The 43,785-nt window shown below is 73.4% G+C and carries 40 protein-coding genes, 1 tRNA gene and 2 pseudogenes; 30 read left to right on the top strand and 13 right to left on the bottom strand.

Annotated features, from left to right (window positions below):
• Positions 1 to 275: 275 nt before the first annotated feature.
• A pseudogene (locus ABD067_RS06545) lies at positions 276 to 617 on the bottom strand (IS110 family transposase); the annotation flags it as partial.
• Positions 618 to 654: 37 nt separating this feature from the next.
• Between ABD067_RS06545 and ABD067_RS06540 the strand changes: the two are divergent.
• Positions 655 to 873: a hypothetical protein gene (locus ABD067_RS06540; protein WP_343894395.1), complete on the top strand. Its 219-nt coding sequence runs from the start codon at positions 655 to 657 to the stop codon at positions 871 to 873.
• Positions 874 to 1,049: 176 nt separating this feature from the next.
• On the opposite strand, the gene ABD067_RS06535 is transcribed toward ABD067_RS06540, so the two are convergent.
• Positions 1,050 to 1,277: a hypothetical protein gene (locus tag ABD067_RS06535; RefSeq protein ID WP_343894394.1), complete on the bottom strand. Its 228-nt coding sequence runs from the start codon at positions 1,275 to 1,277 to the stop codon at positions 1,050 to 1,052.
• Here ABD067_RS06535 and ABD067_RS26375 point away from each other — a divergent pair.
• Positions 1,201 to 1,419: pseudogene (locus tag ABD067_RS26375) on the top strand (DinB/UmuC family translesion DNA polymerase); the annotation flags it as partial. The gene ABD067_RS06535 and the pseudogene ABD067_RS26375 sit on opposite strands and share 77 nt — an antisense overlap.
• On the top strand, positions 1,407 to 1,679 hold the full coding sequence (locus tag ABD067_RS26370; protein ID WP_408871515.1) for a DUF4113 domain-containing protein: 273 nt from the start codon (positions 1,407 to 1,409) through the stop codon (positions 1,677 to 1,679). The pseudogene ABD067_RS26375 and the gene ABD067_RS26370, both read left to right, overlap by 13 nt.
• A gap of 141 nt (positions 1,680 to 1,820) precedes the next feature.
• Here ABD067_RS26370 and ABD067_RS06530 read toward each other — a convergent pair whose 3' ends face one another.
• Positions 1,821 to 2,339, bottom strand: a complete 519-nt coding sequence (locus ABD067_RS06530) for a hypothetical protein (RefSeq protein ID WP_343894392.1) — start codon at positions 2,337 to 2,339, stop codon at positions 1,821 to 1,823.
• A 118-nt stretch (positions 2,340 to 2,457) separates the two neighbouring features.
• Here ABD067_RS06530 and ABD067_RS06525 point away from each other — a divergent pair, with 118 nt between their 5' ends.
• The 7 genes from ABD067_RS06525 to ABD067_RS06495 all read left to right on the top strand — a co-directional run bounded on the left by ABD067_RS06525 (position 2,458) and on the right by ABD067_RS06495 (position 9,126).
• Positions 2,458 to 2,718: a helix-turn-helix domain-containing protein gene (locus tag ABD067_RS06525; protein WP_343894391.1), complete on the top strand. Its 261-nt coding sequence runs from the start codon at positions 2,458 to 2,460 to the stop codon at positions 2,716 to 2,718.
• A gap of 306 nt (positions 2,719 to 3,024) precedes the next feature.
• Positions 3,025 to 3,885 (top strand): hypothetical protein, encoded by an 861-nt coding sequence (locus tag ABD067_RS06520; protein WP_343894390.1) that lies wholly within the window; start codon positions 3,025 to 3,027, stop codon positions 3,883 to 3,885.
• Between the two features lie 142 nt (positions 3,886 to 4,027).
• Positions 4,028 to 4,336, top strand: coding sequence for a helix-turn-helix domain-containing protein (locus tag ABD067_RS06515; RefSeq protein WP_343894389.1), 309 nt, complete (start codon positions 4,028 to 4,030; stop codon positions 4,334 to 4,336).
• A 122-nt stretch (positions 4,337 to 4,458) separates the two neighbouring features.
• Positions 4,459 to 6,408 carry a site-specific integrase gene (locus ABD067_RS06510; protein ID WP_343894387.1) on the top strand — a complete coding sequence of 650 codons (1,950 nt, stop codon included), beginning with the start codon at positions 4,459 to 4,461 and terminating at the stop codon, positions 6,406 to 6,408.
• Between the two features lie 224 nt (positions 6,409 to 6,632).
• Complete coding sequence (locus ABD067_RS06505; RefSeq protein WP_343894386.1) at positions 6,633 to 7,505, top strand: integrase; 873 nt, start codon at positions 6,633 to 6,635, stop codon at positions 7,503 to 7,505.
• Positions 7,506 to 7,819: 314 nt separating this feature from the next.
• Entirely contained in the window at positions 7,820 to 8,086 is a 267-nt protein-coding gene (locus tag ABD067_RS06500) for a helix-turn-helix transcriptional regulator (protein ID WP_343894385.1), read from the top strand.
• Positions 8,083 to 9,126, top strand: a complete 1,044-nt coding sequence (locus ABD067_RS06495) for a tyrosine-type recombinase/integrase (protein ID WP_343894384.1) — start codon at positions 8,083 to 8,085, stop codon at positions 9,124 to 9,126. The genes ABD067_RS06500 and ABD067_RS06495 overlap by 4 nt, the downstream gene beginning before the upstream one ends.
• 83 nt (positions 9,127 to 9,209) lie before the next feature.
• Here the strand turns inward: ABD067_RS06495 and ABD067_RS06490 are convergent.
• Positions 9,210 to 9,285: transfer RNA gene (locus tag ABD067_RS06490), tRNA-Ala, on the bottom strand.
• A 119-nt stretch (positions 9,286 to 9,404) separates the two neighbouring features.
• Between ABD067_RS06490 and ABD067_RS06485 the strand changes: the two genes are divergently transcribed.
• The 3 genes from ABD067_RS06485 (at position 9,405) to ABD067_RS06475 (ending at position 11,454) form a co-directional block, all read left to right on the top strand.
• On the top strand, positions 9,405 to 9,719 hold the full coding sequence (locus tag ABD067_RS06485) for a YggT family protein (RefSeq protein WP_343894383.1): 315 nt from the start codon (positions 9,405 to 9,407) through the stop codon (positions 9,717 to 9,719).
• A 14-nt stretch (positions 9,720 to 9,733) separates the two neighbouring features.
• Positions 9,734 to 10,603: a bifunctional methylenetetrahydrofolate dehydrogenase/methenyltetrahydrofolate cyclohydrolase FolD gene (folD, locus tag ABD067_RS06480; RefSeq protein WP_343894382.1), complete on the top strand. Its 870-nt coding sequence runs from the start codon at positions 9,734 to 9,736 to the stop codon at positions 10,601 to 10,603.
• 629 nt (positions 10,604 to 11,232) lie between these two features.
• Entirely contained in the window at positions 11,233 to 11,454 is a 222-nt protein-coding gene (locus ABD067_RS06475; protein WP_343894381.1) for a hypothetical protein, read from the top strand.
• 60 nt (positions 11,455 to 11,514) lie between these two features.
• Here ABD067_RS06475 and ABD067_RS06470 read toward each other — a convergent pair whose 3' ends face one another.
• Positions 11,515 to 12,825 (bottom strand): NAD(P)/FAD-dependent oxidoreductase, encoded by a 1,311-nt coding sequence (locus ABD067_RS06470; protein WP_343894380.1) that lies wholly within the window; start codon positions 12,823 to 12,825, stop codon positions 11,515 to 11,517.
• A 70-nt stretch (positions 12,826 to 12,895) separates the two neighbouring features.
• Between ABD067_RS06470 and ABD067_RS06465 the strand changes: the two genes are divergently transcribed.
• The 7 genes from ABD067_RS06465 to ABD067_RS06435 are packed head-to-tail and all read left to right on the top strand — an operon-like array spanning position 12,896 to position 21,338.
• Entirely contained in the window at positions 12,896 to 13,690 is a 795-nt protein-coding gene (locus ABD067_RS06465) for a VOC family protein (protein ID WP_343894379.1), read from the top strand.
• A 21-nt stretch (positions 13,691 to 13,711) separates the two neighbouring features.
• Positions 13,712 to 15,316 carry an ABC transporter substrate-binding protein gene (locus tag ABD067_RS06460; protein WP_343894378.1) on the top strand — a complete coding sequence of 535 codons (1,605 nt, stop codon included), beginning with the start codon at positions 13,712 to 13,714 and terminating at the stop codon, positions 15,314 to 15,316.
• A 15-nt stretch (positions 15,317 to 15,331) separates the two neighbouring features.
• On the top strand, positions 15,332 to 16,309 hold the full coding sequence (locus ABD067_RS06455; protein ID WP_343894377.1) for an ABC transporter permease: 978 nt from the start codon (positions 15,332 to 15,334) through the stop codon (positions 16,307 to 16,309).
• Positions 16,306 to 17,136 carry an ABC transporter permease gene (locus ABD067_RS06450; RefSeq protein WP_343894376.1) on the top strand — a complete coding sequence of 277 codons (831 nt, stop codon included), beginning with the start codon at positions 16,306 to 16,308 and terminating at the stop codon, positions 17,134 to 17,136. The genes ABD067_RS06455 and ABD067_RS06450 overlap by 4 nt, the downstream gene beginning before the upstream one ends.
• Positions 17,133 to 18,764, top strand: a complete 1,632-nt coding sequence (locus ABD067_RS06445) for an ABC transporter ATP-binding protein (protein WP_343894375.1) — start codon at positions 17,133 to 17,135, stop codon at positions 18,762 to 18,764. The genes ABD067_RS06450 and ABD067_RS06445 overlap by 4 nt, the downstream gene beginning before the upstream one ends.
• A gap of 4 nt (positions 18,765 to 18,768) precedes the next feature.
• On the top strand, positions 18,769 to 19,602 hold the full coding sequence (locus tag ABD067_RS06440; protein ID WP_343894374.1) for a hypothetical protein: 834 nt from the start codon (positions 18,769 to 18,771) through the stop codon (positions 19,600 to 19,602).
• Positions 19,599 to 21,338, top strand: a complete 1,740-nt coding sequence (locus tag ABD067_RS06435) for a thiamine pyrophosphate-binding protein (RefSeq protein ID WP_343894373.1) — start codon at positions 19,599 to 19,601, stop codon at positions 21,336 to 21,338. The genes ABD067_RS06440 and ABD067_RS06435 overlap by 4 nt, the downstream gene beginning before the upstream one ends.
• Before the next feature lie 9 nt (positions 21,339 to 21,347).
• On the opposite strand, the gene ABD067_RS06430 is transcribed toward ABD067_RS06435, so the two are convergent.
• On the bottom strand, positions 21,348 to 22,688 hold the full coding sequence (locus ABD067_RS06430; protein WP_343894372.1) for a cytochrome P450: 1,341 nt from the start codon (positions 22,686 to 22,688) through the stop codon (positions 21,348 to 21,350).
• 2 nt (positions 22,689 to 22,690) lie between these two features.
• The gene (ydfG, locus tag ABD067_RS06425) at positions 22,691 to 23,440 is read right to left on the bottom strand and encodes a bifunctional NADP-dependent 3-hydroxy acid dehydrogenase/3-hydroxypropionate dehydrogenase YdfG (RefSeq protein ID WP_343894371.1); all 750 of its coding nucleotides are present in this window, start codon (positions 23,438 to 23,440) and stop codon (positions 22,691 to 22,693) included.
• 238 nt (positions 23,441 to 23,678) lie between these two features.
• On the opposite strand from ydfG, the gene ABD067_RS06420 reads away from it, so the two are divergent.
• The 4 genes from ABD067_RS06420 (at position 23,679) to ABD067_RS06405 (ending at position 30,131) form a co-directional block, all read left to right on the top strand.
• Positions 23,679 to 24,809, top strand: coding sequence for an efflux RND transporter periplasmic adaptor subunit (locus tag ABD067_RS06420; protein WP_343894370.1), 1,131 nt, complete (start codon positions 23,679 to 23,681; stop codon positions 24,807 to 24,809).
• A 7-nt stretch (positions 24,810 to 24,816) separates the two neighbouring features.
• On the top strand, positions 24,817 to 27,951 hold the full coding sequence (locus ABD067_RS06415) for an efflux RND transporter permease subunit (protein ID WP_343894369.1): 3,135 nt from the start codon (positions 24,817 to 24,819) through the stop codon (positions 27,949 to 27,951).
• A gap of 40 nt (positions 27,952 to 27,991) precedes the next feature.
• Positions 27,992 to 29,209: a TolC family protein gene (locus tag ABD067_RS06410; protein WP_343894368.1), complete on the top strand. Its 1,218-nt coding sequence runs from the start codon at positions 27,992 to 27,994 to the stop codon at positions 29,207 to 29,209.
• A 148-nt stretch (positions 29,210 to 29,357) separates the two neighbouring features.
• Positions 29,358 to 30,131 (top strand): MlaA family lipoprotein, encoded by a 774-nt coding sequence (locus ABD067_RS06405; RefSeq protein ID WP_343894367.1) that lies wholly within the window; start codon positions 29,358 to 29,360, stop codon positions 30,129 to 30,131.
• A gap of 45 nt (positions 30,132 to 30,176) precedes the next feature.
• Here the strand turns inward: ABD067_RS06405 and ABD067_RS06400 are convergent, their stop codons facing one another.
• A complete protein-coding gene (locus ABD067_RS06400; RefSeq protein WP_343894366.1) occupies positions 30,177 to 31,076 on the bottom strand; it encodes a hypothetical protein in 900 nt (299 codons plus the stop codon).
• 234 nt (positions 31,077 to 31,310) lie between these two features.
• On the opposite strand from ABD067_RS06400, the gene ABD067_RS06395 reads away from it, so the two are divergent.
• The 5 genes from ABD067_RS06395 (at position 31,311) to ABD067_RS06375 (ending at position 34,765) form a co-directional block, all read left to right on the top strand.
• Positions 31,311 to 32,219 (top strand): sulfite exporter TauE/SafE family protein, encoded by a 909-nt coding sequence (locus ABD067_RS06395; protein WP_343894365.1) that lies wholly within the window; start codon positions 31,311 to 31,313, stop codon positions 32,217 to 32,219.
• Complete coding sequence (locus ABD067_RS06390) at positions 32,216 to 32,971, top strand: TIGR02186 family protein (protein ID WP_343894364.1); 756 nt, start codon at positions 32,216 to 32,218, stop codon at positions 32,969 to 32,971. The genes ABD067_RS06395 and ABD067_RS06390 overlap by 4 nt, the downstream gene beginning before the upstream one ends.
• Complete coding sequence (locus tag ABD067_RS06385; RefSeq protein WP_343894362.1) at positions 32,968 to 33,480, top strand: universal stress protein; 513 nt, start codon at positions 32,968 to 32,970, stop codon at positions 33,478 to 33,480. The genes ABD067_RS06390 and ABD067_RS06385 overlap by 4 nt, the downstream gene beginning before the upstream one ends.
• 72 nt (positions 33,481 to 33,552) lie before the next feature.
• A complete protein-coding gene (locus ABD067_RS06380; RefSeq protein ID WP_343894360.1) occupies positions 33,553 to 34,125 on the top strand; it encodes a NifU family protein in 573 nt (190 codons plus the stop codon).
• Positions 34,118 to 34,765, top strand: coding sequence for a malonic semialdehyde reductase (locus tag ABD067_RS06375; RefSeq protein ID WP_343894359.1), 648 nt, complete (start codon positions 34,118 to 34,120; stop codon positions 34,763 to 34,765). The genes ABD067_RS06380 and ABD067_RS06375 overlap by 8 nt, the downstream gene beginning before the upstream one ends.
• Positions 34,766 to 34,774: 9 nt before the next feature.
• Here ABD067_RS06375 and ABD067_RS06370 read toward each other — a convergent pair whose 3' ends face one another.
• Positions 34,775 to 35,788 (bottom strand): catalase family peroxidase, encoded by a 1,014-nt coding sequence (locus tag ABD067_RS06370; RefSeq protein ID WP_343894358.1) that lies wholly within the window; start codon positions 35,786 to 35,788, stop codon positions 34,775 to 34,777.
• Between the two features lie 217 nt (positions 35,789 to 36,005).
• Between ABD067_RS06370 and ABD067_RS06365 the strand changes: the two genes are divergently transcribed.
• On the top strand, positions 36,006 to 36,950 hold the full coding sequence (locus ABD067_RS06365) for a ketopantoate reductase family protein (RefSeq protein WP_343894357.1): 945 nt from the start codon (positions 36,006 to 36,008) through the stop codon (positions 36,948 to 36,950).
• A gap of 19 nt (positions 36,951 to 36,969) precedes the next feature.
• On the opposite strand, the gene ABD067_RS06360 is transcribed toward ABD067_RS06365, so the two are convergent.
• The 4 genes from ABD067_RS06360 to ABD067_RS06345 form a co-directional block, all read right to left on the bottom strand.
• On the bottom strand, positions 36,970 to 38,307 hold the full coding sequence (locus ABD067_RS06360) for an OmpP1/FadL family transporter (RefSeq protein ID WP_343894356.1): 1,338 nt from the start codon (positions 38,305 to 38,307) through the stop codon (positions 36,970 to 36,972).
• Positions 38,308 to 38,512: 205 nt separating this feature from the next.
• Positions 38,513 to 39,736, bottom strand: a complete 1,224-nt coding sequence (locus ABD067_RS06355) for a glycosyltransferase family 4 protein (RefSeq protein ID WP_343894355.1) — start codon at positions 39,734 to 39,736, stop codon at positions 38,513 to 38,515.
• Positions 39,737 to 39,860: 124 nt separating this feature from the next.
• Positions 39,861 to 41,231 (bottom strand): hypothetical protein, encoded by a 1,371-nt coding sequence (locus ABD067_RS06350; protein WP_343894354.1) that lies wholly within the window; start codon positions 41,229 to 41,231, stop codon positions 39,861 to 39,863.
• A gap of 56 nt (positions 41,232 to 41,287) precedes the next feature.
• Positions 41,288 to 43,785: glycosyltransferase (locus tag ABD067_RS06345; protein WP_343894353.1), on the bottom strand; the 2,498-nt coding region annotated here is incomplete at its 5' end.

Below are 43,785 nucleotides of genomic sequence, written 5' to 3'. Positions count from 1 at the left end.
CCGTCGGTCGCCGCGCGCGACCCGCCCGCCATCGCCCCGGAGCAGCCGCATCGCGTGTTTCCGGTGGTGGCCGTCACCGCCGCGGACTCGTCGAGGATCCGGCCGCGCTCCGCCCGCCCCGAGCACGCGTACCGGGCCGCCACCGCCGCCACCAGCTCGTCACGCGTCGCCATGCTCACCCGCCTCATCCTCCCCTCCGCGGCTCCTTGCCGCTCGGGAGCATTTCAGATGAGGCAACGACTCCTCTGCCGGGAGCAGATCATGTGAGGCAATGCGACCTGCCGGAACCAGCCGGTGCGCAGCATCTGCGCCAAGCCGCGGGCGTCGTTGCGGTCGGTCTTGTGCGTCATCGCCACCATGGCCGCGCGGGCGTGGCGCGCGTCCATGCACACGACGCCGGGCACGCCGAGCCCCGCCATCTCCTCCGCGAGCCGGCCGGCGAGCGCGCCCGTTTCCAGGCCGACGCGCGCGAGCAGCAGGCCGAGGCCGCCGAGCCACGTCGCCAGCGCCTCCGGGTCGCTGGCGACCTTGGCCTCGCGGACGATCTTGCCCTCCTCGTCCACGATGCAGACGCTGGTTTCTTCCAGAGACACGTCCAGACCGGCGTAGTAGCGCATGGCACCTGCTGCTCCCGGATGACCGGCCGCGGGCTCCATGCCCGGCGGGCCGGATTGCACCACCGGGCAGTCTGCCACGCTTGCCGGACTTGGCGGCGCCTGGGGACGGCCCGATTACCCGATCTGCTGCATAGCCCGCACCGCGGAGGCCAAAGCAGCCGGGATCAGGATGGGCGACCCGTGGCACTTGGCGCGGAACCGGCCGGAGGTCCGGGCCGCCCGCGTGGAGTGGTTCTCGTCCAACTACGCGCTCTAGTAAGTTACGTGGAATGCCGGCGCGGAAAGGCCCAACCTCGGTCCAGCGCCGCGATGGAGGGCAGCGATGCCCACGCCCGCCTGGCCGCATTTCCCGCTCGCCGCGGCCGAGCCGCAAGCCCGGTCCTGGCTCGCGCTGTTCGGCAACCTGGGCCGCTCGCCCGCCACCGTCGACGCCTACGGCCGCGGCCTGCTGCGCGTAGTCGGCGCGCGGGCGCAGGCCGAGCTGCGGGGCGTGTCCTGCCTGCCGCTGTCCATGGTGGCCCCGACCCGCAAGGGCGTCGCGGTGACGCGCTCCTTCGGGCGGCCGGTGACGGCCTGGGCGGAGATGCGCGAGGCGGCGGCGCACCACGCGGCGCGCGCCGGCGAGAAGCTGCAGGCGGAGAGGCTGGTGGCCGCGCGCATGGCGGTGTTCCTGCACACCAACCCGCACAACGGCGACCCCTGGCACTCGGCCCAGCACCGCGGGCGGATAGAGGCCACCGCCGACACCGGCGCCCTGGTCGGCGAGGCGGTGCGGATGCTCCGGCCCCTGTGGCGGCAAGGCTTCCGCTACTTCAAGGTCGGGGTGGTGCTGGACGACCTGCGCGACGCGGCCACCGAGCCCCAGAGCCTGTTTCCGACGCGCGAGCCGGCGAGGTCGGCGCGGCTGATGGCGGCGCTGGACGCGGTGAACGCGCGCTTCGGGCGGGGCGCCCTCCGCCCCTCGCCACCGGCATCGCCCGGCCCTGGGGCACGCGGCACGCGCGGCTGTCGCCCCGCTACACGACGCGGCTGGACGAACTCATGGAGGCGAGGGCGTGGTGACCGTGCACGCCCCCGGTTGTCGTCCCGCGCGGCTATGTCCGGGAGGCACCGTCGCCCGGATCGCCTCGGCCCACCTGTCCGGGCCTGGCCGACTCGGGCGGCGCACCACCCACGGGCCCTCGCCGGCGTGCCGCGGGCCGCCTACGGCTCCCGGAGCAGCCGGTCCCGCTGCGCCGACAGGTCGAAGCGCTCCCCGGCGTCCGCCAGCAACCGGCGCCGCATCTCGAGCGTCGGCGCGAACGGGCGCCAGAGCTCCTCCTGGATGCGGAAGCTCTCGTCCTCCTCCTCCGGCGTCGGGCGGCGCAGCAGCGAGAGCTCGGTGAGGCGGGCCTCCAGGGCGGGGTCGGGACTCGGCACCCCCACGCTCCTGCCTTCCGCGTCCAGCACGTCGTAGCGGAACACCAAGAACTCGATGGCGGCCGGGTCCTCCTCGCGCGGGGTAAGGAGGGCGGCGTGCATCGGGCCCGGCCGCGCCCCGGGCAGCGGCCAGCCCGCCATGCTGTAGAGGCGCCACTCCAGCGGACCGCAGGGGAGTTGCGACCACCGGCCCGCGTCCGGGTCCCACCGCCAGACGGTCATGCCCTCGAAGAGCTTGGGCACTCGCCGGGCGAGCCTCTCCCCGTCCGGCAGCTCGCGCGGCTTCGCCTTCGGCAGCGGCATCGCCGGTCCTCCCTATCGGTCCGTCCCGGCCCGCCGGGCGCGCCAAGGCCGCGCCGGCCCGGCACTCTCCCTAGTATACTAGGTCGAAAAGCCGCGGCAACCGGGGCGCCCTGCCGGGATGGGGCGGCTGTCGCTGCGGGGCGTGCTGGCGAAGAACCTGAGGCGGCTCCGGCGCGCGCGCGGCCTGTCGCAGGAGGAGCTCGCCGGCCGCGCCGGGCTGAACCGCAACTACGTCGGCATGATCGAGCGCGAGGAGAACGCGGCCACGGTGGACGTGCTCGAGCGCTTGGCGAGTGTGCTCGGCGTCCGGGTCCCGGAACTGCTCGACGACGGCGACGCCGCAGCGCCTTCCGCGCAGACCCGCGGCGGCGCGCCGTGAGGGATCGTCACCGGCCGCGGCCGGGAAGAGGAGAGCGGCCGCCATGCCCTCCCCGCCAACTCGCTTGACGACAGCGTGTCCGACGGGGGCCCAGACGGGTCGCTCGGGGGCGGGGTGGACGAGTTGCCGCTCAACCACGCCGGTGTGCCGATGCTCTCGTGGGCCGAGCCTGATCCGCCGCGGCCGGAGTTGCCGCCATCGCCCGGGGCGGGCCCGACGGTGCCCCCCTCGCGGCGCTGCTCCGGTTGATGGGACGCAACCGGCTCAACGGCTGACCACGAGGCATTCGTGCCATCCAGGGGGCTTTTGCCCGACCTGGAGCGCGCAACCCGCGACCGTCAGCGAGGCATTGCCGACGCCGGGAATCCGCTTGGGTTCACCATGACAGTTTGGGACTTCGATCCCGCCGTTTGGCTGCGCATCCGGGCGGCGGTCGGGCTGCGGCTGCAAGGCGATCCCGGCGAGGTTTGGGCCCGGATCAACCAAGCTCTCGTCTTCGCCAGCATGGAGCAGCAGCGGCGGTCGCTGCCGACGTTTAAGGAGGTTCGCGACAGGAGGCGGCGCATCGTCGCCGCGGTCGACGCCCTCACGAGTCTGCTTGGCTTTCCCGCCTCGCCGCCGGCGCACCTGCAGGTGGATGCGAGCGCCGCCAACGCAATCCTGCAAGGATTCTTGCGGCTGTCGCATCCCGGAGGCCCCTCGATCTCGGAGAACCGGCGGGGGGACCGCGTGCCGATCCACGAATCCGTGCTCGCGCTGCGCGAGCACTACGGCGAGCGCCAGGACTTGGCGCAGGCGCGGTTCGAAGGGCTGCTGGAGCGGCTCGATGCGGACCTCCGTTCCCTGCGCGAGGGCGTCACGGCATCGATCGGCGGCATCTCGGCGCACGAGGTGCGAGGGTCCAGTCCGGACCTGGCGAAATCCGTGTTCGTCGACTTCGCCGCTGCCGCGTACGAGGTCGCCTACAAGCGCCCCGCGAGGCCGGGCAGCAAAGAAGCGAGCGGCGAGCCGGGGCCGGCCGTGCGCTTCATCGATGCCGTGGCGCAGGAGGCCCGCAAGGCCGACACGATCGGGCCGCCCCACGGCGCATTGCTGAAGGCCGCGCTGCGGATGACGCCGAACACCATCCGCCGTCTCCTCCAGGCCCGGCTGCGGCGGGCTCGGTAAGGGGCGCGAAGCGGCTCGCCAAGCCGGAGCGGATACGAATTGGCGAAACGACCCTCCCGGGGTTTCCCCTGATCGCCGCCTCCCCGAAGCGGGATGCTCTGGCGGGCCGCCATGGGGCGGCGCGGCGGAGGCGGCGATAGAGATGGCGCGCACGGGTGTGGGGGTGCCTCCAAGGACGCGCTCCGCCTCGGCGTCGCTCGGGGAAAGCGGCCACCCGCCGCCGGACGACGCCACCGGTGCCGGCGCGCCGCGGATGCCCGCGTTGCTGTCGGCCGCGGAGGTCGCGCGGATCTTCGGCCGTTCGCGGCGGACGCTCCGCGACTGGGCGCGGGCCGGGCACCTGCGGCCGGTGCGCGTCGGCCGTTCTGTGTTCTTCCGCGCCGACAACATCGACGCCCTGATCGGGTCTGGTGGCCCAAGGGGTCAGGAGGAAGGCCAAGCAAATCCTTAGCAAGTAATAGTGCAAATATTACTGCTTCCATCAGGAAGCTCTAAAGCAAAATGCTTGCACGAACTGCCGCGTTCTGCCACCACGCAAGTAAGAACTAAGTCTCAGACTGGGAGTGTTTTTCAATGAATTTCATTTATGGTTCGGGCATCCCGCAGGCGGCCCTCGACGACGCGACGACCGCGGCGGTGGAGACCGCGGCCGACGCCCTGGTTTCCTCGGAAAGCTGCTCCGGCCTGAATCGAGAGGCACGCAGAGCGTGCGCGAGCGCCGTCCGCGCCGTGGTGCGGATCTGCTGCCCAGAGCTCGGCAGGAAGACGAGAGACGACGTGGCGTTCCTGGCCGCCGCCCGGACCGTGCCGATGGACTGCACCTACCTCAACGAGCGCCTGTACCGCGCTTCGCCCGCGGCCATCGGCCTCCCGCCCCGGTGCCCCGGCGAGCGGCCGCGGCGCTTCGAGAACGTGGTTTCCTTGCTGCGCGGCGTGCTCCGCCGCATGGGCCGGCACGCGCCGGCGCTCCCCCGCGCCCGCGGCCTTGCGCCACCCTGGCGTCCGCTGCACGCCGCGCTGCCCAAACCCCGCCGCAACGCCGTGATTGCCTTCATGGGGTACTGCACCCGGGAGGGGATCGCGCCGGAGGAGGTGGATGGCGGCGCGCTGGACGCCTTCGAGGCGTGGTCCGTGGCCTGGACCCTCCACCGCGACCCGCACGGGCGCGCCCGCCGCACCGCGTCGAACTGGAACTGGGCCGCCCGGCACATCGACGGGTGGCCCGCCGCGCGGCTGGACCGGCCCGGGATGCGGGACGAGTACAGCCCGCCGCTCGAGGCCTACCCGGCCTCGTTCCAGGAGGACGTGGAGAAGTTTCTCGCGCGCCTCGCCTGCACGGACGAGCGCGAGATCTTCCCGGACGACGTCGCCGCCCCGAGGACCAGGAGCCCGCGCAGCCGGCGCCGGCCCTTGAGCCCGCGCACCGTCGAGACGCGGGCCGACCAGATCCGTTGGGCGGCCGCGGCCCTGGTCGGGACGGGGCACTCGCCGGAAAGCCTCCGGACGGTGCGCGACCTGGTGCAGCCGGCCGGCCGCGTGCGGGACATCCTCGTCTTCCATCGGCGGCGCGCACTGGAAAGGCGAGGCATCGACGCCGGCGCCGCGGACGCAAAGCGGCTCGATGTCAGGACCACGCACCTCGCCGGCATCGCCGACGTGGTGCGCCAGATCGCCGTGTACCACTTCGAGGACGCGCCCGAGGGGCCGCTGCCCGAGGCGGACGTGGCCAGGATCACCGCCTGGGCGAACAGCGTCGCGCCGGAGGCGCGGGTCACGATGACGGACAAGAACATGCGGCGCCTGCGCGCCCTGGTCGAGCCGCGCAACTACGCCCTGCTGCTGCACTACCCGAAGGCGCTGATGAAGCGGGCGGCGTCCGTCCAGGCGGGAGGGCCCGACCGGGAGCCGAACTCCAGGTCCGCGGCGCTGCTGGCGATGTACGCGGTGGCCCTGGAGATCCTGACGGTCTGCCCGCTGCGCCGCGACAACCTCGCGGGCCTGCGGCTCGACCGGCACCTGCGCCGGGCGCGCCCCGGCGGCCTGGTCGGCGACATCCATCTGGCCGCCGAGGAGGTGAAGAACGCGGAGGCGGTCCATTGGCCGCTCGCGCCCGGGAGCGCCCGCCTCGTCGAGGAGTACCTGCGCAAGCACCGGCCGCACCTCGCGGAGGCCGGCAACCCGTTCCTGTTCCCCGGCCGCGGCCCGCGTGGCCGCGGGGCGCAGGACTTGGCCATCGGCCTGACCGGACTCGTCGAGCGGGACATCGGGGTGGAGTTCAACCCCCACCTGATGCGCCACTTCGCGGTGCTGCTCTACCTGCGCGCGCACCCGGGGCAGTACGAGGTCGTCCGGCGCATCCTCGGCCACAGGAAGGTCGAGACGACCAAGACCTTCTACGCCGGGCTGGAGGGCGCCGCCGCCGCTGGACGCCACCAAGCGGTGGTGTGCGACGAGCGGCGGGCGACGCGCCTGCTGGCGGCGGGTGCCTTCGCCGGGGACCGGCGCGGACCGGCGGGGGCCTGACGACGATGCGCCACTCCCCTGCCCCGCGTTGCGATAGGGTTCGGCGTGTCCCCGACTGGCCGGCCTTCGACCGCGAGTTCTTGGAAGCCGGTGTAGCCCCCAGGGACCAGCTCGATGGCCCGTCCCTCGCCGCGGGACTGAAGCCTGTCACCATCCGCAACGCCGTTCGAGGCTATGGCCGCTGGCTGGCGGTGCTTGACGCCTCGGGGGATCTCGATCCTGCCATGCCGCCCGCCGCCCGCCTTACCCCCGCGAGGGTGCGGGCCTACCTCGGCGCGCTCCGGGCGGCCGGCAACGCCAACAGCACCATCGTGACCCGGTTCTTCGAGCTGCGGTCGGCGCTGCGCATCATGCAGCCCGAAGCCGATCTCCGCTGGCTGGTATCGCCCAAAGGCACCCCGCTGCGCGTCTTGCTGCCGGCCGGGCGGCGGGCGGTGGACGTGCCCAATAGCGCCGTGCTGTACGCGTGGGGGCGCGACATGATGCGTGACGCGCTCCGCCGGGAGCACCCGACGGTGCGTGCCGCCCGCTACCGCGACGGGCTGCTGATCGCCGTCCTGGCGGCCGTGGCGCCCAGGATACGCACGCTCGCCGCGACGCGGATCGGGTGGCACCTCTCCCGCCACGGCGGCTGTTTCTGGCTCGCCTATACGTCCGCGGACGTGAAGAACCGGCGGGTGATCGAATACCCGCTCCCGCCGGAGCTGACCTCCTGCGTCGAGCGCTACCTGGAGGTCGAGCGGCCCAGGCTGCTCAAGGGCCGGCAACACGACTGGTTCTGGGTGAGGCGCAGCGACGGCGCGGGGATGAACGAGAGCGACATCGGCAGCCTCGTCCGATACGCGTCCAAGGCGCGCTTCGGCACGGCCTTTGGGCCGCACCTCTTCCGGCACGCCTTGGCGACCACGGCGGCGAGGCTGGATGCCTCCAACCCGGGGCTCGCCGCCGCCGTGCTCGCCGTCTCCGACGCCGTGGTCGACGCGCACTACAACCTGGCCAAGCAGGAGCACGCCGCGCGCGACCACGTCCGGCTCATCGACGAGGAACGGCGGCGGACCCGCCTTCTCGCCGGGCGGCTCTTCGGCTCGCTCGAATGAACCGGGTCGGGGCCATTCGACCGCTTCATGGAGGTGCAGGATGGAGGAGGAGCACCGAATGATCGGCAAGGGACGCATCAAGATGCCGCTTGTGCCTAAGCAGATAGCTGATCTTACAGGCCGCCTTGGACCGAGCCATCGGCGGGTCTGGAGCGCGTGCGTGGACGGGGGAACCCCGGCCCAACCCGGCGCCAGCGGCTCCTGGGCCGTACAGAGGACGACCTGCCTGCCATCGCTGCGGCGTTCGGCATGCCCCTGAAGATCGCCGCTTCCGCAATGGCTGCTTGACCCACTCACAGCGAAGGCGCCCAGGCGTGGCTGGTTCACCTGCATCCCGGCGTCCGGTCATCAACGGCTGGACACCGCGCGGGCTGCCGCTGACGGCAACCGCGCTTTACGTCGGTTTAGGGAAGTCGACGTGGCTGGAACTAGTGGAGAAGGGCGACGCGCCCGAGGGGGTTTTCCTCACGCCAGGCCGCAAGGTGTGGCTGCGCGAAGATCTCGACGCTTGGTTGGATGAGCGCGCAGCGCGGGAGCAAAATCGGAAACGCACCAACACGTGGGAGGACTTCGAGCCATGACCCGTGTGAAGCTGCTCTACGTCAACCGGATGCGCGACCGCCACGGCAAGGTGCGCTTCTACTTCCGACGCCACGGGAAGCGGACGCCCCTGCCCGGCCTCCCGGGATCGGCCGGGTTCATGGCCGCCTATCAAGCGGCCCTCGCCGCCAAGCCGTCGCCGGTGGCCACCGGGCAGGACGCCAAAGGGACGTTCTCCGCCCTGATCGCCGGTTGGTACGGGAGCGCCAGTTTTAAGGGCAACGCCCCGGGGACGCGGCGGACTTACCGCTATGACGCCGAACGCTTCCGGGAAAAGCATGGGCACCGGCTGGTGGCGGACCTCAAAGCCGAGCATGTCGAGAAGATGATGGACGCGAAGGCCGAAACCCCGGCCGCCGCGAACAAGCTGCGCCAGTTCCTGCGCCAGTTGATGAAGCAAGCCGTCAGGACGAAGCTCATCACCGCCGACCAGAACCCCATGCGGGGCATCGAGCGGCTGAAATCGAACAACCCGGACGGCTTCCCACAATGGGAGGCGGAGCATCTTGCGCTTTTCCGAGCGCATTGGCCGATCGGCAGCAAGCCTCGCGTCGCCCTGGAGCTCCTGCTCTGCACCGCCGCCCGCCGCAGCGACGCGATCCGCCTCGGGCCGCAGGACATCCGGGACGGCGCGATCTACTTCCGCGCGCAGAAGACCGGCGATGCGGTCGGCGTCCCGATCAGCGCGGAACTGCGGGAAGCGCTGGACGCCATGCCCGTCCGGCCGCTGCGCGTCTTCATCGCTACTGAGTACGGCAAGCCTTTCACTGGCAACGGCTTCTACAACTGGTTCACGGCCCGCGCGCGAGAGGCCGGTGTCCCGAAGGGCTTGGGCGTCCACGGGCTCCGGAAATCAGCGGCTTGCCACCTCGCGGAACAAGGGTTCACGGTGCCGGAGATCGCGGCGCTGGGCGGGTGGAAGACGCTCGCCCTGGTGCAGCACTACATCCGCGGCGTCGATCGCGCCCGGATGCTGAAGAACGCCATGGCCCGGCAAGCGAGGCTGCAAGCCAAGCCATGACGAAAGGGGTTGGCAAACCGAGTGGCTCCGGTTTGCCAACTAGGCGACTAACCACTTGAAAGGATTCAATATGTCTCGCGGGATGGTGGAGCTGAGGGGAATCGAACCCCTGACCTCGTCATTGCGAACGACGCGCTCTCCCAACTGAGCTACAGCCCCGCTCCGCAGCGGCGGTTAGTGCCTCCGCGGCGGCCTGGAGTCAAGGCGTGCGGGCGGCGCCTGCTTGTCGCGCCGTCCCCCCCTCTATAGGGTGCCGCCGCATTCGCACGGGACGACCGATGTATCTGCTGGACGCGGTTTTTTTCCTGATCAAGGCCCTGCTGGACCTGCTGTGGTGGGCGGTGCTGCTCGCCGCCATTGTCCAGACCCTGATCGCCTTCAACGTGCTCGACACGCGCAACCGCGTGGTCTGGACCATCGCTGACTTCCTGTACCGCGTGACGGAGCCGCTGTTCCGCCGGGTGCGCGGCTTCCTGCCGAATCTGGGCGGGATCGACCTGTCGCCGTTGATCGTGCTGCTGCTCATCACGGCGACGAGCATCCTGGTCAACGCGGTGCAGCGGCAGATGATGATGGCCGGCGTGTACGTCTGAGCGCCGCCGCTTCCGTGGCCGCCCCTGCCGCCCGCGTCATAGACGGCAAGGCCGTCGCCCAAAGGTTGCGCGCCCGCGTCGCGGAGCGGGTGGCGGCGCTGCCGTTCCGGCCGGGGCTGCGCGTGGTGCGGGTGGGCGACGACCCGGCGAGCGGCGTCTACGTCCGCAACAAGGACCGCGCGGCGCTGGCGGCCGGCTTCGACAGCGAGACCGTTTTGCTCCCGGCCGACGTGCGGGAAACGGCGCTGCTCTACCTCATCGGCGAACTGAACGCCGACCCGGCGGTGGACGGCATCCTGGTGCAGCTCCCGCTGCCGCCGCAGATCCGGCAGGAGGCGGTGGTGGACGCCATCGACCCGGCCAAGGACGTGGACGGCTTCCACCCGGTCAACGCCGGGCTGCTCGCCACGCGCCAACCCTCGCTGGTGCCCTGCACGCCCAAGGGGGTGATGCACCTGCTGCGGGAGGCGGGGGTGCCGCTGGCCGGGGCGCGGGCGGTGGTGCTCGGCCGGAGCCAGATCGTCGGGCGGCCGCTGCTGCAACTGCTGCTGGACGCGGACTGCACCGTGACGGTGGCGCACTCCCGCACGCGGGATCTGCCGGCCGAGTGCCGGCGGGCGGACGTGCTGGTCGCCGCGGTGGGGCGGCCGGAGATGGTGCGCGGCGACTGGGTCGCGCCGGGCGCGGCGGTGATCGACGTGGGCATCAACCGGCTGCCGGACGGGCGGCTGGCGGGCGACGTGGCCTTCGCCGAAGTGGCGGGGCACGCGGGCGCGATAACCCCGGTGCCGGGCGGCGTCGGGCCGATGACCATCGCCTGCCTGCTGGAGAACACGCTGGACGCGGCGCTCAGGCGGCGGGGGGAGGCGAACGGCGGCGGCTGACGCGGCGGCGGCGCCTGCCTCGGGGCGTGGCTCCGCCGCTTTTGCCGCATTTGGACAAAAGGCCAGGCCGGGGCTTCGGCAGGCCGCTTCGCGCCCGCGGGCGTGCACGCCGACGCGACCTTGGCGTCCCGCGGCGCTGACTTTGCTGTTTTCGGACAAAAGGCCGAGCCCAAGCAAAAACGATCGGCGGCCGGGTAGTAGAGCCGGGGCGGGCGCTCCGCTCCGCCGCTTTCGCGCGATGCGGACAAATGCGCGGGGCGCGGGCGCCTGTCGGGTCGGACGAGGGAGGAGGAGCGTCGGCGCCATTCGAAGAACATAGCAAGAACTGTCTTGAAATTGCAAGTTTTTCAGTGCGTTGTACCTGTTGCCGGCACCGCGGCGTGGTTGCCCGGTGGGGTGTAGGAGGCGCCGTGGGGGGGCACGGGGGCGGCCGCATCGATCGGGGACGCCGCGGCGAACCGGACCGCCTTGAGGAAGGCGCCGCCGGCGCCATCCGCGCCACGACGGGAACTCGCCAGGATGCGCAAGCCTTTCCCCGTGAGCCGCGCCGGCGTGCCGCCACGCCGCGGACACCACGGCGCCGCTTTCCCGGTCCAGCCTCGCTGCGTTCGGCGGTCCGGGAGGAGGACATGCGACACGGGAAGCGAAGCCGGGGTTTGCGACCGGTGCCGGTGGCGGCGGCGTTGGGCATCGTGCTCGGCGGGTGCTGCTGCGGCCCGCGCTACTACGGCGACACCGGCAGGGACCATTACGGCCCCATGATCGGCCCCAACGCCCCGCCATCCAGCGTGGAGTACGACCGCGCGCTGTCGCGGAACTCCCGCACCCAGAGCTCGTCGGCGCGGCACTGACGGGACCGGGCGCGGCAAGATCGTGCCTCGAAGGCGGGGGCGGCCGGCGTCGCCCGCCGGTCACGCCACCTCCCGCGCGTCGCGCCGGCGGTAGGCGAGCAAGGCGAGCGGCGGCGCCAAGCGCCTCGCCAAGCCGTGGAAAGGCACCGGGCGCGGTTCGCTGAAGGGCAGGGCCAGCGTGTCCGGGTCGGCGCCGCGGGCCGCGGCGGCCAGTTCGCGGCCGAGCGCCACCGAGAGCGCCACGGCGCGGCCGTTGCAGCCGGCCCAGGCGAAGGCGTCCGGGCCGAGGCGGTGGATGCGGGGCAGGAAGTCCCGCGTCATGCCGACGTAGCCGTTCCACACATGGGTGAAGCGCATCTCGCCGAGCTGGGGCCAGATGCGCTGGAGGCGTTCGCCGATATAGGGCTTGAGGCGGTCGGCGCGGTTGAAGGGCGCGGCGAGGGCGCCGCCGGTGACGAGGCGGTTGCGGGCGTCGTAGCGGGCGAACCAAAGCTCGCCGTGGGTGTCGCTCATGGCTTGGCGGCCGGGGATGATGGTGCCGCGCAGGTTGTCCGTCACCGGCTCGGTGGCCATCTGCCAGGACAGCACGGGGACGACCTGCCGGGCGACGTCCGGGCGGACCTTGTCGGTGAATTCCAGGCTGTAGGCGTTGGTGGCCAGCACCAGGGCGCGGGCGCGCAGCTCGCCGCCGCCGTCCGTCCGCACCACCCAGCGGTCGCCTTCGCGTTCCAGGCCGGTGACGGGGCTGCGGGCGAAGACGCGTCCGCCGGCGCGCAGCGCGGAGCGGGCCAGGCCGCGCGCCAGGGCCAGCGGGTTGACGTGGCCGCCGGTGCGGTTGAGCCAGCCGCCGTGCCAGGCGTCGCTGCCCAGGAGGTCGCGCGCGGCGGCGCGGTCCAGCAACTCCACCTCGGCGCCGACGGCGGACCACTGGCGGACGCGGCGCTCGGCGATCTTCATGCGGCCGGGGCTGTGGACCGGCTGCACCCAGCCGTTCTGCTCCGCCTCGGCCTCGATGCCCTCCTCGCGGGCGAGGTCGAACAGGATGGAGGCGGAGTCGCGCAGCAGGCGGACGAAGCGCTCGCCGGCGGCGCCGTGGCGGCGGACGATGTCCTCCGGGTCGGGGCGCGACAGGGTGGGGATGACCTGGCCGTTGTTGCGGCCGGAGGCGCCCCAGCCGGGCTCGGCGGCCTCGACCACCGCGACGTCCACGCCGGCGCGGCGGAGGTGCAGGGCGGTGGAGAGGCCGGTGAAACCGGCGCCGACCACCGCCACGTCGGCCGCCTCCGCGCCGCGCAGCGCCGGCAGGTCGGGGCCGGGCGGCGTCACGGCGGTCCACAGGCTGGGCGGCCAGACGACCTTCGTTTCGGGCATGCTGTGGTCTCCGGGCGTGTCTTGCGGCGCAGCATCGCCCGCGCCTACCGTTCCGGCAAAGGAGACGGGAATGCTGCCGACCATCGACGGGCTGGACCATGTCGTGATCGCCGTGCGGGATCTCCAGGCCGCCGCGGACGAGTGGGGGCGGCTCGGCTTCACCGTCTCGCCGCGCGGCCTGCACAGCCCGCACATGGGCAGCGGCAACCACACCATCATGTTCGGCGAGGACTACGTCGAGCTGCTCGGGGTGGTGACGCCCCAGCCGCACAACGCGTCGATGCGGCGCTTCCTCGAAGGGCGGGAAGGGCTGGAGCGCTGCGCCTTCACCACGCGGGACGCTGCGGCGGGCGTGGCGGCGTTGCGCGAGCGCGGCTTGGCGGGCGTCGGGCCGATCGAGTTCGGGCGGCCGGTGCCGGTGCCGGGCGGCGGCGAGACGGAGGCGCGCTTCTCGGTGTTCCAGTGGCCGGAGGAGGAGGCGCCGGGCGGCGTGCGCGTCTTCGCATGCCAGCACCACACGCGCGAGGCGGTGTGGATTCCGCAATTGCAGCGCCAGGGCAACGGCGTGACCGGCATCCGCCGCGTGCTGGTGGCGGACGCGGACCCGGACGGGGCGGCGGCGCACATGGCGCGGCTGCTCGACGGCGAGGCGCGCGCGGACGGCGCGTTCCGGGTGGTGGAAACGGGGCCGCGCCGCGCCGGGATCGCCTTCGCGCCGCGCGGGGCCATCGCCGAGGCGTACCCCGGGCTGGACGCGGACGACATGCCGGAGCGGGGCGGCGCCGGGCTGGTGCTGCGCACGGCGCTGACCCGGCCGCCGGCCGTCGCCACCGGTTGCGCGCTCGTCTTCACCACCGACCGATGACCCCCCACGGAGAGCCCGGCCATGAGCGGACCCACCCGCCGCGAAACCCTGCTGCTCGCGGGCGGCGCCCTCGTCGCGTCGCCCTTCGGCGCCTCCGCCCAGGAGCAGCCGCGGCAGGGCGGCGCGCTGACCGTCCACTTCGCGACGGAGCAGCGCATCCTGAACCCGTCGCTCCAGGCGTCCACGGGCGTCTACATCGTCGGCGGCAAGATGCAGGAGCCGATGCTGGACCTGGACGAGGCCGGCAACCCGACGCCGTGCCTGGCCGAATCCTGGGAAAGCGCGCCGGACGGCAGGACGCACGCCTTCCGCCTGCGCCGGGGCGTCACCTGGCACGACGGCAAGCCCTTCACCTCCGCGGACGTGCAGTTCACGGCCATGGAGATGTGGAAGAAGATCCTCAACTACGGCACCACCTTGCAGCAGTACCTGGCGGCCGTGGACACGCCGGACCCGCACACGGCGGTGTTCCGCTACGAGCGGCCGATGCCGCAGGGCCTGTTGCTGCGGGGGTTGACGGACCTCGGCTACGTGTCGCCCAGGCACGTGTACGAGTCGGGGGGCGACATCCGGCAGAACCCGGCCAACACGGCGCCGGTCGGCACCGGGCCGTTCCGCTTCGTGCAGTACGAGCGCGGCCAGCACATCATCGCCGAGCGGAACCCGAATTACTGGCGCCAGGGGATGCCCTACCTCGACCGGGTGGTGTGGCGCGTGGTGACGGACCGTTCCGCGGCGGCGGCGCAGATGGAGGCGGGGCAGATCCTGTTCAGCCCGTATTCCTCGCTGACCATCGCCGACATCCAGCGCCTGGGGCGCGACCGCCGCTTCGAGGCGACCACGCGCGGCAACGAGGGCAACGCGCGCACCAACACGCTGGAGTTCAACTTCCGCAAGCCGGAGCTGGCCGACCTGCGCGTGCGCCGCGCCATCGCGCACTCGCTGAACATCCCGTTCTTCATCGAGAACTTCCTCGGGCCTTTCGCCAAGGCCGGCACGGGGCCGATCCCCTCCGTTTCGACCGACTACTACCCGGAGGGCGCGGCGCCGCCCTACGCCTTCGACCGCACGCTGGCGAACCGGCTGCTGGACGAGGCCGGGCACCCGCGCGGCGCGGGCGGCGCGCGCTTCTCCGTGCGGCTGCACCCGGCGCCCTGGGGCGAGGACATCGCGCTGTTCTCCACCTTCATCCAGCAATCGCTGGCGGAGGTGGGCATCCGCGTCGAGATCGTGCGGCTGGACGCGGCGGGGTTCCTGCGGACCGTCTACAACGACCACGGCTTCGACCTGGCGACGGGCTGGCACCAGTACCGCAGCGACCCGGCGGTGAGCACCACGGTTTGGTACCGCTCCGGCAGCCCGCGCGGCGCGCCCTGGACCAACCAGTGGGGGCGGACGGACGAGGAGATCGACCGGATCATCGACGCTGCGGCGACGGAGGTGGACCCGGCGAAGCGCAAGGCGCTCTACGCCGACTTCGTGAAGCGCGCGAACGAGGAGATGGCGCCCTGGATGCCGATCGAGCAGATCTTCATGTCGGTGTTCAACCGCCGCGTCCGCAACGCCGGCAACAACCCGCGCTGGGCCTCGTCGTCCTGGCACGACACCTGGCTGGCGCCCGCCTGATGCGGCGAGGGTGACTTGCGCGTCCTGCCGCTGGCGCTGCGGCGACTCGCCGCTTCCATCCCGACGCTGCTGCTGATCCTGGCCGGGCTGTTCCTGCTGCTCCAGCTCGCGCCGGGGGACACGGTGGACGCGCTCATGGGGCAGATGGGCGGCGGCGACGCGGCGCTGGCGGCGGAGTTGCGGCGGTACTACGGCCTGGACCTGCCGGTGATGGCGCGCTTGGGCGACTACCTGTGGCGGCTGGTGCGGCTCGACCTCGGCTTTTCCGCGATCTACGGCAAGCCGGTGGCGACCGTCATACTGGAGCGGCTGCCGGCGACGCTCTTGCTGATGACGGCCTCGCTCTCCTTCGCCTTCGCGGCCGGCATGGGGCTCGGCGTGCTGGCGGCGCGGCGGGTGAACCGCTGGCCGGACACGCTGATCTCGACGCTCGGGCTGGTGTTCTACGCGACGCCCTCCTTCTGGTTCGGGCTGATGGCGATCGTGGTGTTCAGCGTCCACCTGCAATGGCTGCCGGCGGGCGGCTTCGGCGACGTGGCGATGGGCTACGAGGGGTGGGAGGCGGCGCTCGACATCGCCTGGCACCTGGTGCTGCCGACGCTCACCCTGGGGCTGATCTTCCTGGCGATCTACCTCCGCATCATGCGCGCCTCCATGCTGGAGGTGCTGTCGCTCGACTTCGTGCGCACGGCGCGGGCGAAGGGGCTGACGGAGACGCGGGTGGTGGCGCGGCACGTCTTGCGCAACGCCCTCCTGCCGATGGTGACGCTGATCGGGTTGCAGGCGGGCACCATGCTCGGCGGCTCGGTGGTGGTGGAGAGCGTGTTCGCGCTGCCGGGGCTCGGGCGGCTGGCCTACGAGAGCGTGGTGCAGCGGGATCTCAACACGCTGCTCGGCATCGTCTTCGTGTCGGCGCTGCTGGTGATCGCGGTGAACTTCCTCGTGGACCTGCTGTACGCGCGGCTCGACCCGCGTATTCTGTCCGGCCGATGAATCCTTGGCGCCTGTACCTCCGCAGCCCGACAGCGGTGCTCGGCGCGCTGCTGGTGCTGGCGGTGGCGGCGATGGGGCTGCTGGCGCCGCTTCTCTACCCGGACGACCCGCTCGGCCTCGCCGGGCGGCCGCTGCAATGGCCGGGCGACAACCCGCGCTTCCCGCTCGGCACAGACCCGTCCGGGCGGGACATCGCGGCGCAGATCTTCCACGGGGCGCGCGTGTCCTTGCTGATCGGCTTCGCGGCGACGCTGATCGCGGTGGCGATCGGCATCGCGGTGGGGGCGCTCGCAGGCTTCTACGGCGGCGCGGCCGACACGGCGCTGATGCGGGTGACTGAGGCGTTCCAGACTCTGCCCAACTTCCTGCTGCTCCTGCTGCTGGTGGCGGTGTTCGGCTCCGACCTGCGGACCATCACGGTCGGCATCGGCCTCGTCTCCTGGCCGCCTGTGGCGCGGCTGACGCGGGCCGAGTTCCTGACGCTCCGGACGCGGGAGTTCGTGCAGGCGGCGCGGCTGCAAGGGCTCGGCGACGCCCACCTGATCCTGCGGGAGGTGCTGCCCAACGCGCTGCCGCCGGTGCTGGTCTACGCCAGCGTGGTGATGGCCGTCTCCATCCTGCTGGAAAGCGCGCTGTCCTTCCTCCAGCTCTCGGACCCGAACGTGCCCTCCTGGGGCAACCTGATCGGGCTCGGGCGGAACGTGCTGCGGACGGAGTGGTACGTCTCGGCTATCCCGGGCGTCGCCATCCTGCTCACCATCCTCGGCGTGTCGCTGGTGGGGCAGGGGCTGAACGACGCGCTGAACCCGCGGCTGGCCGGGCGTTGAGCGCGCTGGACATCGAGGCGCTGACGGTCGCGCTGCCGCCGGGCGCGGACCGGCCGCACGCGCTGCGGGGCGTGTCCTTACGGCTCGACGCCGGCGAGATCCTGTGCGTGGTGGGCGAGAGCGGGTCGGGCAAGTCGGTGATGGCGATGGCCGCCATGCGCCTGCTGGCGCCCGGGCTGCGGGTGGAGGCGGGGCGCGTCCTGCTCGCGGGGACGGACCTGCTGGCGCTCTCGGAGGAGGAGATGCGCCGGGTGCGCGGCCGGCGGGTGGCGATGGTGTTCCAGGAGCCGATGACGGCGCTGAACCCGCTGATGACGGTGGGCGACCAGCTCGCCGAGATGTGGCGCGCGCACACGGACCTACCGGCGGCCGAGGTGCGGGCGCGGAGCGTGGAGGCGCTGCGCGAGGTGGCGCTGCCGGACCCGGAGGGCGCGCTGCGCGCCTTTCCGCACGAGCTGTCCGGCGGGCAGCGGCAGCGGGCGATGATCGCCATGGCGCTGGCGCTGGAACCGGAAGTCCTGATCTGCGACGAGCCGACCACCGCGCTAGACGTGACCACCCAGGCGCAGGTGCTGGCGCTGATCCGCGACTTGCAGCGGCGGCGCGGGACGGCGGTGCTGTTCATCACCCATGACTTCGGCGTGGTGGCGGAGATCGCCGACCGCGTGGCGGTGATGCAGCACGGGCTGCTGGTGGAGGAAGGGCCGGTGTCGCGCGTGCTGGAGGCCCCGGCGCACGAGTACACGCGGCGGCTGCTGGCGGCCGTGCCGCCGTTGCGCGCCCCTGCCGTGCGACGGGCGGAGGCGGGCGGGGCGGCGTTGGAGGTGCGGGGCCTCACCAAGGTCTACGGCGCAGCCGGGCTGTTCCGCCGCCGGCGTGCGACGCGGGCGCTCGACGGGGTTTCCGTGACGCTGAAGCGCGGCGCGACGCTGGGCGTGGTGGGGGAGAGCGGGTCGGGCAAGTCCACCCTGGCGCGCTGCGTGGTCGGGCTGCTGGCGCCGGACGGCGGCGAGATCCTGGTGGACGGGGCGCCGCTGCCGCGGGCGCGGGCCGAGGCGGCGAAGCTGGTCCAGATGGTGTTCCAGGACCCATACGCCTCGCTCAACCCGCGGCGGCGCGCGGGCGAGCAGGTGGCGCAAGGGCCGGTGGCGGCCGGGGTGCCGCGGGCGGATGCGGCGGCGCGGGCGCGCGAACTGTTCGAATTGGTGGGGCTGGACCCGGCGGCGGTGTCGCGCTTCCCGCACGAGTTCAGCGGCGGGCAGCGCCAGCGCATCGGCATCGCCCGCGCGCTCGCCATGCGGCCGAAGGTGCTGGTGGCTGACGAGCCGGTGTCGGCGCTCGACGTCTCGGTGCAGGCGCAGGTGCTGGAGCTGCTGCGCGACCTGCGGGCGCGGCTCGGGCTGTCCACGCTGTTCATCACCCACGACCTGCGGGTGGCGGCGCAGGTCTGCGACGAGGTGGCGGTGATGAAGGACGGCGCGGTGGTGGAAGCGGGGCCGGTCGCCTCCGTCTTCGCCGACCCTCGGCACGGCTACACGCGGAGCCTGCTGGCGGCGGTGCCGGGGCGCGAGGCGCCGGGCTTGGGCGGGGGCCGACCGGCGCCTATGCTCTCCCCCGCAGGGGAGTGAAGCGATGGCGGCGGAGGGCGAGGCCCCGTTGGTGGTGGACAGCGTCACGCGCTTCGGGCCGGACGCCGCCGGGCGCGTCTGCGTCGGCGCCTCGCACGGCGGGGTCTACGCGGCCTACCTCTGCGCCAAGGCCGGGCTGCGCGGCGCGGTGCTGCACGACGCGGGCATCGGCAAGGACGGCGCGGGCGTCGCCGGACTGCACTACCTCGACGCGCTGGCGGTGCCGGCCGCCGCCATCGACCACCGGAGCGCGGTGATCGGCGACGGCGCGGACTGCTTCGCGCGCGGCGTCCTTTCGCGCGTCAACGCCGCCGCCGAGGCGCTGGGCCTGCGCGCGGGCATGGCGGTGCGGGAAGCGGCGGCGCTGCTGCTCGAACGCGCCCCGCCTGCCGCGGCGCGGCCGCCGCCGGCGCGGGAGGCGCGCTTCCGGCTGGAGGGCTTCGGCGCCGCGCCGGTGTGGGCGCTGGACAGCGCTTCGCTGCTCGAGGAGGCGGACCGGGGCGCCGTCGCCGCCATCGGCAGCCACGGCAACGTCCTCGGCGGGCGGCCGGAGACGGCGGCCAAGGTCGAGGTTTTCGCGGCGCTGTTCAACGACGCCGGGCTCGGCCCCGCCGGGCCGGGCGCCACGCGGCTGCCGGCGCTCGACGCGCGGGGGGTCGCGGCCGCGACGGTCTCCGCCGCCAGCGCGCGCATCGGCGACGGGCGCAGCACGGCGGCGGACGGGGTGTTGAGCCGGGTGAACGCCGCGGCGGCGCGCCTGGGCCTGCTGGAGGGCATGGGCGCGCCCGCCGCCTTGTCGCTGCTCGCGGCCGCTCGGGGGGAGAGGCACCGGGCATGACCGACGCGACCAACTCGGCCCCCGTCCGCATGACGGGCGGCGAGGCCCTGGCGCGGATGCTCCAGGCGGCCGGCGCCGGGCCGGTGTTCGGCATGGGCGGCTTCCAGCTCCTGCCCTTCTACGAGGCGTGCCGGGCGCTGGGCCTCAGGCACACGCTCATCAACGACGAGCGCACCGGCGCCTTCGCGGCGGACGCCTACGCGCGGGTGACGAACCGGGTGGGCTTCTGCGACGCGACGCTCGGGCCGGGCGCGACCAACCTGACCACGGCGCTGGTGGAGAGCCTGAACGCCGGCGTGCCGCTGGTGGCCATCGTGGGCGACGCCAACCGCGACCACGCCTGGAAGAACATGACCCAGGAGGCGCGGCAGACGGAGATCCTGCGGCCCGCCGCCAAGGAGCTGATCCGCGTCGAAAGCGTGCGGCGCGTGCCGGAGCTGCTCCGCCGCGCGCTGGCGGTGGCGACGGCGGGGCGGCCCGGCCCGGTGGTGCTGGCGGTGCCGGAGGACGTGGCGCACGGCGAGCACGGGTTCTCGCCCGCCGAGTTCGAGGTGCCGGAGCGCACCACCCGCGTCCCGGCGCTGCGCGCCCGGCCGGACGCGGCGGAGGTGGCGCGCGCGGCGGCCATGGTCGCGCGCGCGGAGCGGCCGATGCTGCTGGTGGGCGGCGGGGTCCACCTCGGCGCGGGCTACGCGGCCTGCGCGCGGCTCGTCGAGGGGCAGGCGATACCGCTGGCGCACACCATCGGCGGCAAGGGGGCGCTGGCCTGCTCGCACCCGTTGAACGCGGGGCTGTTCGGGCGCTACAGCCGCATCGCCAACGACATGATCGCGGAAAGCGACCTGCTCGTCGTGGCGGGCTGCAAGCTGGGCGAGATAGCCACCAAGCGGTTCCAATTGCTGCCCGAAGGCGTGCCCGTCGTCCATCTCGACATGCTGGCCGAGGAGTTCGGGCGCACCAGCCGCTGCGACGTGGCGCTGTGGGGCGACATCACGGCGGGGCTGGACGACCTTTCGGACGCGCTGGCGGGCGAGCGCCACGGCCGCGCCGCCTGGGCCGCCTCCGTGGCCCCGCGCATGGCGCATTGGCGCGAGGGCGCGCGCGACCGGCTGGAAAGCGCGGAGCGGCCGATCAACCTCGCGCGGCTCATCGCGGAGCTGAACCGCCTGATGCCGGAGGACGGCGTGCTGGTGGCGGACGGCGGCTTCGCGGGCCACTGGACCGGGCTGCTCTACGAGACGAAGCGCGCCGGGCGGCACTACGTGCCGGACCGCGGCTTCGCCTCCATCGGCTACGGGCTGCCGGGCGCGATCGGCGCGCAGCTCGGCGTCGGGCCGAAGCGGCGCGTGGCGGCGCTGACGGGCGACGGCGGCTTCAACATGACGCTGGGCGACCTGGAAACCGCGCGGCGGGTCGGCGCGGCGTGCGTGGTGTTCGTGGTGAACAACGCGGCGAGCGGCTACGTGAAGGCGTTGCAGCACGCGGTGTACGGCGAGGGGAAGTACCAGTCCTCGGACCTGGTGGAGATGGACTACGCGGCCATCGCCAACGCCATGGGTTGCCGCGGCATCCGCGTGGAGGACCCGGGGCGCATCGCGGACGCGGTGCGGGAGGGGCTGGCGAACACCGACACGCCGACGGTGGTGGACGTGGTCGTCACGCGCGACCCGGCGAAGATGCTGCCGGGCGTGGACAGCCGCACCCTCACCGTGGAGAAGGGCGACCGGCCGGTCTGAGCGGCGCGCTCAGGCGGGGGCGCGGTCCAGCAGCATCGGCAGCGCTTCGCCCGGTCGGAGCGTCAACCGGCAGACTGGCGCGACGCGCGCGTCGGGCGCGAGGCGCGGGGCGAAGCGCTGCGCGAGGGTGGACAGGCAGATCACCGTTTCGGCGAGCGCGAATTGCGCACCGGTGCAGACGCGCGGGCCGAGGCTGAACGGGATGTAGGCGTGGCGCACCGGCCGTCCGGCGAGGAAGCGCTCCGGCAGGAAGTGGTCGGGCCTGTCCCACAGGCGCGGGTTGCGGTGCAGGAGCCACGGCACGGCGAGCACGATCCCGCCGCGTGGCACGGCGTGGCCGGCGATGTCCACCGGTGCCGACGCGGTGCGCGCCAGCAGCGGCACGGGCGGGTAGAGCCGCAGCGTTTCTTCTACCACCGCGCGCGCGAAGGGCAGGCGCGGCAGGTCTTCCCACGCCGCGGGGCGTCCGCCGAGTGCCGCCGCGGCCTCGTCCCGCAGGCGCGCCGCGGCGTCCGGCGCTTGCGACAACAGGAACCATGCCCAGGCCATCGCATTGGCGGAGGTCTCGTGCCCGGCCATGAACAGCGTCGCGGTTTCGTTGCGGCAGGCCGCGGCGTCCATGCCCGCGGCGGCCATGGCGCCGACCACCGAGAGCCCGTCGTCGCGCCCGGCCATGACGGCGGCGATGAGGCGGTCCACCACCGCGTGGATGCGCCGCACCTCCGCCCGCAGACGCCAGGGGCGCGGGCGCGGCAGCCAATCCGGCAGGCCGAGCAGCGAGAGCGCGTCGATCTGCGGCACGACGGCCTGGTAGCGGGCGAAGGCCGACACCACCTCGCGCGCCGCGTCCGCGCCGAGGCGGCGGCCGAACAGGGTGCGGCAGATGACCTCTGCCGCCAGCTCGGCCATCTGCGCCAGCATGTCCACCGGCGCGCCGGGAGGCAGCGCGGCCCAGGCTTCGGCGCGCTCCGCCGCCGCCACCGACATGGCCGGCGCGAGTTCGGCGAGGCGCGAGGCGTGGGTGACGGGCGCCACCGCGCGCCGCCGCTCGCGCCACACCAGCCCGTCCGAGATGAACAGGCCGTCGCCCAGGAGCGGTTCCAGCGCGTGGCGCATCTGCGGGCTCTTGCGCTCCAGCGCCGCGGCCTCGTCGATGAACGCGGCCTGCACGGTGGCAGGGCTGTTGCAGACCAGGATCGGTTGCGCCAGGACGCGGGTGGAGATCGCCTCCTGCGCGAACTGGTCGGCGGACCAGACTTCGAGGAAGTTGCGCCGTGCCCGCCGCAGCAGCTCCGGCAGCGGCAGGCGGCCGGTGTGCCGGGGCGGGAAGGGCGGGACGAAGCCGTCCAAGGCTACTCCCGGTGGATGCGGAGTGGCGCGAAGCTCTGCGACACGGGCATGACCTGGAGCGTGTTGACGTTCACCCGCGCCGGTCGCGTCGCCACCCAATGCACGGCGTCGGCGATGTCGTCCGGCGTCAGCGCCTCGGTGCCCTGGTAGACGCCGGCGGCCTTGGCGTCGTCGCCCTTGAAGCGGACGCTGGAGAACTCGGTGCCGCCGACCAGGCCCGGCTCGACGTCCGTGACCCGCACCTTGGTGCCCCATAGGTCGGCGCGGAGGTTGAGGCTGAACTGGCGGACGAACGCCTTGGTGGCGCCGTAGACGTTGCCGCCGGGGTAGGGCCATTCGGCGGCGGTGGAACCGATGTTGACCACGTGCCCGGCGTTCCGCTCCACCATGCCCGGCAGCAGGGCGCGCGTGACGTACATCAGCCCTTTGACGTTGGTGTCCACCATGGCGTCCCAGTCGTCGAGGTCGGCGTTCTGGGCCGGCTCCAGGCCGCGGGCGAGGCCGGCGTTGTTCACCAGCACGTCCACCGCGGCGAAGTCGCCCGGCAAGGAGGCGACCGCCGCGGCCACGGCGTCCCGGTCCGACACGTCGAGCGGCAGGGCGTGCGCGCGGTCCTTCCCGAGTTCGGCCGCCAGCGCGTCCAGCCGGTCGCGCCGCCTGCCGGCGGCGACCACGCGCGCGCCGTCGGCGGCGAAGCGGCGGGCGATGGCGAGGCCGAAGCCGGCGGTGGCCCCGGTGACGAAAACGATCATGGCGGTCTCCTCGACGGTGGTGTGATCCCTAGGCGATGCCGCCGGGGGTTGAAAGAAGGGGAGCCTCGGTCAATGTTGCGCCAGATCGGCCGGCGCGGAAGTCCGCCACAAGGCGGCATGCCCCATCCCCGAGGGCGCTGTTGAGCCGAGCGCGCAGCCCGGTTCGGCATTGCGCGTCGTCCGGGCGCTGAGCCATGCGTCTCCCCCCCCCTCGGCTCCTTTCGGGAGGTGCTCATCCGTGCCTGATCGTTCTCGGTTCGCGCCTGCGCTATGGGCGGCCTTGGCCGCGTTGCTCCTTTCCGCCGCGCCCTTCCCGGCGCCCGCGGCCGAGAAGGACGTCCCGATCCGCATGGACGAACGGCAGATGCGCGCCGCCGGCATCGAGTTGGCGCGCGTGGAGCCGGAAGCCGGCACCGCGCAAACGGTGCTGCCCGGCACCGTCGTCGTCCCGCCGCAGCAACTCCTGGTGGTGGCAGCGCCCGCCGCCGGGCTGGTCGAGGCGGTGCTGGTGGGGCCCAACGAGGTGGTGCACGCGGGTCAGCCGATAGCGCGCCTGCGCAGCACCGACCTCCTGGAAGTTCAACGGACCTACCTCCAGGCGCTCGCGGCCGAGCAACTCGCTGAGGAACGATTGAAGCGCGACGAGCAACTGGCCCGGGAAAGGATCATCGCCGAGCGCCGCCTCCTGACGACCCGCGCGGAGTACGAGTACGCCCGCACCACCTTGGCGGAGCGGGAGCAGATGCTCACCCTGCTCGGCATGGCCGAGGAGGACGCCCGGACCCTGCGCGAAAAGCGGCAGATCGCGGCGTCGCTCACAGTCAGCGCGCCGCGGGACGGGGTGGTGCTGGAACTGCGGGTGAGCCCCGGCGAGCGCGTCGCGGCCTCGGCGCCGCTCTTCAGCGTCGCCCAGCTCGACCCGCTCTGGATCAACCTCCAGGTACCGTTGCAGCAGGCGCGCGCCATCGAGCCCGGCACCCGCGTCAGCGTGCCCGGCACCACGGCGATGGGCGAGGTGATCCGCCTCGGCCGCAGCGTGGACGCCGCGACGCAATCCGTCACGGCCACGGTGGAGGTGGGGGCGGGCACCGACTCGCTGCGGCCGGGGCAGGTGGTGAGCGCCAGCGTCGCGCTGCAGCCGAACGGCACGCCGCAATGGCGCCTGCCCGCCGGGTCCGTGGTGCGGCACGCCGGCCAGTCCTGGGTCTTCGTGCGCACGCCGGAGGGCTTCATCGCGCGGCCGGTGACGGTCATCGCCGAGGTGCCGAGCGCGACCTCCATCCGCGCCGGCCTGGCGCCGGAGGACCGGGTGGCCTCGCGCGGCATCCTGTCCCTCCTCGCCGAACTCACCGAAGTCTACGGGGGCTGAACGGTCCATGCTCGGACGCTTGGTGGACTTGGCGCTTCGCCAGCGCCTGCTCGCCTTCCTCTTCGCCATGGCCATCCTGGTCTGGGGCGTGGACGCCTACCGCAAGCTGCCGATCGACGCCTTCCCGGACGTCTCGCCCACCCAGGTGCTGGTCGCCATCCAGGCGCCCGGCCTGCCGCCGGAGGAGCTGGAAGCCCAGGTGACGAACCCGGTGGAGCTGGCCATGCGGGGCATCCCGAACCTGGTCAACATCCGCTCCATCACCCGTTACGCCACCACCTTGATGACCTTCGAGTTCGGGCCGGGCACCGACATCTACTGGGCCCGCACGCAGGTGGACCAACGGCTGAACGACCTGGACGACACGCTGCCGGACGGCGTTTCCGGCGGCTTGGCGCCGGTGGTGACGCCGCTCGGCGAGATGCTGATGTTCACGGTCGAGGGCGGCGGCCTTTCGCCCATGCAGCGGCGGACCATCCTCGATTGGGTGATCCGCCCGGCCCTGCGCGGCCTGCCCGGGATCGCCGACGTGAACAACCTCGGCGGGTACGTGCGGACCTACGAGGTCGCCCCGGACCCGGCGGCGATGGCGGCGCGCGGCATCACCACGGCGATGCTCGCCGAAGCGCTGTCGCAGAACAACCGCAACGACGGCGCCGGCCGCGTGCGCGACGGCGAGGAGGCGCTGCTGGTGCGCGCCGAGGGGCGCATCCGCACCCAGGACGACATCCGCGCCATCGTCGTCGCCGCCCACCCGACCGGCGTGGTGCGCGTGTCCGACGTGGCCGACGTGCGCTGGGGCGCGCTGGCGCGCAACGGCGTCGTCACCCGCAACGGCGAGGGCGAGGCGGTCTGGGGCATCGTGCTGGGCCTGCGCGGCGCCAACGCCCGCACCGTGGTGGACGGCGCCAAGGCGCGCTTGGCCGAGGTGCAGAAGACGCTGCCGGAAGGCGTGCGGATCGAGATCTTCTATGATCGCAACGACCTGATCGAGAAGGCGGTCTGGACCGTCCAGAAGGTGCTGCTGGAAGCGCTGGCGCTGGTCGTGGTGCTGCTGCTGCTGTTCCTCGGCAACCTGCGCGCGGCGCTGGTGGTGTCGCTGTCGCTGCCGCTGGCGGTGCTGGCCACCTTCGGCGTGATGCGGCTCTACGGCCTCTCAGCCAACATCATGTCGCTGGGCGGCCTCGCCATCGCCATCGGCCTGCTGGTGGACTGCGCTGTGGTGGTGGTGGAGAACGTGGCGCACCGCTTCGCGCACGCGCACGGCCGCACGGACCTCCAGGCGCGGCTCCGCATGACCGCGGAGGCGGTGCGGGAGGTGGCGGTGCCGCTCGTCTCGGGCGTGGTCATCATCGTCACGGTGTTCCTGCCGCTGCTGTCGCTGCAAGGGCTGGAGGGCCGGCTCTTCGCGCCGGTGGCGCTGACCATCGCCTTCGCGCTCTGCATCGCGCTGTTGCTGTCGATCACGGTGGTGCCGGCCCTCGCGGCGACGGTGCTGAAGGCGGGGGGCGGCGGCAAGGAGCCCTGGCTGGTCCGCAAGCTCCATTCCGTGTACGACCCCTTCCTCGCCTGGGCCATGGTCAACCCGCTCAAGGTCGGCGGCGCGGCGGTGGCGGGCTTGGTGCTGGCCGGCGTGCTGTACACGCGCATCGGCTCCACCTTCATGCCGGTGATGGACGAGGGGACGCCGGTCGTGACGATCCGCAAGCACCCGACCATCGGCGTGGACGAGGCGGCCGAGACGGACCTGGTGATACAGCGGCTCATCATGGAGCAGGTGCCGGAGGTGCGCGGCATCATGGGCCGCGCCGGCGCCGACGAACTCGGCATCGACCCCGTCGGACTGAACGACAGCGACCTGTTCCTCGCCGTCGCGCCGCGCGAGGAGTGGCGCCAGCCCAAGGACGTCAATTTCGTCATCGACGAAGTCCGCAAGGTGCTGGACGGCTTCCCCGGCATCTCCTACGCGGTGAACCAGCCGATCGACATGCGCGTGCAGGAGATGATCATCGGCGCCCGCGGCGACGTGGTGGTGAAGGTCTTCGGCTTCGGCCTCCCGGAGCTCAACCGCATCGCGCAAGAGGTGGAAGAGGTGGTGCGCGGCATCCCGGGCTCCAGCGAGGTGTTCGCGCTGCGGAACGACGGCTTGAAGTACCTGAAGGTGGAGATCGACCGCTTCGCCGTCGGCCGCCTCGGCCTCAGCGTGCGCGACGTGCAGCAGGCGCTGCGCGTCTGGGTGGACGGGCGGGATGTCGGCATCGTGCTGGAGCGCGAGCGGCGCATACCTTTGATGCTGCGCGGCGAAGGCGCCCTGCGCCGCTCCGCGGCCGACTTGCAGCGCGTGGTGCTGGCGCTGCCGGGCGGGCGCACCGTGGCGCTGTCCCAAGTCGCCAAGATCGAGGAGGAGGAAGGGCCGATCCAGGTGATCCGGGAGCAGACCCAGCGCTACGCCACCGTTCTGGCGAACGTGCGGGGCCGCGACCTGGTGGGCTTCGTCGACGAAGCGCGCGCCGCCGTCGAGCAGCGCGTGAACCTGCCGCCCGGCTACCGGCTGGAGTGGGGCGGGCAGTTCGAGAACCAGCAGCGCGCCTCCGCCCGGCTCGCCATCGTGGTGCCGATCGCGCTCGCCTTGATCTTCATGCTGCTCTATTTCACCTTCGGCTCAGTGAGGCAGGCGGCGCTGGTGTTCTGCAACGTGCCCTTCGCGGCCATCGGCGGCGTGGTGGCGCTGTACATCTCGGGCGAGTTCCTGTCCGTGCCCGCCTCCGTGGGCTTCATCGCGCTGATCGGCATCGCGGTGCTGAACGGCGTCGTGCTGATCTCCTACATCAACCGCTTGCTGGCCGAGGAGGGCATGTCGCTGCACGACGCGGTGCGGGAGGGCGCGAAGCGGCGCATGACGCCGGTGGTGCTCACCGCCACCATCGCCGCTTTCGGCTTGGTGCCGTTCCTCTTCGCCACCGGGCCGGGCGCGGAGATCCAGAGGCCGCTCGCTGTCGTGGTCATCGGCGGTTTGGTGACGGCCACCACGCTGACCTTGGTGCTGCTGCCCATCCTTTACGACCGCTTCGCGGTGCCGCGCGCGGAGAAGCGCGCCTTGAAAGAGCGCCACGCGGCGCCGGCGCCGGTGGCCGCGGAATGACGGCCTCCGGACATCCCGCGGGGACGGCGCGCGGGCGGGCATGAAACGTTTCTTGCTGCTGGCGCTGCTGCTGGCGCCCCTGCCGGCGGCAGCGCAGCAACGCGCATCCCTTGCGAACCACCTGGAGCAAGCGCTGGCGATCGACGCCGCGTTCCGCACCTTGGCGGCGCAGCGCGACGCCGTGGCGGCGCAGCGCGCCCTCGTCCGGTCGGCGATCCCGGGTTCGCCCTCCGTGGGCGGCGACTGGCGCAGCAACCTGCGCGCCGGGCCGGGCGAAGCCAACGAGGCGAACCTCGACGTCGCGGCGCCCGTGTGGTTGCCGGGGCAGCGCGCGGCCCTCGGCGACACGGTCAGGGCCGGGGTGGAGGAGTTCGAGGCCCGGCTGCTGCTCAGGCGGCTGGAGGTCGCGGGCCTGCTGCGCGAAGCGTTGTGGAACGCGGCGTCCGCGGGCCGGGACCTGCGGGTCGCGCGGGACCGGCTCGCCACCTCGCGCGACATCGCCCGCGACGTGCAGCGCCGCGTCGACCTAGGCGACATCCCATTCACCGACTCGCTGCTGGTGCAGAACGAGACGCTCGGGGCGGAGTTGGGGCTCGCGCAGGCGGAAGCGGCGCTCATCGCCGCCCGCGCGGTCTACCGCGTGCTCACCGGCGGCGCCGAGCCGGACCTGCCGGCGGAAGCCGTCATCGTCGTTCCCCCGCGCGTGCATCCGGCGCTGCTCGCCGCCAACGCGGGCGTCGCGGCGGCGGAAGCGCAGGTGCGGCTGGTGGCCGCGACGCCGCGCGACAACCCTGAAGTGGGCGTGTTCGGCCGCAACGACGCGGGGCGCGTGAACGATCTGGGGGCGAGCCTCGGCGTCCGCGTCCGCGTGCCGCTGGCGAGCAACGCGCGCAACATCCCGCGCGCCGCTTCCGCGCAAGCGGACCTGACGCGCGCCGTCGCCGAACGGGCGCTCCGGTTGCGGCTCCTCAACGCCGAGATAGAAGCGTCACGGGTGGCGCTGCGCGCGGCGGAGGAGGCGGCGCGAATCGCCCGCCGGCGCTTGGCCGTGGCGAACCAGCAACTCGACCTCGCGCGGCGCGCCTTCAACGCGGGCGAGACCGGGCTGTTTGACCTCTTCCGCATCCGGCAACTCCAGGTGGAGGCGGCGGGCGGGCAGGCGCAGGCGGAGGTGAACGCGGGGCGCGCGCGCTCCCGTGTCAACCAAGCGGTCGGCGCGGTGCCCGGGGCCGAGGCGCACTTCGTCAGCGCGAGGTAACGGCCTGGGCGGCGGGGGACGCGGCGCGGAGCGGCGCCGCGACCGGACCCGGAGCCTTGATCGTGTCGCCCGTGACGCCGCCGGGGCACTGCCGGCGCGGCGAGCGGCGCGCTAGACGTGCGGCTCCCCTTATGGCCGCCCCCGCTCCATGCCCCGTCCCGTCGCCTTGTCGCTCGTGCTCGCCCTCTCCGCCGCGGCGGGGCTGTCCGCCTGTGCCGCCCGGCCGAACGGCGCGCCAGCTGGCGCCCAGGCACCCACCGCGCCAGGCGATCCGTTCGAAGCGACGAACCGCCGAATCCTGGGCTTCAACTTCAAGGTGGACGACGCGCTCTACCGCCCGGCCGCGGAGTTCTACCGCCGGGCGGTCGGGCCTTGGGCCCGCAGGCGGGTGCGGAACGCGCTGGACAACCTGAACGAGCCGAGGGTCGCCGCCAACGCGCTGCTGCAAGGCCGGCCGGTGGCGGCCGGCACTTCCGTCATGCGCTTCGCGGTGAACTCCACCTTGGGGCTCGGCGGCCTTTTCGACTTGGAACCCGTCGGGGGGCCGCCGCGGCAGGAGATCGATTTCGGGCAGACGCTTTACGCCTGGGGCTTGCCGGACGGGCCTTACCTGATGCTGCCCTTCGCCGGCCCGTTCACGCCTCGGGAACTGGCGGGCGATGTCGGCGACGGCTTCATGAACCCGGTGAACTGGCTGTTGCCCTTCGGGGCGAACGCGGGGCGCCTCGTGGCGCGCGGGCTGGACGAGCGGGAGCGCAACATCGAAGCCCTGGACGAAATCCGGACCAACTCGCTCGACCCCTACGCCCGGCTGCGCAGCCTGTGGCGGCAGAACCGCGACGCCGAGCTCGGCCTGGCGACGGCGGAAACGCCGGAGGTGCTGGACGACCCCGGGGCGGCGGACGGCACCGGCAGCCGCTGAGGGGTGAATTGGGAAGGGGGGCCGGAGCCCCCCTTCCGTTCGCGGTCAGGCCGTGCGCCGGACCGTGTGGACGTTGCGGGTGCCGACGCGGGCGCCGAGCACCGCCGCGATGGCGCCGAGCAGCATCGCACCGAAGACGTAGTAGGCCGCGGTCGCGCTGGCGGTGGCCGCCGCGTCGGCCGCTTCGCGGGCGCGCCGCTCCGCTTCCTGGGCGGTGTTGACGGCCTGCTGCTCGACCTGCGCGACGCGCCGCTGGGCCTCGTCGGGCGAGATGTTGTACTCGGCCGCGACCAGTTGGTTCAGCCGCTCCCGGTCCTGCTGGGGCAGGTTGCCCTCCGTCAAGCGGCGGGTCACCAGGGTGCCGATCTCCGCGTTGCGCTGCTCGCTGGTCATGCGGGCCGGGTCGCCGCCCGTCTGGAGGGCCGTCCGCGCCCGCTCGATGAGCGCCTGCGGGTTGATCCCCTGCACCGCCTGCTGCGCGGGGCCGGCCGCCGCGGAGGCCGCTTGGCCCGCGCCGGACGCGACGCCGCCCAGGATGGAAGAAGCGCCCTGGTAGGCCGTGCTGGCGGTGCCGGCGATGATGTTGCCGAGCAGCACGGCCGAGATCAGGTAGCCGATGCCCCAAACCGAGAGGCCGTGCAGGATGCCGTCCGTGTCGTCGGCGGTGCCGGAGAAGCGGGCCGCGACGTAGCCGCCGACCGCGAGGCCGATCAGGTTTGCCACCAGCAGCCAAATGCCGCTGACGATGCCGAAGGTGCTGCCGGACGGCGTGTCGCCGCTGGTGGCGTCCACCGCGCTGGCGCCGACCGCGACGCCGAGCACGTTCAGCATGAGGCCGACGATCACCGCCACGACCGCGCCGGCGATCACCGCGCCCCAGGAAATGCGGGGCGGCAATGCGGGCGCCCCCTCGGGCGCGCCGTAGGCCGCCGTTGTTCCCGCCATGGTGTCGGCCGTTGATACCGTACGCTGCATAGAAATCCCTTTCGGAGTTGCGCTCGTGCTCCCCGAACGCGTTGGCAGTGCAACGGTTCAACCAATTCGCGCGCCGGGCCGGGAGCGTGCGGTTTCGGCCATCATTCCGCCACGCCGGGTTCGTACCTGCGCCGCGCGTCGTTTCGCGGGGCCGGGCGCGGTCGCGCGCCGCCGTCCTTGTCCGCACCCGCTCCGGAACCCGCGATGCAGGTCTACCTGCCCATCGCCGAAATGTCGGCCGATGCCTTCCTGTTGGTCGGCATCGGCTTCGGCGTGGGTTGGCTTTCGGGCCTGTTCGGGGTGGGCGGGGGCTTCCTGCTGACGCCGCTGCTGATCCTCATCGGCATCCCGTCGGCCGTGGCCGTCGCGTCCGGCGCCAACCAGACGCTGGGCGCCAGCGTGTCGGGGCTCATCGCGCAGTGGCGGCGCGGCAACGTGGACGCGAAGATGGGCGGGGTGCTCCTCGCCGGCGGGCTGCTCGGCTCCTTCGCCGGGGTGCAGCTCTTCGCGCTGCTGCGCCGGATCGGCCAGGTGGATACGGCGGTTTCGCTGTTCTACGTGGTGGTGCTGGGCACGGTGGGCGTGCTGATGGTTATGGAATCGGCCCGCGCCATCATGCGCCGCCGCCGCGCGGTGCGCCGCCGCCTGCACGCGCACTACTGGATGCACGGGCTGCCGCTGAAGGCCCGCTTCCGCAAGTCGCGCCTCTACATCTCCGTGATCCCGCCGGCGTTGGTGGGCTTCGGCATCGGCGTGCTCTCGGCGGTGATGGGGGTGGGCGGCGGTTTCATGCTGGTGCCGGCCATGATCTACCTGATCGGCATGCCGACCGCGGTGGTGATCGGCACGTCGCTGTTCCAGGTGGTGTTCGTCGCCGCCAACGTGACCCTGCTGCAAGCCTTGCAGGTCGGCAGCGTGGACCTGCTGCTGACCATGCTGCTGCTGGGCGGCGGCGTGGCGGGCGCGCAGTTCGGCGCCGCGATGGGCACGCGGCTGCGCGGCGAGGAGACGCGCGCGCTGCTCGGCTTGATGGTGCTAGGCGTGGCGGCGAGCCTGCTGTGGGGCTTGGTGCGGCCGCCGGGCAACCTGTTCAGCCTAGGCCCGGCGCTTTGACCAAGCTGCTCGTCCTGCTCCTCACGCTGTTGGGTTCGCCGGTCGTTGCCGGCGGGGCGGCGGCGCAGGAAGCGCCCCTGGTGGCCGACCTGTCGGACCGCGAGATCGAGGTCAGCACCGGGTTCACCGGCGCCGACCTGCTGGTGTTCGGCGCCACCGAAGCGGCGATCGGACCGGGCGGCGACGAGATACTGGTGGTGGTGCGCGGCCCCACCCGGCCGGTGGTGGTGCGGCGGAAGGTCCGGGTGCTCGGCGTGCTCTGGGTGAACGGCCCCTCCGCGCGGTTCTCGGGCGTGCCGGGCTTCTACGCCATCGCCGGCACCCGCCCCGCTTGGCAGATCCTGCCCGAGCAGGAACGGCAGAACAACGGCCTCGGCCTGGACGCGCTGCCGCTGAGCAGCACCGGCGCGCGCAGCCCCAACTTCCGCGCCGCGCTGCTCGCCTTGGAGAAGGAGTCCGGCCTTTGGCTGGAGGACGCCGCCACGGTGGAGATCGGCGCCAACCGATTGTTCCACGTGCGGGTTCCGCTGCCGGCCACGGTGCCCACGGGCGATTACAAGGTGGAGGTGCTGCTCGTCCGCTCGCGCCGCATCCATGCGCGCCAGGAGCTGGAGTTCCGCGTGGACCGGGTGGGCGTCGCCGACCGCATCGCCACCGTCGCGCAGGCCCAGCCGCTGGTTTACGGTGTGGTGTGCGTGCTGCTGGCGGCCTTCGCGGGCTGGTTCGGCAGCGTCCTGTTCCGGAGGGGATGATGCCGAGCGATACGGGGACGACCGAGAAGGCGGCCGCCTCGGCCGTCCGCGACCGCGTCTTCCTGGTGGTGGTGGACGACAGCCCGGAGCGCGCGGTGGCCCTCAAGTACGCCTGCTTGCGCGCCCGGAAGAGCGGCGGCCGGGTCGCCCTGCTGCGGGTGATCGAGCCGGCCGACCAGACCGAGTGGGCGGGCGTCGGCGCGCTGATGCAGGAGGAGGGCCGGGAAGAAGCGGAACGGCTGCTTTCCGGCCTCGCCGCCCAGGTGAACGAGATGACGGGCGGCCTGCCGATCCTGCTGATCCGCGAGGGCGACCCGCGTGACGAGTTGCTGGCGCTGATCGCCGAGGACCCGCGCATCTCGATCCTGATCCTGGCCGCGTCCGCCGCCACGGGCGGCCCGGGGCCGCTGATAACGGCGCTCACCAGCCGCTACGCCAGCAAGGTCACGGTGCCCATGACCATCGTGCCCGGCACCATGGACGACGACGCCCTGGAACGGGTGACCTGAACCGGCCGCCACGGTTGCGCCGCGCTCCAAAGCGGACCACATGGGTCCTGAAAGTTTTTCGGGACCGACGCCATGTTCATCGAAACCGAATCCACGCCCAACCCGGCCACCCTGAAGTTCATCCCCGGGCGGGACGTCATGGGCGCGAGCGGCACCGCCGACTTCGCCAGCCCCGAGGCCGCGGCGCGCAGCCCGCTCGCGTCGCGCATCTTCGCCCTGCCCGGCGTGGCCCGGGTGTTCCTGGGCTCCGACTTCGTCACCGTCACCCAGGGCGGCGACGCCGATTGGTCGAGCCTGCGGCCGCAGGTGCTGGGCGCCGTCATGGACCACTTCATGTCCGGGCTGCCCGTGCTGGAGGGCGGAGACGCTAGCGGCGACGAAGGCGGCGAGGACGACTTCGACCCGGCCGACGCCGAGATCGTGGACCAGATCAAGGATCTGCTCGACACGCGCGTCCGCCCGGCGGTGGCCGGCGACGGCGGCGACATCGTGTTCCGCGGCTTCCGCGACGGCGTGGTGCGGCTGCACCTCCAGGGCGCGTGCTCGGGCTGCCCCTCTTCCCGCGCCACGCTGAAGCACGGCGTCGAGAACATGCTGCGCCACTACGTGCCGGAGGTGGTGGCCGTGGAGCAGGTGGATGCCTGACGACGGCGCCGCCGCCGGAGCGCCGCGCGCCGCGCCCGACCTGCCTTCCGGCGCCCCGACGCTGGAGGCGCGCGTCCTCGACCAGCTCTTCCGCAGCGCGCGCACCCAGAACAAGTGGCAGGACCGGCCGGTCCCGGACGCCACGCTGCAAGAGCTGTACGACCTGCTGAAGTGGGGACCGACCAGCGCCAACGGGATGCCGGGGCGCTTCGTGTTCCTCCGCACGCCGGAGGGCAAGGAGAAGCTCAGGCCCGCGCTTTCCGCCGGCAACATGGAAAAGACGATGTCGGCGCCGGTGGTGTGCATCGTCGCGCACGACCTGAAGTTCTACGACCGGCTGCCGTACCTGTTCCCGCACGCCGACGCGCGCTCCTGGTTCGCCGGCAACGAGCGCTTGGCGGAAACCACGGCCTTCCGCAACGGCACCCTACAGGGCGCCTACCTCATCATGGCGGCGCGCTCGCTCGGCCTCGACACCGGGCCGATGAGCGGCTTCGACAACGCCAAGGTGGACCAGGCCTTCTTCGCCGGCACGGACTGGCGCTCCAACTTCCTGGTCAACCTCGGTTACGGCGACCCGAGCGGGCTGTTCGACCGCAGCCCGCGCCTCTCCTTCGACGAGGCGTGCCGGCTGGAGTAGCCCGCGCCCCTACTGCAAGCGCCGCGACAGCGACACGGCGTAGGCCGGCGCCCGTATGTTCAGCATCGGGTCATCGGAGGGCTCGATGCCGGCGGGCAGCAGGGTCGGGTTGAACATCATCGGGTCGCACTCCCCGGGCTGGCCGGCGGGCGTGACAGAGGTGATGCGCAGCAGGCCGACCTCGACCTGCTCGCGGTCCGCCGGCCAGATCGCGGTGGCGCTGAGCAGCGGGTCGCCCTCGCGCGGCAGCACCACCATCATGCGCCATTCCGCGGGCGCGCGGCCCACGCGCCCGCGCAACTCGTCCTGGAGGAAGTCGGCGCCGCGCGCCGCGCGCTCTTCCGGCGTCAGCACCGCCCGGCCGGCCACCGGCTCGAAGGTCCAGCGGACGTGCCGCTTCTCCCCGGCGGCGTTCTGGAACACGAAGCTGTTCACGCTGAAGTAGGGCGCGGTGGCGTAGCTGGAGGGCGGCGAATTGGCGCGCAGGTAGTTGGGCTGCACCGCCCATTCCGGGTTCTCCCGGTCCGCGGCGGCGATGCGCTGCGGGTCGGGCTGGCCCGTCGTCGGGTCAGGCGCCCGCGACTCCAGCAGCTTCATGAAGCTCGGCAGCGTGCTCGCGCCGAAGGCGGGCGCGTTGATCATCACCATCTCGAAGCTGTCGCCGCCGGGCAGCGCGAAGGCGAGCGACATGCCGCGTACGGCGGGCGCGTTGTCCGGTGCGCGCGGGTTGCCGCCGCCGTTCGAGAAGCGCGCCGTCACCGGCACGCGGGCGCCCGGTTGGAGGAGCGAGGCCTTGGTGAGCCGCGCGCCGGCGCCGGTGGAAACGAACTCGCCGGCGGCGCAAACGCCCTTCGCGCCGCTGCGGCGCTTGCCGGCGTGGGTGCCGGAAACCTTCTCCATGGCGTCAACGATCGCCTCCGGCGTCGGCTCTTGCGCCGCTGCCGTTGCGACGCCGGCGAGGAGCGCAACGGCGCCTCCGCACAAGGCGCGCAGCGTCGGCCTGATGCGTTGGGTTCGGATCATGGCGTGCTCCCGTGCGACCGATTCGTCGGGCGACGATGGCACGCCGCGCGGCCGGACGGAATGCCCCCGAATCGAAGGGGTGGGCCGGCCGGGGCGCAGCGGCCCACCGCCGACGCCGCGGCGTACGCCCGGATCGGCGTCGGCCTATCCGCCGGCCATGCCGGCGCGCGCCACGGACGTGGTGTAGGGTGCACGCTGCGGAACGGAGCGGGAAACGATGCGGATCTTGGTCCTCGGGGCCGGCGCCCTCGGCGGCTACTTCGGCGGGCGGCTCTTGGAAGCGGGCGCCGACGTGGCCTTCCTCGTCCGCCCGCGCCGCCGCGCCCAGTTGGAGCGGGACGGCATCGCCATCGAAAGCCCCTATGGCGCCCTGCGCCGGCCCGTGCCGTTGGTTTCGCCGGGAGAGGCCGCGCCGGGGTGGGACGTGGTGCTCCTGGCCTGCAAGGCCTACGATCTGGAGGACGCCATAGCCGCCGTCCGCCCGGCGGTGGACGCGCGCACCGCCGTGCTGCCGGTGCTGAACGGCGTGTCCCACATCGAGGCCCTGCAACGCGCCTTCGGCGCGGAGCGCGTGCTGGGCGGCATCGCCAAGATCCAGGCGACCCTGGCGCCGGACGGCACGGTGCGGCACCTGAACGATTGGCGGTACCTGACCTTCGGCGAGATGGACGGGCGCATGAGCCCGCGCGTGGAAGCCCTCGCGCAAGCGGCGTCGGGGACGAAGGGCATGGTCGCGGCGGCGGTGCCGGACATCGCGTTCCGGCTGTGGGAGAAGCTGGTCCACCTCGGCACCAGCGCTGTTTGCACCGTGCTGATGCGCGCCAATGTCGGCGAGATCGTCCGCGCTCCCGGCGGCGCAGCGCTGTTGCTCCGCGTGCTGGAGCGCAACGCCGCCATCTCGGCCTTCCACGGCCATCGGATGCGCGACGCCTTCATGGCGGAGTACCGCGCGGTGTTCTCGGACCCGGCGAGCGCCTACTCCGCTTCCATCCTGCGCGACATGGAAGCTGGCGGGCGCATCGAGGCCGACCACATCCTCGGCTTCCTGCTGGACGCCGCGCGGCGCGCCGGCGTGCCGGACGAACTGCACGAGGCGGCGTTCCTCCACGCCAAAGCCTACGAACAGCGGCGGGACGCGGGCCGGCTGCCGGCGGCGCCGTGAACCGCCGCAGTCCCGCCGGTCAGAACATCAGCCGCGCCTGCACCGCGAAGATGTCCACGCTGGCGCTGTAGTTCAGGTCGAGGTTCCCGCGCAGGAACTCGGTGGTGCCCGGCCCGCGGTCCCGCAGCCGCACCTTGGCGTCGTCGGCGAAGATGTGCGTGTAGGCCGCCGTCAGTTCCACGTTGCGCAGCACTTGGTAGCTGGCGCCGGCCGAGAGCCAATAGCGGTCGCTGTCGGGGATGCGCGGCGTGCGGTAGGCGTCGCGCGCGGGCGACTGGTCGTAGGCGACGCCCGTCCGCACCCGCAGCCCGTCCGCCACGAGGTACTCGACGCCGAGCGCGAGGGACCAGGTGTCGCGCCAGTTCTGCTCCGACACGGACGGCGCGCGCCCGCTCTCGAAGTCCACCCGCAATTCCCTGAAGCGCGACCAGTTGGTCCAGGAAAGGTCGCCCAGCAGCGTCCAGCGCTCGCCCACCCGCTGCGCGAAGCCGAGGGAGAGCATCTCCGGCGTGGTCAGCTTCGCCTTGGCGTCGGTGTTGCGGAAGTTCGGCGAGGCGGCCAGCGGCCCCGGCGCCCCTTGGAAGGACGCGTCCCCTTCCAGCTTGTGGAACAGGGCGGAGCGGAAGGACAGGCCGACGCGCGTGCCGTCCGCCGGTTCCCACACCGCGCCCACCGTCCAGCCGACCGCGATGTCGTCGCCCCGCACGGTCCCGCGCCCGTCGAACCGCCCCGGCGCGAAGCCGAACGGGCCGAGCCCGGCCAGCGCCCCGGCCGCGCCGAAGTCCACCGCCTGCGAAATGCGCGCGTAGGCGTGCTGGACCTGCAATGACGCGCCGAACGAGAGCCAGGGCACCGGACGGTAGGAGATGGTCGGCGCCACGTTGATCGTGCGCAGCGTGGAGGTGAGGGCGTGGTAGCGCCCGATGAAGTCGTTGTCGTACTTCGTCACCAGGCCGAACGGGCTCGTCACCGAAAGACCGACGGCCCATTCGGGCGAGAGCTGCGCGCTGGTGTAGACGGCGGGCACGAAGGCGTTCAGCCCCGCGTCGCCGCCGAGCTGGCCGGTGATGGGCGAGCCGCCGAGGATGGCGGTGCGGTTGGCGAAGCCGCTGTCGACCGTTGATTCGGGCCGGATGTAGCTGCCGACCACCGCGGCTTGGTAGCCTTGGAGCCAGCCCACCGCCGCGGGGTTGAAGAACATGAAGGAAGGGTCGTCCGCGCGCGCCGTGGCGCCGGCGAAAGAAGTTCCTTGCCCGACCGCGCTCTGCTCGCGGAGCGCGTAGCCGGAGGCCCCGGCCTCGCCGCCCGCCGCGAGCGCCGCTGCCACGAGGGCCGCCCCCAACCGCCGATCAAACATGGTCGTTCGTTTCCTGTCCCAGACGCCTCGCCCGCCGGGCGGCCTCCATGCCCGGGCGGAGATGATGAAGGCGGCACGACGCCCGCGCGTCAACAACCCGTCCGCGCTGTTCGCCGCGAGGCTGCAACCGCGTGTTCGCGGCGCCACGCCGGCGGAAAGGCCCACCGGCGGAGGCGGCGGGGGATGGCGCCCCGGCGGCGGCGCGTCAGGGGAGGCCCGCCGCGTCCCGCCACACCGCCGCCACCCGCCGCGCCGTTTCCGCCCAACTGAACTCCGCCGCCCGCTCCAACCCGGCCGCGCGAAGCCGCGCCGCCAGCGCGGCGTCCTCCAGCACGGCCGCCAAGCCCGCGGCGATCGCCTCGGGGTCGAGCGGGTCCACCGGCATCCCGGCGGCGCCGGCGGTTTCGGCGACGGCCGTGGTGGCGCTGTGGACCAGCGGCGCGCCGCAGGCCATGGCTTCCAGCACCGGCAGGCCGAAGCCCTCGTAGAGGCTGGGGTAGGCCACCGCGGCGGCGCGGGCGTAGAGCGCCGCCAGTTCCGCGTCGTCCACGCGGCCGAGCGGGCGCGCGTCGCCGGACGCCATCGCGCGTGCGAGCGCCGGCCCGGCTTCCACGCCCCCCCAACCGATGCCGCCCGCCAGCGCGAGCGGCGCGCGGCGCTTGAGCGCAGCAGGCAGCAGCGCGTGGGCCGCCGCCAAGCGCTCCAGGTTCTTGCGCGGCTCCAAGGTGCCGACCGCGAGGACGTAGCCCTTGTCCGCCAGCCGGTGCGCCGCCAGCACGGGCGCCGCCTCGTCCGCGCCGACCGGGCGGAAGGCGTCCCCGGCCGCCAGCGTCGCCACGGCGATGCGGGCGCGGTCCAGGCCGAACTCGTCCGCGAACTCGTCCGCGGTGAATTCCGAGATCGCCACCCAGCGCGACACCTGGCGCAGGGCGCGCGGCAGGTGGCGGTCGATCCAGGCCAGCCGGTCGGCGGGGTGTGCGTCCGCGTGGCGCCGCCAGGACAGGTCGTTCACCACGGACACGGTGGGGCCCGCGTCGAAGGGCCGCGGCAGCATGTTGGGCTCGTGCAGCAGCGCCCGCCCGCCGGAAGCCCCGAGCGCCGCCGCGGCCGCCCGCCGCATCGACCGCCGTGTGAGCGCCTCGGCCGCGGACACGGCGACGGCGCCGGCCAGGGGCAGGGCGGCCACGCGGTCGCGCCAAGGGCGGCGCGCCGCCGCGGCGGGCGCGCGCGCCTCCGGCGGCGCGTCGAACAGCGCCCCGGGCAGCAGGCGTCCGCCCATCACCGGGTGCAACTCGGCCAACCCCGGCTGCCGCAGCACGGCGCGCGCCACCTCCAGCGCCGCGCGGCCCACGCCCGTCCGGGCGCCGAACAGCGACTCGGCGGCGTACAGGACGACGGGGCGAGGCGCCGCGGGACCGGCGGCCGTCACGGGGCCGGTGCCGCCCGTCCGGGCGCCGCGCCCGCCCCTAGCGGCCGCGGCGGCGGGCACGTTCCGCGGGTCGTCGCCGAGGCGATTCGGCCGGGCGGGCCGCGCAGGAGCCGCAACGGCCCGTCTACAGCGGGACGCGGCCGGGCGCGCCCGACCCCGCGCGGCTGTTCACGGCGTCCGCCGCGGCGTCGAGGTTGGCGCAGAGGAGCGGGGCGAACTCCACCCGGCGGTCGAGGGCGTCCGACGCGTTGTCCGCGCCGGTGCCGACCAGCGGCTCGCGCGCGCCGACGCCCGCCGCCCGCGTCCGTTCGCGCAGCCTCGCGCGCTGCGCCACCAGCCGCGCCCTCAGGTATTCGGCCCGCCCCCGCGACAGCCGGTCGTTCACGGCGGCCGTCCCCGTCGGACTCGCGTGCCCGGTGAGCAGCAGGCAAGCGGAACGCTCGTGGGTTTGGGCGGCGATCTGGCGTATCCACATGCCGTAGGGGGCGCTCACGGCCGGGTCGGGCACGAACGCGGTGGAGCCGGGGCGGAACAGGAACTTCACGGCCAGCCGCTCCTGCCGCAGCCCGAAATCGACCACGCGCGCGAAGGCCTCCTCCGCTTCGCGGCGGCGCCCGAGCGCCCAGGTGGACAGGTACAGGCCGTTGTGGACGCGCATCTGGTCGCCGGCCGGCAGGCGCTGGGCTTCGGCGTAGCGCTCAAGCGCGTCGCGGTAGCGGCCGGCCTCGTAGGCCACCATGCCGTCGGCCACCAAGGCCCCCACGGTGAGGCCCTGCGCGTAGATCGGGTCCACCGCCGCGCCGGGGCGGGACCCGACGGTCCGGAGATAGGCCGCCACGGCCGGGTCGGGCAGCCAGCCCGGGGCGTCGCGGAAAAAGGGCGCGGGCGTCGTGCCGGCGTCCTCGGCGCGGACCAGCGCCGTTTCGGCGTCGAGGACGCGCCCGGTGCGCGGGTCCGCCAGCACCGCCCGCATCCGGTAGGCGCGCGGCTGCCCGTCCGCGGGCGCCGCGGCGCCGGTCCCGGTGACGCCGGAGATGCTCCCGAGCAGGACGGTCGGCATGTCCGCGACGCCGGCGGCGGTGAGGGGGCGTAGTTCGACGGACGGGTAGCGGGCGCGCACGTGCTCGGTGATGCGGGCCACCGCGGCGCGGGTGGCCGCCGTTTCGTCGCCCGTGGACCGGTCCACGAAGGGGTCCACCACCAGCGCGAGGCGCCGGCCGCTCCCCGGCTGCTGCGCCGCCCCGGCGCGCGCCAGCAAGGCGTCGGCGAGGCCCGTGGCGGCGCGATCCAGCGGCTGGGGCGGCCCCGGGGGCGTTCCCGAGGTTTCCTGCGGGTAGGGCGAAGCGCCGCGCTTGGCGGACCACCCCGACAGGGCGCCGCACCCGCCCAAGAGCAGCAGCGCGGCGAGCGAGGCCCCGACGCGGCCGGCGCCGCGGCGCGCGCCCCGCGCACGCACGGTCCCGCTCGCTTCCGGCCGGCGGCCGCTGCGGATCATGCCATCCCTCCCCGTCCCGTTCCCCGGACGCCGAAGCCCAGGCTCGGCGGCCTCCCTCACCCGTCTAAGCCGTAGCGCCCGAAGAGTTCCCCCGGCGGCGCGCCGTCCGCGGAAACGCGCCCCGCCTCCCAAGCTTCCGCGTAGGCGCGGCGCACGCCCGCGAGTTGTTCGCGGAACACCGGCAGGTGCTTGCAGCGTTCCAGCAGCCGCGCCGCCGAGACGTTGCGGCGCACCGCGTCCTCGGCGTCGAACCAGGCTTCGCGCAGCCAGCGCGCCGCCTCCCTGGCGTGGGTCGCGCGGTAGCGTTCGAGCGCCGCGGGCGCCACGCCCGCGCGCTCCGCCGTGTCGAACAGGTCCGGCATCCGCTCCAGGTGCCAGAGCAGCACCCAGCGCGTCCAGGACACGTTCATGTTCACCACCACCGCGGGCTCGCCCACCCACCACGCCGGCCGGTCCTGGAGCGCCGCCAGCGCGTAGACGGAGGACGGCACGCAGGTGAGGAGCGACGTGAAGGGCGCGCCGCGGGTGTCCAGGCCGTAGCCGCGGATCGCGTGGTCGCGGCGGAAGGCGCAGGCGTAGATGGCGGTGAACAGGTTCTCGTTGAGCGGCGACGCCTCGCGCAGCGCGGGCACGCGGCGGTTCGGCCCGCCGGGCGCGATCGGCGTGGCCGATTCTATGACGTTGGCCGCGTCCAGCAGCAGCTCCGGCCGGTCGAAGGTGGTGTAGGCGTAGTTCATGTACGCCATCTCGACCTCGGGGTGCGCGGCCAGCCCCTCCAGCACGTTCTCGATCGCGCCGTCCACCAGCAGGTCGTCGTCGCCGAGCAGCCACACGAAGGCGCCGCGCGCGTGCCGGGCGGTGGCGCCGAGGTTGCCGAGCATCCCGACGTTCGCGGGGTTGCGGTGGGCGCTGAGGTGCGCCTCGAACCCGAAGCGCCTCACCACGTCGGGCGTCGCGTCCGTGGAGGCGTTGTCGCAGACCACCACCTCCACCACGTCGCGCCACGGCCGCGTGGCTTCGAGCAGCAGCGGCAGGCTGTGCGAAAGCCAGGGCGCGCGGTTGTAGGTGGTGATGGCGCAGGTGAGGAGCGGGCGGCGCTCGCCGACCGCGGGCGCGGGCAGCACGTCCGGCAGCGGCCAGCCGGGCGCGGCGCCGGCGCGGGACAGCGCGAGCACCATGTCCTCCGCGTAGCCGTCCCAAGAGCGGAGGGGGCGCGCGACCGCTTCGGCGCCCAGGCGGTCGAGCAGGCCGGGCTCTTCCGCCAAGCGCCGCAGCGCGGAAGCGACGGCGCCCTCGTCCAGCATGTCCACCATCAGCGCGCCGCCGCCGGGAGCCACCTCCGCCATGGCGGAACCGTGGTGGCAAAGGCAGGGGCGGCCGTGCCACAGGCTTTCCAGCACCGGCAGGCCGAAGCCCTCTTCCCAGGAAGCGTAGACGGTCGCGTGGGCGGCCCGCCACCGGCGGGACAGCTCCGCCTCCTCGGCGTGGTCGATCAACTCGGTGCCGGTTTCGGCGGCGAGGCGCTCGACCTCCGCGTCGAGTTCCGCGAACCCCGAGCGGCGGCCGACCAGGGTCAGTTCGATGCGGCGCGCCGCCGACGACGACCGGCGCTGCGCGTCGCGGAGGGCGCGCAGCAGGCGGGGGTAGTTCTTGCGCGGCTCCCATGTGCCGACCGCGAGCAGGCGCAGCGCTTCGCCCGGGGGCGGCGCGGCGGCCGGCTCGGTCGCGCGCGGACCCCCGGCGCTTCCGGCGAGCGGGCAGGGCAGGATGGCGGGCAAGGGCAGCGACCTGCCGGAGAGCCAACGGGCGAGGTCGGCGGATGCGGTCCAGGAAATGGGCAGCAGGAGGTCGGCCGAAGCGAGGTCGGTCCAGTAGGCGCGCATGGCTTCGAGCGCGACGGGCGGGTAGACCTCCGGCATCTTCTCCGGGATGAGGTCGTAGAACACCGCCGCGGTCCGCATCCCCGAGCGCCGCGCGAAGCCGAGCGGGCCGCCTTCGGGCACGGGGCTGCCCATCGTCAGCTCGGGCAGCAGGAGCCACTCGCCGGCCAGCCGCTCCGGCACCGCCGCCAGGCGCCGCCGCGCCGGCGGGCCGTCCCAGCGGGCCAGGGTTTCGGCTTCCTCTTCGGAAACCGGCACGATGCGGCGCGCGGCCGGATCCCATTTAACCGGCACCGTTTCCACCCCGCGGCGTTCCAGGGCGGCGGCGAGTTGGCGCGCCACGCGCTGTATGCCCGTGTTGAAGGTCTGCGTGACGGTGAGGCCGACCCAGTAGAACACCCGCCGCACCGGCTCCGGCGCGCCGGCGGCGGCGGTGCGCGGCAGGTCGGAGGCGATGGCGCCCAACGCCGCCGCGCCCGCGGCGCCGACGCGGAAGCGCTCGCGGAGCGTGGCGGTGCGCGGCAAGGCGCGGAGCGCCATCGCCAACGCCGCGTCACGCGCCTCGGTGCTGGCAAAGAGGGCGAGGTCGGCGGCGGCGAGGGCCCGGAGCCACGCCGGGTCGGACGGCGCGGCGGGAGGGGCTTCCAGCGCGACGCGGAGGCCGAGCCCGCGCG

Origin of the sequence: Craurococcus roseus (assembly GCF_039523795.1) — a bacterium.
GTDB lineage: Bacteria > Pseudomonadota > Alphaproteobacteria > Acetobacterales > Acetobacteraceae > Craurococcus > Craurococcus roseus.
The sequence above is the reverse complement of the archived record's forward strand: the minus strand, read 5'-3'. Positions and strand labels throughout refer to the sequence as shown.

Bases quoted from the DNA above. Each gene is read 5' to 3' on its own strand.
- ABD067_RS06540 (WP_343894395.1), top strand. From the start codon at position 655: ATGCCCGGCGGGCCGGATTGCACCACCGGGCAGTCTGCCACGCTTGCC.
- ABD067_RS06535 (WP_343894394.1), bottom strand. From the start codon at position 1,277: ATGCGCGCGGCCACCAGCCTCTCCGCCTGCAGCTTCTCGCCGGCGCGC.
- ABD067_RS06530 (WP_343894392.1), bottom strand. From the start codon at position 2,339: ATGCCGCTGCCGAAGGCGAAGCCGCGCGAGCTGCCGGACGGGGAGAGG.
- ABD067_RS06525 (WP_343894391.1), top strand. From the start codon at position 2,458: ATGGGGCGGCTGTCGCTGCGGGGCGTGCTGGCGAAGAACCTGAGGCGG.
- ABD067_RS06515 (WP_343894389.1), top strand. From the start codon at position 4,028: ATGGCGCGCACGGGTGTGGGGGTGCCTCCAAGGACGCGCTCCGCCTCG.
- ABD067_RS06510 (WP_343894387.1), top strand. From the start codon at position 4,459: ATGAATTTCATTTATGGTTCGGGCATCCCGCAGGCGGCCCTCGACGAC.
- ABD067_RS06505 (WP_343894386.1), top strand. From the start codon at position 6,633: ATGCCGCCCGCCGCCCGCCTTACCCCCGCGAGGGTGCGGGCCTACCTC.
- ABD067_RS06495 (WP_343894384.1), top strand. From the start codon at position 8,083: ATGACCCGTGTGAAGCTGCTCTACGTCAACCGGATGCGCGACCGCCAC.
- ABD067_RS06485 (WP_343894383.1), top strand. From the start codon at position 9,405: ATGTATCTGCTGGACGCGGTTTTTTTCCTGATCAAGGCCCTGCTGGAC.
- ABD067_RS06475 (WP_343894381.1), top strand. From the start codon at position 11,233: ATGCGACACGGGAAGCGAAGCCGGGGTTTGCGACCGGTGCCGGTGGCG.
- ABD067_RS06470 (WP_343894380.1), bottom strand. From the start codon at position 12,825: ATGCCCGAAACGAAGGTCGTCTGGCCGCCCAGCCTGTGGACCGCCGTG.
- ABD067_RS06465 (WP_343894379.1), top strand. From the start codon at position 12,896: ATGCTGCCGACCATCGACGGGCTGGACCATGTCGTGATCGCCGTGCGG.
- ABD067_RS06460 (WP_343894378.1), top strand. From the start codon at position 13,712: ATGAGCGGACCCACCCGCCGCGAAACCCTGCTGCTCGCGGGCGGCGCC.
- ABD067_RS06450 (WP_343894376.1), top strand. From the start codon at position 16,306: ATGAATCCTTGGCGCCTGTACCTCCGCAGCCCGACAGCGGTGCTCGGC.
- ABD067_RS06440 (WP_343894374.1), top strand. From the start codon at position 18,769: ATGGCGGCGGAGGGCGAGGCCCCGTTGGTGGTGGACAGCGTCACGCGC.
- ABD067_RS06435 (WP_343894373.1), top strand. From the start codon at position 19,599: ATGACCGACGCGACCAACTCGGCCCCCGTCCGCATGACGGGCGGCGAG.
- ydfG (WP_343894371.1), bottom strand. From the start codon at position 23,440: ATGATCGTTTTCGTCACCGGGGCCACCGCCGGCTTCGGCCTCGCCATC.
- ABD067_RS06415 (WP_343894369.1), top strand. From the start codon at position 24,817: ATGCTCGGACGCTTGGTGGACTTGGCGCTTCGCCAGCGCCTGCTCGCC.
- ABD067_RS06410 (WP_343894368.1), top strand. From the start codon at position 27,992: ATGAAACGTTTCTTGCTGCTGGCGCTGCTGCTGGCGCCCCTGCCGGCG.
- ABD067_RS06405 (WP_343894367.1), top strand. From the start codon at position 29,358: ATGCCCCGTCCCGTCGCCTTGTCGCTCGTGCTCGCCCTCTCCGCCGCG.
- ABD067_RS06400 (WP_343894366.1), bottom strand. From the start codon at position 31,076: ATGGCGGGAACAACGGCGGCCTACGGCGCGCCCGAGGGGGCGCCCGCA.
- ABD067_RS06395 (WP_343894365.1), top strand. From the start codon at position 31,311: ATGCAGGTCTACCTGCCCATCGCCGAAATGTCGGCCGATGCCTTCCTG.
- ABD067_RS06385 (WP_343894362.1), top strand. From the start codon at position 32,968: ATGATGCCGAGCGATACGGGGACGACCGAGAAGGCGGCCGCCTCGGCC.
- ABD067_RS06380 (WP_343894360.1), top strand. From the start codon at position 33,553: ATGTTCATCGAAACCGAATCCACGCCCAACCCGGCCACCCTGAAGTTC.
- ABD067_RS06375 (WP_343894359.1), top strand. From the start codon at position 34,118: ATGCCTGACGACGGCGCCGCCGCCGGAGCGCCGCGCGCCGCGCCCGAC.
- ABD067_RS06370 (WP_343894358.1), bottom strand. From the start codon at position 35,788: ATGATCCGAACCCAACGCATCAGGCCGACGCTGCGCGCCTTGTGCGGA.
- ABD067_RS06365 (WP_343894357.1), top strand. From the start codon at position 36,006: ATGCGGATCTTGGTCCTCGGGGCCGGCGCCCTCGGCGGCTACTTCGGC.
- ABD067_RS06360 (WP_343894356.1), bottom strand. From the start codon at position 38,307: ATGTTTGATCGGCGGTTGGGGGCGGCCCTCGTGGCAGCGGCGCTCGCG.
- ABD067_RS06350 (WP_343894354.1), bottom strand. From the start codon at position 41,231: ATGATCCGCAGCGGCCGCCGGCCGGAAGCGAGCGGGACCGTGCGTGCG.